At 71.0% G+C, this 41719-nt stretch carries 36 protein-coding genes; 18 read left to right on the top strand and 18 right to left on the bottom strand.

All coding sequences use genetic code 11. From position 1 onward, the window contains the following. The 3 genes from CCS38_RS12505 to CCS38_RS12495 all read left to right on the top strand — a co-directional run. Positions 1 to 1389, top strand: a 1389-nt coding sequence (locus CCS38_RS12505) for a molybdopterin molybdotransferase MoeA (RefSeq protein ID WP_223733303.1), incomplete at its 5' end; no start/stop codon positions are given. Then, complete coding sequence (locus CCS38_RS12500; protein ID WP_372457054.1) at positions 1386 to 2567, top strand: potassium channel family protein; 1182 nt, start codon at positions 1386 to 1388, stop codon at positions 2565 to 2567. The genes CCS38_RS12505 and CCS38_RS12500, both read left to right, overlap by 4 nt. 181 nt (positions 2568 to 2748) lie before the next feature. Next, the gene (locus CCS38_RS12495) at positions 2749 to 3729 is read left to right on the top strand and encodes an NAD(P)H-quinone oxidoreductase (RefSeq protein ID WP_223733302.1); all 981 of its coding nucleotides are present in this window, start codon (positions 2749 to 2751) and stop codon (positions 3727 to 3729) included. A 34-nt stretch (positions 3730 to 3763) separates the two neighbouring features. On the opposite strand, the gene CCS38_RS12490 is transcribed toward CCS38_RS12495, so the two are convergent. Further along, entirely contained in the window at positions 3764 to 4603 is an 840-nt protein-coding gene (locus CCS38_RS12490) for a hypothetical protein (protein ID WP_223733301.1), read from the bottom strand. Between the two features lie 201 nt (positions 4604 to 4804). Between CCS38_RS12490 and CCS38_RS12485 the strand changes: the two genes are divergently transcribed. Continuing rightward, a complete protein-coding gene (locus CCS38_RS12485; RefSeq protein ID WP_223733300.1) occupies positions 4805 to 5368 on the top strand; it encodes a bacterial proteasome activator family protein in 564 nt (187 codons plus the stop codon). A gap of 108 nt (positions 5369 to 5476) precedes the next feature. On the opposite strand, the gene CCS38_RS12480 is transcribed toward CCS38_RS12485, so the two are convergent. Further along, positions 5477 to 7114, bottom strand: coding sequence for a protein kinase domain-containing protein (locus CCS38_RS12480; RefSeq protein WP_223733299.1), 1638 nt, complete (start codon positions 7112 to 7114; stop codon positions 5477 to 5479). A gap of 450 nt (positions 7115 to 7564) precedes the next feature. Between CCS38_RS12480 and CCS38_RS12475 the strand changes: the two genes are divergently transcribed. Further along, the gene (locus CCS38_RS12475; RefSeq protein WP_223733298.1) at positions 7565 to 9109 is read left to right on the top strand and encodes a protein kinase domain-containing protein; all 1545 of its coding nucleotides are present in this window, start codon (positions 7565 to 7567) and stop codon (positions 9107 to 9109) included. A gap of 71 nt (positions 9110 to 9180) precedes the next feature. On the opposite strand, the gene CCS38_RS12470 is transcribed toward CCS38_RS12475, so the two are convergent. The 3 genes from CCS38_RS12470 to CCS38_RS12460 all read right to left on the bottom strand — a co-directional run bounded on the left by CCS38_RS12470 (position 9181) and on the right by CCS38_RS12460 (position 11461). Further along, positions 9181 to 10215, bottom strand: a complete 1035-nt coding sequence (locus CCS38_RS12470) for a phosphotransferase (RefSeq protein WP_223733297.1) — start codon at positions 10213 to 10215, stop codon at positions 9181 to 9183. A gap of 57 nt (positions 10216 to 10272) precedes the next feature. After that, a complete protein-coding gene (locus CCS38_RS12465; protein ID WP_223733296.1) occupies positions 10273 to 10686 on the bottom strand; it encodes a pyridoxamine 5'-phosphate oxidase family protein in 414 nt (137 codons plus the stop codon). A gap of 115 nt (positions 10687 to 10801) precedes the next feature. Beyond that, positions 10802 to 11461 (bottom strand): response regulator, encoded by a 660-nt coding sequence (locus CCS38_RS12460; RefSeq protein ID WP_223733295.1) that lies wholly within the window; start codon positions 11459 to 11461, stop codon positions 10802 to 10804. A gap of 327 nt (positions 11462 to 11788) precedes the next feature. Here CCS38_RS12460 and pdhA point away from each other — a divergent pair, with 327 nt between their 5' ends. From pdhA to CCS38_RS12440, 4 genes are all read left to right on the top strand, one after another. Further along, a complete protein-coding gene (gene pdhA, locus CCS38_RS12455; RefSeq protein ID WP_223733294.1) occupies positions 11789 to 12964 on the top strand; it encodes a pyruvate dehydrogenase (acetyl-transferring) E1 component subunit alpha in 1176 nt (391 codons plus the stop codon). A gap of 1 nt (position 12965) precedes the next feature. After that, positions 12966 to 13949, top strand: a complete 984-nt coding sequence (locus tag CCS38_RS12450; RefSeq protein ID WP_223733293.1) for an alpha-ketoacid dehydrogenase subunit beta — start codon at positions 12966 to 12968, stop codon at positions 13947 to 13949. A gap of 23 nt (positions 13950 to 13972) precedes the next feature. Further along, positions 13973 to 15397 carry a dihydrolipoamide acetyltransferase family protein gene (locus CCS38_RS12445; RefSeq protein ID WP_223733292.1) on the top strand — a complete coding sequence of 475 codons (1425 nt, stop codon included), beginning with the start codon at positions 13973 to 13975 and terminating at the stop codon, positions 15395 to 15397. 107 nt (positions 15398 to 15504) lie between these two features. Next, entirely contained in the window at positions 15505 to 15948 is a 444-nt protein-coding gene (locus tag CCS38_RS12440) for an NUDIX hydrolase (RefSeq protein WP_223733291.1), read from the top strand. 4 nt (positions 15949 to 15952) lie between these two features. Here the strand turns inward: CCS38_RS12440 and CCS38_RS12435 are convergent, their stop codons facing one another. Further along, positions 15953 to 16729 carry a class I SAM-dependent methyltransferase gene (locus CCS38_RS12435; RefSeq protein ID WP_223733290.1) on the bottom strand — a complete coding sequence of 259 codons (777 nt, stop codon included), beginning with the start codon at positions 16727 to 16729 and terminating at the stop codon, positions 15953 to 15955. Between the two features lie 177 nt (positions 16730 to 16906). On the opposite strand from CCS38_RS12435, the gene CCS38_RS12430 reads away from it, so the two are divergent. Both CCS38_RS12430 and CCS38_RS12425 read left to right on the top strand, forming a co-directional pair. Beyond that, on the top strand, positions 16907 to 17581 hold the full coding sequence (locus CCS38_RS12430; protein ID WP_223733289.1) for a GntR family transcriptional regulator: 675 nt from the start codon (positions 16907 to 16909) through the stop codon (positions 17579 to 17581). Further along, positions 17578 to 18891, top strand: a complete 1314-nt coding sequence (locus CCS38_RS12425; RefSeq protein WP_223733288.1) for an MFS transporter — start codon at positions 17578 to 17580, stop codon at positions 18889 to 18891. Before CCS38_RS12430 ends, CCS38_RS12425 begins: the two co-directional genes overlap by 4 nt. Before the next feature lie 61 nt (positions 18892 to 18952). On the opposite strand, the gene CCS38_RS12420 is transcribed toward CCS38_RS12425, so the two are convergent. Further along, on the bottom strand, positions 18953 to 19777 hold the full coding sequence (locus tag CCS38_RS12420) for a maleylpyruvate isomerase family mycothiol-dependent enzyme (protein WP_223733287.1): 825 nt from the start codon (positions 19775 to 19777) through the stop codon (positions 18953 to 18955). A 144-nt stretch (positions 19778 to 19921) separates the two neighbouring features. Here CCS38_RS12420 and CCS38_RS12415 point away from each other — a divergent pair, with 144 nt between their 5' ends. After that, positions 19922 to 20710 carry a carbon-nitrogen family hydrolase gene (locus CCS38_RS12415; RefSeq protein ID WP_223733286.1) on the top strand — a complete coding sequence of 263 codons (789 nt, stop codon included), beginning with the start codon at positions 19922 to 19924 and terminating at the stop codon, positions 20708 to 20710. A gap of 27 nt (positions 20711 to 20737) precedes the next feature. Here CCS38_RS12415 and CCS38_RS12410 read toward each other — a convergent pair whose 3' ends face one another. Beyond that, positions 20738 to 21229 carry an LURP-one-related/scramblase family protein gene (locus CCS38_RS12410; protein ID WP_223733285.1) on the bottom strand — a complete coding sequence of 164 codons (492 nt, stop codon included), beginning with the start codon at positions 21227 to 21229 and terminating at the stop codon, positions 20738 to 20740. A 65-nt stretch (positions 21230 to 21294) separates the two neighbouring features. On the opposite strand from CCS38_RS12410, the gene CCS38_RS12405 reads away from it, so the two are divergent. Continuing rightward, positions 21295 to 23106, top strand: a complete 1812-nt coding sequence (locus CCS38_RS12405) for an NHL domain-containing thioredoxin family protein (RefSeq protein ID WP_223733284.1) — start codon at positions 21295 to 21297, stop codon at positions 23104 to 23106. Between the two features lie 18 nt (positions 23107 to 23124). Here CCS38_RS12405 and CCS38_RS12400 read toward each other — a convergent pair whose 3' ends face one another. The 6 genes from CCS38_RS12400 to CCS38_RS12375 form a co-directional block, all read right to left on the bottom strand. Continuing rightward, the gene (locus tag CCS38_RS12400) at positions 23125 to 23955 is read right to left on the bottom strand and encodes a helix-turn-helix domain-containing protein (protein WP_372457053.1); all 831 of its coding nucleotides are present in this window, start codon (positions 23953 to 23955) and stop codon (positions 23125 to 23127) included. Between the two features lie 91 nt (positions 23956 to 24046). Next, positions 24047 to 25030 carry a C40 family peptidase gene (locus tag CCS38_RS12395; protein WP_223733282.1) on the bottom strand — a complete coding sequence of 328 codons (984 nt, stop codon included), beginning with the start codon at positions 25028 to 25030 and terminating at the stop codon, positions 24047 to 24049. 343 nt (positions 25031 to 25373) lie between these two features. Beyond that, positions 25374 to 25601 carry a DUF6458 family protein gene (locus CCS38_RS12390; protein WP_030259226.1) on the bottom strand — a complete coding sequence of 76 codons (228 nt, stop codon included), beginning with the start codon at positions 25599 to 25601 and terminating at the stop codon, positions 25374 to 25376. A 103-nt stretch (positions 25602 to 25704) separates the two neighbouring features. Then, positions 25705 to 27639, bottom strand: a complete 1935-nt coding sequence (locus CCS38_RS12385; protein WP_223733281.1) for an AfsR/SARP family transcriptional regulator — start codon at positions 27637 to 27639, stop codon at positions 25705 to 25707. Position 27640: 1 nt separating this feature from the next. Further along, on the bottom strand, positions 27641 to 28933 hold the full coding sequence (locus CCS38_RS12380; protein ID WP_223733280.1) for a M18 family aminopeptidase: 1293 nt from the start codon (positions 28931 to 28933) through the stop codon (positions 27641 to 27643). Positions 28934 to 29128: 195 nt separating this feature from the next. Then, positions 29129 to 30955 carry an acyl-CoA dehydrogenase gene (locus CCS38_RS12375; RefSeq protein WP_223733305.1) on the bottom strand — a complete coding sequence of 609 codons (1827 nt, stop codon included), beginning with the start codon at positions 30953 to 30955 and terminating at the stop codon, positions 29129 to 29131. Positions 30956 to 31086: 131 nt separating this feature from the next. Between CCS38_RS12375 and CCS38_RS12370 the strand changes: the two genes are divergently transcribed. From CCS38_RS12370 to CCS38_RS12360, 3 genes are all read left to right on the top strand, one after another. After that, the gene (locus CCS38_RS12370) at positions 31087 to 31560 is read left to right on the top strand and encodes an SseB family protein (RefSeq protein WP_223733279.1); all 474 of its coding nucleotides are present in this window, start codon (positions 31087 to 31089) and stop codon (positions 31558 to 31560) included. Between the two features lie 187 nt (positions 31561 to 31747). Further along, positions 31748 to 32701 carry a pirin family protein gene (locus tag CCS38_RS12365; protein ID WP_223733278.1) on the top strand — a complete coding sequence of 318 codons (954 nt, stop codon included), beginning with the start codon at positions 31748 to 31750 and terminating at the stop codon, positions 32699 to 32701. Between the two features lie 191 nt (positions 32702 to 32892). Beyond that, positions 32893 to 34014, top strand: a complete 1122-nt coding sequence (locus CCS38_RS12360) for an AI-2E family transporter (RefSeq protein ID WP_223733304.1) — start codon at positions 32893 to 32895, stop codon at positions 34012 to 34014. Here CCS38_RS12360 and CCS38_RS12355 read toward each other — a convergent pair. After that, positions 33921 to 36146, bottom strand: coding sequence for an ATP-binding SpoIIE family protein phosphatase (locus CCS38_RS12355; protein ID WP_223733277.1), 2226 nt, complete (start codon positions 36144 to 36146; stop codon positions 33921 to 33923). The genes CCS38_RS12360 and CCS38_RS12355 overlap by 94 nt on opposite strands. A gap of 245 nt (positions 36147 to 36391) precedes the next feature. Here CCS38_RS12355 and aspS point away from each other — a divergent pair, with 245 nt between their 5' ends. Continuing rightward, positions 36392 to 38155, top strand: coding sequence for an aspartate--tRNA ligase (aspS, locus tag CCS38_RS12350; protein WP_223733276.1), 1764 nt, complete (start codon positions 36392 to 36394; stop codon positions 38153 to 38155). A 67-nt stretch (positions 38156 to 38222) separates the two neighbouring features. On the opposite strand, the gene CCS38_RS12345 is transcribed toward aspS, so the two are convergent. Together CCS38_RS12345 and metG are read right to left on the bottom strand one after the other, a co-directional pair. Continuing rightward, positions 38223 to 38558: a hypothetical protein gene (locus CCS38_RS12345; protein WP_223733275.1), complete on the bottom strand. Its 336-nt coding sequence runs from the start codon at positions 38556 to 38558 to the stop codon at positions 38223 to 38225. Positions 38559 to 38818: 260 nt separating this feature from the next. Beyond that, the gene (metG, locus tag CCS38_RS12340) at positions 38819 to 40528 is read right to left on the bottom strand and encodes a methionine--tRNA ligase (RefSeq protein ID WP_223733274.1); all 1710 of its coding nucleotides are present in this window, start codon (positions 40526 to 40528) and stop codon (positions 38819 to 38821) included. 194 nt (positions 40529 to 40722) lie between these two features. Between metG and CCS38_RS12335 the strand changes: the two genes are divergently transcribed. Further along, entirely contained in the window at positions 40723 to 40917 is a 195-nt protein-coding gene (locus tag CCS38_RS12335) for a DUF397 domain-containing protein (protein ID WP_223733273.1), read from the top strand. 66 nt (positions 40918 to 40983) lie between these two features. Here the strand turns inward: CCS38_RS12335 and CCS38_RS12330 are convergent. Beyond that, positions 40984 to 41719 (bottom strand): vWA domain-containing protein (locus tag CCS38_RS12330; protein WP_223733272.1); only part of this gene is annotated, 736 nt, incomplete at its 5' end.

The raw sequence follows: 41719 nt of genomic DNA, 5'->3' as shown, positions 1-41719 counted from the left end.
TCCCGCACCGCGCCGGCCCACCGCCACAGCGCCCACTCCCCCTGGCACGACGCCCGGGCGGCCGCCGCCGGCGCCGTGGCCGGGCCGCTGGAGGCAGCCACCGTCCCCCTCGGCCCCGAGGCCCTGGGCCGCGTGCTCGCCGGGGCGCTCACGGCGCTCACGGACCTGCCCTCGTTCGACACCTCGGCGATGGACGGCTGGGCCGTCTCCGGTCCCGGTCCCTGGCGCGTGACCGCCCCCAGCACGCTCGCGCCCACCGCGACCGCCGGCATCCTCGCCGGTCAGGGCCCCGCCCGGCCGCTGCCCGCAGGGCACGCGATCCGGATCGCCACCGGGGCACGGATACCGCCCGGCGCCTCGGCCGTGCTCCGCTCCGAGCACGGCGAGACCGTGGAACAGGCCGACGGCGGCGCGCTGTTGTCCGCACCGGGCGGCGCACCGCCCGGGCAGGACATCCGGCCGCGCGGCCAGGAGTGCCGCAACGGCGACCAACTGCTGCCGCCCGGCACGCCGGTGACCCCGGCCGTGCTCGGCCTCTCCGCGGCCGCGGGCTACGACGAGCTGTGGACGTACCGCCGCCCGGTGGTCGAAATCCTTGTCCTGGGCGACGAGTTGCTGCACAGCGGACTGCCGCAGGAGGGACGCATCCGGGACGCGCTCGGCCCGATGCTCGCGCCCTGGCTGCAGGCCCTGGGCGCGGAGACCATCGGCCCGCGTCATCTCGCGGACGACGAGGGCGTGTTGTACGAGGCCATCGCCTCGTCGGCGGCGGACGTGGTGATCACGACCGGCGGCACGGCCGCGGGTCCGGTCGACCATGTGCACCCCACGCTGCGGCGCCTCGGGGCCGAACTGCTCGTGGACGGCGTACAGGTACGCCCCGGCCACCCGATGCTGCTCGCCCGGCTCGACCCGGCGGACGGCACCACCCCGCGCGGCCGGTCCGCCAAGCGCACCAAGCGCACCGTCCGTACCCCGCGTACCCCCCGTCACCTGGTCGGTCTCCCCGGCAATCCGCTCGCCGCCGTCTCGGGACTGCTGACGCTCGCCGAACCGCTGCTCGGTACGCTCTCGGGCCGTATGCGCTCCGAGCCCCGCCGGGTACGCCTCGCCGACGGCGTGCACGGGCACCCGCACGACACCCGGCTGGTCCCCGTGGCCTGCCGCACGGACGAGAAGGGAGCGGTCGTGGCGCACCCCCTGCACTTCAACGGCCCGGCCATGCTGCGTGGCATCGCCGCCGCCGACGCGCTGGCCGTGATCCCGCCCGGCGGCGCCGCCGGAGGCGAGCCGGCCGTGCTCCTCGGTCTCCCCTGGGCCCCCGCCGTCACGAACCCGGACACGGCTGTCGCGAATTCGGGCACCGGCGCCATCGGAGGCCGCGCGTGAAGCTCCCCATGCACGACGCCGCGTCCCACGAGCGGATGCCCGAAGACGTCTCGCACCGGGTCCAGCTGCCCCGCCGGGCGCCCGCCGCACCGCTGCGCCAGGTGGTCCGCCGGCTCGTCATGGCGTTGATAGTGCTGGTGCTGACGGTCCTCATCGTCTGGGTGGACCGCGACGAGTACCACGACAACGCCAACGGCAAGGTCGACTTCCTCGACTGCGTCTACTACGCGACCGTCACGCTCTCCACCACCGGATACGGCGACATCGTCCCGTACGGAGACACCGCACGGCTGCTGAACATCCTGCTCATCACGCCACTCCGCGTCCTGTTCCTGATCATCCTGGTCGGCACCACCCTCGAGGTCCTCACCGAGCGGACCCGTGAACAGTGGCGGCTGAACCGCTGGAGGACCGCCTTGCGCGACCACACCGTCATCGTCGGCTTCGGTACGAAGGGCCGGTCGGCCGTGGAGACGCTGCGTGCCACGGGCGCGAGCCGGGACCGCATCGTCATCGTGGACCCGAGCCCCAAGGTGATCGACGCGGCCGTCGCCGAGGGGTTCGCGGGCGTACTGGGCGACGCCACGCGCAGCGACGTACTGCTGCGCGCCGAGGTCCAGCGCGCCCACCAGATCATCATCGCCACGCAGCGCGACGACACCGCGGTCCTCGTCTCGCTCACCGCCCGCCAGCTCAACAAGAAGGCGACGATCGTGGCAGCCGTCCGGGAGGAGGAGAACGCGCCGCTGCTGCGGCAGTCCGGCGCCGACTCCGTGATCACCTCCGCGAGCGCGGCGGGCCGGCTGCTGGGCCTGTCCGTGCACAGCCCGAGCGCGAGCACGGTCATGGAGGATCTGATCCAGCAGGGCAGCGGGCTGGACCTGATCGAGCGCCCGGTGGTGAAGGCGGAGGTCGGCAAGTCGGTACGGGACACCGGCGACCTGGTCGTCTCCGTACTGCGCGGCCACCGGCTGCTGGCGTACGACGACCCGGCGGCGAGCCCGCTGCAGCACGCCGACCGGCTGATCACGATCGTCCGCGCGGTACCGAAGGACGAGCCGGAGCTGGGCCGCCCGGCCTCCCAGGGCCTGCCGGGCTCCGGCGTCCAGCCGATGCGCCGGGCGGACGAGAAGGACCGGGTCATCCGCCGCGCGGACGAGCAGGACCTCGGGGACTAGCCGCGCGGACGAGCAGGACCTCGGGGGCTAGCCGCGGACGCGCAGGGCTTCGCACGAGCCGTCCTTCCGCGCGCGTACGTCCGGTACGTACACGCGGGGTTGTTTCACGTGAAACGCGGCCCGCACGGACAGCGTGGGTGGTGCTCGTACGTCCGGTACGGAGGCGAGTAGCCTCGCGGCCATGCGTGCGATCACCATTCCCGAACCCGGCGGACCCGAGGCCCTGGTGTGGGCCGAGGTGCCCGCGCCACAACTGTCCGAAGGCGAGGTGCTGGTGCGGGTCGCGGCCAGCGCCGCCAACCGCGCCGATGTGATGCAGCGCCAGGGCTTCTACGACCCGCCGCCCGGCGCCTCCCCCTACCCCGGCCTGGAGTGCGCCGGCACGATCACCGAGGTCGGCCCGGGCGTGAGCGGCTGGGCGGTCGGCGACGAGGTCTGCGCGCTGCTGGCGGGCGGCGGTTACGCCGAGCAGGTGGCGGTGCCGGCCGGTCAGCTGCTGCCGCTGCCCAAGGGCCTCGACGTCACGCAGGCCGCCGCGCTGCCCGAGGTGACCTGCACTGTCTGGTCGAACGTCTTCATGGTGGCGCATCTGCGGCCCGGCGAGACCCTGCTCGTGCACGGCGGGTCCAGCGGCATCGGCACCATGGCGATCCAGCTGGCCAAGGCCGTCGGCGCGAAGGTGGCCGTGACCGCGGGCAGCGCCGAGAAGCTGGAGAGCTGCCGCGAGCTGGGCGCTGACGTGCTTATCAACTACCGCGAGCAGGACTTCGTCGAGGAGATCCGCAAGGCCACCGACGGCCGGGGCGCGGACGTGATCCTCGACATCATCGGCGCGAAGTACCTGGACGCCAACGTCAAGGCGCTGGCCACCAATGGGCGGCTGGCCATCATCGGTCTGCAGGGCGGCCGGAAGGGCGAGCTGAACCTGGGCGCGCTGCTGGCCAAGCGGGGCGCTGTCACCGCGACGTCGCTGCGCGGCCGGCCGATCGAGGAGAAGGCCGCGATCGTCGCCGCCGTACGGGAGCACGTCTGGCCGCTGATCGAGAACGGCCAGGTGCGGCCGATCGTGGACCGCACGCTCCCGATGGCGGACGCCGCCGAGGCGCACCGCGTCCTGGAGGAGAGCAGTCACATCGGCAAGATCGTCCTGACGGTCGGCTGAGCCGTCAGCAGCCGGGCCGTTCCCGTACGCCCCCTCACCGCCGCCGCAGTCGCAGCCCGATGAACGCCAGTCCCAGCCCCGTGAGCGCCAGCCCGGCGCCGAAGGGGAGGACGCGGGCGACCCGGGCGGCGTGTTCGGCGGGGGCGTAGGGCGGCCGGACGGCGCCGGTGGTCTCGCGGCTCGTCGAGGAGGGCCCGGCGGCCGCCGGATGGTGCGGCGGCCGCAGCGTCTGCCAGGCGTGTGTTCCCCGGCTGTGCGGCGAGAGGGGCGCGTACGGGCGGTCCGAGCCAGTGGCCGGCCGGTCGCTCGCGCCGGGGTCCTTCGGCGCCGTGCCGGCGCTCTCGGAGGCATCGGAGGTGTGCGGCGTACTCGGCCGGGTCGGCCCTTCGCCGGTACCGGACGGAGTGACGGCGCCGGTCCGGGACGGCGTCACAGGCCGGCTCGGCCTGCCGGACGAGGCCGAGTGGCTCGGGGTGGGCCGTGCGGGTGACGCCGATGCGGAGTCGCTCGGACCGGCGGACGGACTCGGCCCGGAGGCGGTCGAGGACGGCGAGGGACTGCCGTCCGGTTCCGCCGGAGTCTCCGACGCCCCGGCGGACGCCGAGGTGCCGGGCGCCTGGGGGCGGTGGCCGGTGGTGCCGGTACCCGTCTGGTCCTGCACGGTCGGCCGCGGCTTGCCGGACCCGCGTACGGGGAGCCGGCTGTCGGCGGGCAGCCCGTCGCTGGACTGCGGCTGCGGGGGATCCGCCGCCCGGGCGTGCGCCCGCACGGGGAGATGCGTGGTGGCGGCGGCCGCGGGTACGGCGGTGGTGGGAAGCAGCGTGGTGGTCGTCAGCAGTCCGGCGACGATGAGTGAGCGGAGTCCTGGAACCACGCCGTGTCCTCCCGTGCCGAACCGTCGAGTGACGTAATCAGGGTCACATGAGCCCACAAACACGGCATCTCGGAAAAAGCCCACATGTACCGCTAAAACCCTGAACAGTGGCGAAGTACTGTGACGGGACGCATCGCGAGGGTGGATCAATAGTTCCTCGGGGCACAACTGTTCCTACTGCATGTACGAGAGAATGGCGGCATGGATATGCCGATGAACGAACGGTCGCAGGAGAGCCCGCACGTCCTGGTTGTCGGCCCGGACGGCATGGCTCTCGGCAGCGCAGGCTCCGGTGGTGGAGGCGGCGACGATGAGCCACGCGAGGTTCCGGTGACGGAGATGGTCGAACAGCCCGCGAAGGTCATGCGGATCGGCAGCATGATCAAGCAGCTGCTGGAAGAGGTGAAGTCCGCCCCGCTGGACGAGGCGAGCCGGGTCCGTCTGAAGGAGATCCACGCCGGCTCCGTGAAGGAGCTGGAGGACGGGCTGGCCCCTGAGCTGGTGGAGGAGCTGGAGCGGCTGTCCCTGCCGTTCACCGAGGACTCCGTGCCCACCGAAGCCGAACTGCGCATCGCACAGGCTCAGTTGGTCGGCTGGCTGGAGGGCCTGTTCCACGGCATCCAGACCGCCCTGTTCGCCCAGCAGATGGCCGCGCGCGCCCAGTTGGAGCAGATGCGCCGCGCTCTCCCGCCCGGCGCGGCCCCGGCCGAGGGCGACGACGAACACCCCGGCCGTGGCGGCGCCCGCTCCGGCCCGTACCTCTGACGGCCACCGCCGCCGGAGGGCGGACCGGACGTCGGAAACCTGCACCGAGGGGCCCTGCGCGCACACCGCGCGAAGGGCCCCTCGGTGCAGGTGTGTCCTACGCCGGGCTCAGCCGGACTTGCCCGTCGAGACGACCAGTTCGATCTCGTCGTCGCCCTTGGGGTCGAAGCTCTCGTTCTCGGCAGGGGTCTGCCGGATGACGGCGTTCTTGCCCCACATGGGCTCGCTGTTCTCGTAGGTGATGTCCCACTGCCAGCCGGCCTGCTGCATGCAGTTCTTCACCGAGGTGAGGTTCTTGCTGTAGAAGTTCGGCATCATGACCTTCGACTTGTCGTCGTAGCTCTTGACCGCTTCCGTGCACGCCTTGGGGTCGATGGTGCGGTCCTTCTGCTCCGGCTGGACCTTGTCGTCGGTGTCCTCGGTGGCGGAGGCGGAGGGCTGCGCGGTGCCGTTGGCCTGCGGGCCCGGCTGCTCCGGGTCGCCGCCGCTGAGGGCGATGACCAGGACCACCGCGACGACGGCGATCAGGGCGACCGCGGCCGAGCCGATCAGCACCGGCTTGTTGCTCTTGCCGCCGCCGGTCCCCGGCCCGCCGCTCTGCGGCGAGATCGTGTACGGCGGCGGGGTCTGCATGCCGCCGTGGTACGGACCGGGCGCCGGGGTCGGGTAACCGTGGCTCGGCGGCGGCGGGGTCGACGGGGGGTAGCCGTACTGCCCGTTCGCCGGCGGCGGCGTGTACGGGTTCTGCACGTTCGGCGCGCCCGTGGCCGGGCTGCCGGTCGCCGACGGGAAGACCGCGGAGGCCACCGACGCGCCGCTGGAGCGCGGGCCCTGGCCACCGATGATCACCGGCGAGGAGCCGGACTGCCCGGACTGGGCGATGCGCAGGCACTCGTCCTGCATCGCCTGGGCGGTGGGGAAGCGCTCGTTGGGGTTCTTCTTCAGCGCGCGGGCGACGATCGCGTCCACCGCGGGCGGCAGCGAGCGGTTGATGCTGGAGGGCGCCGGCGGCTCCTCCTGTACGTGCGCGTACGCGATGGCCAGCGGCGAGTCCGCGTCGAAGGGCAGCTGCCCGGTCAGCAGCTCGAAGAGCATGATGCCGACGGAGTACAGGTCGGAGCGGGCGTCGACGCTGCGGCCCAGCGCCTGCTCGGGCGAGAGGTACTGCGGGGTGCCGACGACCATGCCGGTCTGGGTCATGGAGGTGACGCCGGACTGCATGGCGCGCGCGATGCCGAAGTCCATGACCTTCACGACACCGCGCTTGGTCACCATGACGTTGCCGGGCTTGATGTCCCGGTGGACCAGGCCCATCTCGTGGCTGGTCTCCAGGGCCGCCAGCACATCGGCTGTGATCTTCAGCGCCTTTTCGGTGGGCATGGCGCCGTACTGCGCGATATCGGCGTCCAGGGCGTCGCGCAGCGGCTGCCCGGAGACGTACTCCATGACGATGTACGGCGTCGTGCCGCCGTCGAGCTCGTCCTCGCCGGAGTCGTACACCGAGACGATGTTGGTGTGCGAGAGCTTGGCGACGGCCTGTGCCTCGCGGCGGAAGCGCTCGCGGAACGCCTGCTCGCGGCCGAGCTCGGTGTGCAGCGTCTTGATCGCGACCTCGCGGTCCAGCACGCTGTCGTACGCGAGGTGGACGGCGGCCATGCCGCCGGTGCCGAGAAGATCACGGAGCTGGTAGCGTCCCCGTCCCACCGAACGGCCCGTGCCGTGGGCCTGTGCGCCGTCCTGGCTCATGTTTTCCGTTTCCCCCTCGGCGCACTGCCCGGCATCCCGTACGCGGCACTGTTCGGGCTGTTCTGTTGCTGGCCGGGCCCGGTATGCGACCGGGCGGCCAGGTTCTGGAATTCCGCAGCCAAGTGTGCCTCAGGGCTCCGACCAGTCAAGCTGCGTGCCCGTTCCGTGACCAGATGGGCAGCATCCCGGCACCGCCGCGTCACCTGACGGGAGCCTGCCATTCCTGCCGCGGCGGGTTGTCGCGAGCGTGTCAGAAACCTGTCACGACTCTGTCAGCAACCGCCGGGCAAAACGGTCACTCGTAGTGAACTTGCGACATGTGGCCGGTGAACGGTTTGATGGCCGGTCCCCTTACGAAACCGGTGCGCGCCGCGGAGCCTGTAGCGTGCTCTTGCGAAGACCGAGACGTAAAACCGCGTTGCACGCGGATCGATTCGACGGCGAGGACCGATGGCACAGACGCAGAGCCCCCAGGGCCCGTCCGATCCTGAAGCCACCGGCTCCAATATCCCCGACGCACCGGAGATGTGGGGCAACGGTGGTCTGGTCGGTGACGGGCGCTACCGCCTGACGAGCCGTCTGGGCCGGGGCGGCATGGCGGAGGTGTTCGCCGCCGAGGACGTACGGCTGGGCCGCACGGTCGCGGTGAAGCTGCTGCGTTCCGACCTCGCCGAGGACCCGGTGTCCAAGGCCCGCTTCACCCGCGAGGCACAGTCCGTCGCCGGGCTGAACCACCACGCCGTCGTCGCCGTCTACGACTCGGGCGAGGACGTGGTCGGCGGCAACACCATCCCGTACATCGTGATGGAGCTGGTCGAGGGCCACACCATCCGTGACCTGCTGCTCAACGCCGACGCACCGCCGCCGGACCAGGCGCTGATCATCGTCTCCGGGGTGCTGGAAGCGCTGGCCTACAGCCACCAGCACGGCATCGTGCACCGCGACATCAAGCCCGCGAACGTGATCATCACGAACAGCGGCGCGGTCAAGGTCATGGACTTCGGCATCGCGCGTGCCCTGCACGGCGCGTCGAACACCATGACCCAGACCGGCATGGTCATGGGCACGCCGCAGTACCTCTCGCCCGAGCAGGCGCTCGGCAAGACCGTCGACACCCGCTCCGACCTGTACGCGACCGGCTGCCTGCTGTACGAACTCCTCGCGCTGCGCCCGCCGTTCGTCGGCGAGACCCCGCTGTCGGTGGTCTACCAGCACGTGCAGGACATGCCGGTGCCGCCGTCCGAGGTCCTGGAGGCGGTGCCGCCGGAGCTGGACGGGCTGGTCATGCGCTCGCTCGCGAAGGACCCGGACGACCGGTTCCAGAGCGCGGAGGAGATGCGCGGACTGGTCCAGTACGCGCTGCAGATGCTGCACGAGCAGGGCGGCCACACCGGTACGTGGAGCACCGGCCCGGTCGCCGTGCACGAGGGCGGCTCGACACCCGCGGCGGGTGTCGCGGCCACGACGGCGATGGCGCACCCGGGGCAGGGCTCGACGGCCGCGCAGCCGATCCTGCCGGGCGGGCGGGACGACGACGGCGGGTACGAGGGCGGTCCGCGCGGCTCGAAGGGCGGCAAGGGCAAGATCTGGCTGATCGCGGCGCTCGCGCTGATCGCCATCGTGGCCGGCGTCGCCATCGCCCTGCAGAACACCGGTGGCGACGAGCAGCCGAAGAAGCCGAAGCCCACGCCGACGGCGACGAAGAGCAAGGACGAGAAGACCACCGAGCCGCCGACGGAGGAGCCGACGACGGAGGCGACGCTGCCCGCCGGCACGGGCGGCAACACCGGTGGTTACACCCAGACGCCGACGGAGACCGGAGAGCCGACACCGACGGAGACCCAGTCGCCGACGGACGAGCCGACCGGCGAGCCGACGGAGCCCACCGGTGAGCCGACCGGCGAGCCGACGGGGGAGCCGACGACGCCCACCGACGCGCCGACGGACGAGCAGTCCCCGATCATCCCGCCGCCGGACGGTGAAGGCGAGCAGTGAGCGCCGCACAGGGCCACTGAGGACCGCACACGGCTACTGAGGGCCGCCAGGGACACCGTCCCCGGCGGCCCTCAGCCCGTGAAGGCCCCGCGTACCGCCGCGTATTCGTCCGTCCACCACACCGCGAGCGCGGCCGAGGCGGGGAAGAGGCTGTCGGCCCGCCGATCGCCCAGCCGGTACCGCCAGTCCAGCATCCAGAAGTCGTTCAGGCGTTCCCACCAGACGCGGTGCACGGCGGCCGCCAGCTCCTCCGGGCCGACGCCCGAGGCGCCCCGGTAGGCGCGCGCGTACGCCGCCACCTTCGCCAGGTCCAGGCTGCCCGAGGGCCGTACGAAGAAGATCGCGGCGGCCCGTACGGCCTCCTCGGCGCGCGGCTTGACCGCCAGCCGGTCCCAGTCGACGATCGCGGCCGGCTCTGCGCCCCGGTAGAGCAGGTTCAGCGGATGGAAGTCGCCGTGCACCCAGCCCGCGGGCGCCGCGCGGGGCGGCCGGTGGTGGGCGTGCGCGGCGAGCAGGGCGCGGCGTTCCAGGAGCCGGTGCTCGGCCAGCGCGTCGAAGCTGTCGTGCGGGCGGGCGTCCCGCGCCAGCGCCAGCAGCTCGTCGATGCCCACGAAGGTCGCGGCGGGGTCGGCGCTCTCCTGGCCGGGCTGCGGCGGCTCGTCGGGCATCACCTGGGCTAGGGACACGTGGACCCGGCCCAGCAGCGCGCCGAGGCGGTGGCACTGGGCGGGGGTGAGGGCCGCGCCGTCCAGGTGGCGGCCCTCGACCCAGGGGTGCAGCGCGTAGCAGCGGCCGTCGATGACGGCGACGGTGCGGCCGTCGGCGGCGCGTACGGGCGGCGCGACGGGCAGGCCCATGGCGCCCAGCAGGCGGGTGGCGCGGTGCTGCCGTACGAGGGCGGAGCAGTCGGCGCGGTCGGCGTCGAGGTGGTGCTTGAGGAAGAAGCGGCCGCGCGTGGTGACCAGCCGGTAGCCGTGGTTGAGCAGGCCCTCGGCGACCGGCTCGCACGTCAGCGGCTCCCCGGCGCCTTCGTAGCGGCGCAGCAGGGAGCCGAGGATGTGTCCGTCGGGCGCCGTTGCCGTCCGGACCGCAGATGAGCGCAGCACCCGTCAGATGTTAGATCACATGGCCCGGGCCGCCCCGCCGCACCGGTCGGCTATCGGTCAGCCTGAATGGGCGTACCGGAACACCGGTACATCGGTCAGCGTGTGGACCTTGGCGAAGACCGGTTCGATGTGCAGGAACACCGGATCGAAGGGCTCGCCGTCGGCGAGGGCCGGGGTGCGCCCGAAGGCGTCGTGGTCGGCCTGCTCCGGGTGTGCGACGCGGGCCGTGCCGGTGAACTGGACGGTCCAGGTCTCGGGCTCGCCGCCGGCGAGGTTGTCCGCCTGGTACGAGACCACGCTGCCGTCCAGGGCGCGGTGGTAGCCGTAGCCACGGTGCAGGCGCAGCAGGAGCCGGCCCCCGGTCACGACGTGCCGGGCGATCGTGGTGAAGGGCAGCGCCCGCTGGCTGGCCGAGACCCGGCCGTAAGGCGTACGGCTGAGCAGTTCCAGTGCGCGGAATTCGTCGGGCATGGGAACCAGCCTGCCCGGCGGCGTGGGCGCGGCTGTAGGGGCGGCAGCCCCTGGTTCACCGGGGACGTTGGTCCCGAAATTCGTTACGCCGCAGGTCAGCCCGCTATAAACGCGGTCAGTGGCGTTCTGCCTGCATTCTGGCGACGTATGCGGCGGCCTGGGAACGGCGTTCCATGCCGAGTTTGGACAGCAGGCTGGAGACGTAATTCTTGATGGTTTTCTCGGCCAGATGCAGTCGTTCGCCGATGGCGCGGTTGGTCAGTCCCTCGCCGATCAGGTCGAGGATGCGTCGTTCCTGTTCAGTGAGGTTCGCCAGCCGGTCATCGCCCTTGGGACCGTTGCCGTCGCGCAGCCGTTCGAGGACCCGCGCGGTGGCCACGGGGTCCAGCAGGGACTTGCCGGCCGCGACGTCCCGGACGGCCGAGAGCAGTTCGTTCCCGCGGATGGCCTTGAGTACGTAACCGGACGCACCAGCCATGATCGCGTCAAAAAGCGCCTCGTCATCGGCGAAAGATGTGAGCATCAGGCACTTGATGTCCTCGTTCTGCGAGCGGATCTCACGGCAGACCTCGACACCGCTGCCGTCCGGCAGCCGGACGTCGAGCACGGCCACGTCGGGATGCGTCGCCGGGATCCTGACCAGGGCATCCGCGGCGGTACCGGCCTCGCCGACCACCTCGATGTCGCTCTCGACCGTGAGCATGTCGTGGACGCCGCGCCGCACGACCTCGTGGTCGTCGAGCAGGAATACCGTGATTTTTCCGTCTTCGTGCACGGCTTCAGTCTCACACACCGACCCTTCCCGTGCCGCGGCCCGCCGATATAACGTGCCGTTGTCCCGGCGGCCTGCAACGCTGTGACCAGGAGTTGTTCCCACCCTCTCCGATTTACTTGGAAATCCAAGCAAAATCGCAGGTCAGGGCCGTTTTCGCTTAGGCTCGGGAAATGGGTAACGTGCATGGGCAGGCCACGTCCGGGGCAGTTTTGTTCCACCCGGGCCTGACCGCGTTCGCACACACCCCGTGCGCCGTATCGGATACCGGGTGAGCCGCAATACGGCCACCGGCGGACCCCGGGGGCCGGACAGACGGAGGAGCAGCACGTGACCGTGGACAGCAGTGCCGCACGAAAAGCCACACGCGGAAGCGGCAAGCGCACGACCGCGAAGAAAGCCCCGGCCAAGCCGAGGGCCAAGGCTTCAGCGGAGCAGGATCCGGACCAGTTCGTCCAGCTGCTCACCCCGGAGGGGGAGCGGGTCGAGCACCCGGAGTACGCGATCGACCTGTCCGCCGACGAGCTGCGCGGCCTGTACCGCGACATGGTGCTCACGCGGAAGTTCGACGCCGAGGCGACCACCCTCCAGCGCCAGGGCGAGCTGGGCCTGTGGCCCTCGCTGCTGGGCCAGGAGGCCGCGCAGATCGGTTCCGGGCGCGCGCTGCGCGACGACGACTACGTCTTCCCCACCTACCGCGAGCACGGCGTCGCCTGGTGCCGCGGGGTGGACCCGACGAACCTGCTGGGCATGTTCCGCGGCGTGAACCACGGCGGCTGGGACCCCAACAGCAACAACTTCCATCTGTACACGATCGTGATCGGCTCGCAGACGCTGCATGCGACCGGGTACGCGATGGGCGTGCAGAAGGACGGCGCCGACTCCGCCGTCATCGCCTATTTCGGTGACGGCGCGTCCAGCCAGGGTGACGTCGCCGAGTCCTTCACCTTCGCCGCCGTCTACAACGCCCCCGTGGTGTTCTTCTGCCAGAACAACCAGTGGGCGATCTCCGAGCCGACCGAGAAGCAGACCCGGGTGCCGCTCTTCCAGCGCGCCCGCGGCTACGGCTTCCCCGGTGTACGGGTCGACGGCAACGACGTACTCGCCGTGCTCGCCGTCACCAAGGCGGCGCTGGAGCGCGCGCGGACGGGCCAGGGCCCGATGCTCGTCGAGGCGTTCACGTACCGCATGGGCGCCCACACCACCTCCGACGACCCGACGCGCTACCGCGGCAACGACGAGCTGCTGGCCTGGGAGGCCAAGGACCCGATCCTGCGGCTGCGCCGGTACCTCGAGGCCGAGGGGATGGCCGACGAGGCGTTCTTCGCGTCCGTCGAGAAGGAGGACGAGGCGCTCGGCAAGCGGGTGCGGGACGCCGTGCGCACCATGCCGAACCCCGATGACATGGCGATGTTCGAGCACGTCTACGCCGACGGGCACGCGCTCGTCGACGAGGAGCGCGCCCAGTTCGCCGCGTACCAGGCCGCGTTCGCGGAGGAGCACTGACATGGCCGTCTTCGAGAAGATCACCATCGCCAAGGCGATCAACGAGTCGCTGCGCACGGCCATGGAGGCCGACCCCAAGGTCCTCGTCATGGGCGAGGACGTCGGCAAGCTCGGCGGCGTCTTCCGCGTCACCGACGGCCTGCAGAAGGACTTCGGCGAGGACCGGGTGATCGACACCCCGCTCGCCGAATCCGGCATCGTCGGCACCGCGATCGGCATGGCCCTGCGCGGCTACCGCCCGGTCGTGGAGATCCAGTTCGACGGCTTCGTCTTCCCCGCGTACGACCAGATCGTCACCCAGCTCGCCAAGATGCACGCCCGCGCGCTCGGCAAGATCAAGCTGCCGGTCGTCATCCGTATCCCCTACGGCGGCGCGATCGGCGCGGTCGAGCACCACTCCGAGTCGCCCGAGGTGCTCTTCGCGCACGTCGCCGGCCTGAAGGTGATCAGCCCGTCGAACTCCTCGGACGCCTACTGGATGCTCCAGCAGGCCATCGCAGGCGACGACCCGGTCATCTACTTCGAGCCCAAGCGCCGCTACCACGACAAGTCCGCGCTGGACACCGAAGCCCTGCCGCACCCGCTGCACAAGGCCCGCGTCGCCCGCGAGGGCAGCGACCTGACGCTCGCCGCGTACGGCCCGATGGTCAAGGTCTGCCAGGACGTCGCCCAGGTCGCCGCCGAGGAGGGCAAGTCGGTCGAGATCGTCGACCTGCGGTCCCTCTCCCCGATCGACTTCGACACGCTCCAGTCCTCGGTCGAGAAGACCCGCCGCCTGGTCGTCGTGCACGAGGCGCCGGTCTTCCTCGGCTCCGGCGCGGAGATCGCCGCGCGGATCACCGAGCGGTGCTTCTACCACCTGGAGGCACCGGTGCTGCGGGTGGGCGGTTACCACGCCCCGTACCCGCCGTCCCGGCTGGAGGACGAGTACCTTCCGAACCTCGACCGGGTGCTCGACGCGGTCGACCGGTCGCTGGCGTACTGAGGGGCTTGAGGAGAGTCGTGACCATGACTGCAACCGATCAGCGCTTCCGCGAGTTCAAGATGCCCGACGTGGGCGAGGGACTGACCGAAGCGGAGATCCTCAAGTGGTACGTCGTCGAGGGCGACACCGTCGCCGACGGCCAGGTCGTCTGTGAGGTCGAGACCGCCAAGGCGGCCGTCGAACTCCCCATTCCGTACGACGGGGTGGTGCACCAGCTCCGGTTCGGCGAGGGCACCACGGTCGATGTCGGCACGGTCATCATCACCGTGGACACCGACCCGGGCGCGGGTCCCGCCGAGGCCCCGGCCGCTCCGGAAGCCGCCGAGCCGGCCGCCGAGGGCGGCGAGGAGGGCCGCAAGGCAGTGCTCGTCGGCTACGGCGCCGCGCCGTCCTCGACGAAGCGGCGCGCGCGGAAGGCGCAGCCCGGCACCGCGAACGGTGTGCAGGGGGCCGTCCAGGCGGAGTTGAACGGGTACACGGCACCTGAGCCGGCGCCTGTTTCACGTGAAACACCGGCAGCCGCGCCTGCCGCTCCGGCGGGCGCCGAGCGTCCGCTGGCCAAGCCGCCCGTCCGCAAGCTCGCCAAGGACCTCGGCATCGACCTGGCCACGGTCGTCCCCAGCGGCCCCGACGGGATCATCACCCGCGAGGACGTGCACGCGGCGGCCGCGCCCGCCACCGTGCCGGAGTACGACGTGGAGCCGGCCCCGCACGAGCCCGCGCCGGCCCCCGAGGCCGTCGCCGCCGCCCGGGAGACCCGTATCCCGGTCAAGGGCGTACGCAAGGCCACCGCCCAGGCGATGGTGAACTCGGCGTTCACCGCGCCGCACGTCACGGAGTTCATCACCGTCGACGTGACCCGCACGATGCGGCTCGTACAGGAGCTGAAGCAGGACCCCGACATGGCGGGCGTCCGCGTCAACCCGCTCCTGCTCGTCGCCAAGGCGTTCCTGGTCGCCATCAAGCGCCACCCGGAGATCAACGCCTCCTGGGACGAGGAGAACCAGGAGATCGTCCGCAAGGACTACGTGAACCTGGGCATCGCGGCGGCGACTCCCCGGGGCCTGATCGTCCCCAACATCAAGGACGCCGGCGCCCAGACCCTGCCCCAGCTCGCCGCCTCCCTCGGCGAACTGGTCGCCACCGCCCGTGAGGGCAAGACCTCCCCGGCGGACATGGCGGGCGGCACGGTCACCATCACCAACGTCGGCGTCTTCGGCGTCGACACCGGTACGCCCATCCTGAACCCCGGTGAGTCCGCGATCCTCGCCTTCGGCGCGGTCAAGGAGCAGCCCTGGGTCCACAAGGGCAAGGTCAAGCCGCGCCAGGTGACGACCCTGGCACTCTCCTTCGACCACCGCCTGGTCGACGGCGAGCTGGGTTCCAAGGTCCTGGCGGACACCGCCGCGATCCTGGAGCGCCCGAAGCGCCTGATCACCTGGTCGTAGTACGCGATCGAGGGGCCTGGTCGCAGTAGGCGATCGAGCGGCCCGGCAGGGCGGCGTCGGCGAAAAGGAATTGGTGTCGCCGCGCCGCCCTGCTTACCGTCACCGGCATGACCGAAGCACAGATCACCACTGACCCCGTCGCCCCGGACGACGCCCTCCCGCCCCTGCGCTCCGTCGCCTGGCTGCACATCAGGGACGGCCGCCTGCTGAGCGTCCGCACCCGCGGCAACGACACGTTCTACCTGCCCGGCGGCAAGTACGAGCCCGGTGAGACGGCCGCGGAGGCGCTCTCCCGCGAGCTGGCCGAGGAGGTCGGCGTACAGGTGCCGGCGGGCGAGCTGACCGAGGCGTTCACCATTCACGACGAGGCACACGGGCGCGCCGGCCGCCGCCTGCACATGACCTGCTTCACGGGCGGCCCGGCCACCGTGGACCCGGTCCCGGGCCGCGAGATCGCAGAGGTCGCCTGGCACAACGCCGAGGACTTCGCCGTCTGCGCGCCCGCCTTCCGCCAGGTCGTCCGCCGCCTCACGGAGGCGGGCCGCCTGTAGGCCGTCAGCCCGTGGTGACGCGGAGTTTGGACTGGCCGTGGCCGCGCGTCTCCCAGTCGTCCATGAAGTGGGCCTGGAGGCCATGCCGCGCGGCGAGACCGGTCAGGGTCTCGGTGCGGTAGTAGAAGTCCTCGCGCAGCACCTGGTGTTCGGTGCCGGTGGTCCGGTCGAAGGTGAAGTCGAAGAAGCCGCCGGGCGCCAGCACCCGCCCCACATGCGCCAGGCACTCGTCGATGATCTCGATCGGTGAGTGCGAGAAGACGCTGTGCGCGTGCACGACGTCGAAGTGGGCGTCGGGCAGGAAGTCCAGCGTGAGGTCTCTGGTCAGGGTCAGGTGCGGAAGCTTCGCCTGGAGCCCGTGGTCGGTCAGCGTCCGCTTCGCCGCGATGAGGATGTCGGGGGAGATGTCGATGCCGTAGTAGTTCCCGGCGTCGAGGTACTCGATGAAGCGCCACCCGGAGCGGAGGTTGCCGCAGCCGATGTCGAGCATCCGGGACTGCCGCGTGAGGCCGTGTTCCCGCAGGTAGTCGAATTGCATCCGGCCGAGCGCGAGCCAGCGGTCGTGCGTCCGGCTGCCGACCGCCGCCTCGGGGTTGCGCCGGGTGTCGGACGCCATGACCGCGCGGTAGTAGCTCACGTGGTCGGGGTGGTGAAGGGCCAGCCAGCGGTCCCTGGCGGCCCGCCGGACGTACGGGGGTATTCGCCCGGGGTGGCCCAGGGCGTAGCGGACCTTGTGGGCGAGCGCCGTCCTGTCGACGGCGAGGTTCTTCTTGACGGACATGCGGACGCACCCCATCTCGATCACTGGGCGTCACGGGACGGACACGACCTCGTGGCGCACTGCTCATGGAGCGTAGGCAGGGTCGGGATAGTTGGCGTAGGCAGTCTCCTCGCCCGGCCGGGGTCCGGATGATGGACGGAATCGCAGACGCATACCTGTTGTATCTATCCTGTGCGCATGCCATCAGCTTCGACCTCAGCCTCTCCCGCCCCCGTGAAGCAGCCGCCCGCTGCCGAGCGGGTGTACGCACACATCAAGCACGCCGTCCTCGAACGCCGCTACGAGGGCGGCATGCTGCTCACCGAGGGTGAGCTCGCCGAGGCCGTAGGGGTGTCGCGGACGCCCGTCCGCGAGGCGCTGCTGCGGCTGGAGGTCGAAGGGCTGATCAAGCTCTACCCGAAGAAGGGCGCGCTGGTCCTGCCGGTCTCCGCACAGGAGATCGCGGACGTCGTGGAGACCCGGCTGCTGGTCGAGGAGCACGCGGCGCGCAAGGCCGTGCCCGCACCGGCCGCGCTGGTCGAGGAGCTGGAGTCGCTGCTCGCGACCATGCGGGAGCAGGCCGCCGCCGGTGACCTGGCCGCCGTCTCGGTCACCGACCGCGCCTTCCACGCCGCCATCGTGCGCAGCGCGGGCAACCAGATCCTGGACCGGCTCTACGAGCAGCTGCGCGACCGCCAGCTGCGGATGGGCGTCGCGGTGATGCACGCGCACCCGGACCGGATCGCGAAGAACATCGCCGAGCACGCCGAGATCCTCGAAGCGCTGCAGGCCGGCGACCCGGAGGCGGCCACCGCCGCCGTGCACCGGCACGTCAGCTGGGTGCGGAACCTCGCCCAGGGGGACGTGCGATGAGTACCGCACGGAGCACCCCGATGTCGCTGCCCAGTGATCCGCCCGGCGGCCGGCGGGCCATGTGGGTCTGGGGCATCGGCGTCGCCGTCTACTTCGTCGCGATCATCTACCGCACCAGCCTCGGCGTCGCGGGACTGGACGCGGCCGAGCGCTTCCACATCAACGCCTCGGCGCTGTCGACCTTCTCCATCCTGCAGCTGCTGGTCTACGCGGGCATGCAGATACCCGTCGGCCTGATGGTCGACAAGCTGGGACCCAAGAAGGTCCTGATCCTCGGCGCGACGCTCTACACCGTCGGCCAGCTCGGCTTCGCGCTGTCCGGTTCGTACGTCATGGCGCTGATCTCCCGCGCGCTGCTGGGCTGCGGCGACGCGATGACGTTCATCAGCGTGCTGCGGCTGGGCACGCGCTGGTTCCCGGCCCGGCGCGGCCCGATGATCGCGCAGATCGCCGCGCTCATCGGCATGTCCGGCAACCTCGTCTCCACCCTGGTGCTCGCGCGGCTGCTGGAGACCCTCGGCTGGACCCCGACCTTCGCCGGCAGCGCCGTCTGCGGCATCGCGGTGATCGCCCTCGTCCTCCTCTTCCTCAAGGACCACCCCGAGGGCTTCGAGCCGCCGCCCGCGGGCCCGCCGGCGGCCGGTGGCGGCTATGTACGGCGGCAGATATCCCAGTGCTGGCGCGAGCCGGGCACCCGGCTGGGCATGTGGGTGCACTTCACCACGCAGTTCCCCGCGATGTTCTTCCTGCTGCTGTGGGGGATGCCGTTCCTCGTCGAGGCGCAGGGGCTGACCGAGACCGCGGCCGGCGGGCTGCTCACGCTCATCGTGGTCTCGAACATGGCCTCCGGGCTGGTCTACGGGCAGGTCATCGCCCGCCACCACGCGGCCCGGATGCCGCTGGCGCTCGGTACCGTCGGCGCCACGGCGACGCTGTGGGCCGCCATGCTCTGCTGGCCGGGGCACGCGCCGATGGCGCTGCTGGTCCTCACCTGCGTCGTGCTCGGCGCGTGCGGCCCGGCCTCGATGATCGGTTTCGACTTCGCGCGCCCGGCCAACCCGCCGGAGCGCCAGGGCACCGCCTCCGGCATCGTCAACATGGGCGGCTTCACTGCCTCGATGACGACCCTGCTGGCGGTCGGCGTGCTGCTGGACGCCACCGGCGACAACTACCGCATCGCGTTCGCGACCGTCTTCGTCCTGGAGGCGATCGGCCTCAGCCAGATCCTGCGGCTGCGCAAGCGGGCGGCGCGCCGCGAGCGCGAGCGGACGGTGGCGAGCCGGGTGGAGGCGGTGCACGTACCGGTGTGACCGCCCCGGGCGGGGCGTGCGCCGCCGGCGCTTTGGGCGCTTCGGGGCGCGCGCCCCGCGCTTACGGCGTCACCGCGAAGTGCTCCAGCACGGCCCCGGCCAGTTCCTGGTCGCCCTCGGTCTTGATGCGGTCGGCGACGGCCGCGGGCCGCACCCGGCCGCAGGCCAGCCGGACATAGGTCTCCCAGTCCGTCGAGATCGTGACAGCCGGTCCCAGCGAGACGCTGCCGTCGACCGTTCCGCGGCCCTGTGCGTCGACCCGTACCGTCCGCATGAACTCCACCGGGCCGGTCACATCGACCACCACGGCGGAGCCGGCCGGCGCGCCCGCGTCCTGGGCGACGACCTTGGCCAGCGCCGGCAGCAGGAAGTCGCGGGTGAGGTGGGCGCCGGGGGAGTCGAGGTTGCCGGGCTCGCCGAGCGCGCGGCGGATGTCCTGTTCGTGCACCCAGGTGTCGAATGCCCGCATTTTCAGCGCGTGTTCGAGGGTCTGTTCCTTGCCCTGCGGGCCGCGGACCGTGGCGTCCGGCTCGCGCGTCTCGTTGCGCAGCTGCCGGGCGCGGCGGATGACGGTGTACTCCAGCTCCGCCGTCATCTCCGGGCCCGTGTGGTGCCGGCGGACGTCGACCTGCATTTCCATGTACCGCGCGAACTCGCTGCGTACGTGGTAGAGATCGCGCGGCAGCGAGTGGATGGGGCGGGGGTCACCCAGCGCCTCGCAGTCCAGGCCGATGAGGTGGGACACGACGTCCCGCACCGACCAGCCGGGGCATTCGGTGGCGCGATTCCACTCCCCTTCCACGAGTGGCGTCACCAGCTCGGATATTGCTTCGATGGAGTGCGTCCAGGCGTCGATGGAGGGCTGAAGGACTGGGTGGACGGTCACGGGACCCCTCGGACGGTTTGTACGCGGGCTGCTGTCTGTGCAGTTAAGTTACGCTGCGCACGGGCACCCCGGCAGTGCTTTCGGGTGACCATCGTAGGCATTTTTTGACGACGGACCGGGCTCGGAAGACCAGGCGGTGGTACTGTGCGCGCTTCATTGATCCAAGTCGGTGTGGACCAGCAGGAACCGGTCAATTCCCGCCGGGAGCGGGTGGCTTCACTCGTGCGCTCCCAGGCGGCAGCGGATCTCGTCGTGCTCCCCGAGCTGTGGCCGGTCGGCGCCTTCGCCTTCGACGCCTTCGAGGAGGTCGCGGAGGCACTGGACGGCCCGACCCACCAGGTCATGTCCGCGGCGGCGCGGGACGCGGGCGTCTGGCTGCACGCCGGGTCCGTCATCGAGCGAGGCGCGGACGGCGTCCTCTACAACACCTCGCTGGTCTACTCCCCCGACGGCGAGCGCGCCGCGCAGTACCGCAAGATCCACCGCTTCGGCTTCGACAAGGGTGAGGCGACGCTGCTGGGGGCCGGTACGGACCCGGTGACGGTCGCGCTGCCGGACGCCACGCTCGGCCTGGCCACCTGCTACGACCTGCGCTTCCCCGAGCTGTTCCGGCAGCTGGTGGACGCCGGCGCGCGGACCCTGGTCGTACCGGCCGGCTGGCCCGCGCGGCGCCGCGCGCACTGGTCGCTGCTGGCCCGCGCCCGGGCGGTGGAGAACCAGACGTACGTACTCGCCTGCGGCACGGGCGGCACGCACGCCGGGGTCGAGCAGGCCGGGCACAGCGTGATCGTCGACCCGTGGGGCGAGGTGCTCGCCGAGGCCGGGCCCGACGAGGAGATCATCAGCGCCGAGCTGGACCCGGAGCTGGTCGGCAAGGTCCGGCACTCCTTCCCCGTGCTGCGGGACCGCGTGCTGGGGCTGCCGAAGCCGTGACCTGCGGGGGTGCGGGAGCGGGGGCGGTCAGTCCTCGCGCTCCCGCTCCGCCAGCCGGATCACGCACACCGCGATCGCGATGATCAGTGCGGCGTCGGCGTCCTCCCGCACCACGTTGACCGCGTAGGTGTCCCGCACGGTCAGCCAGCGCCGGGAGATCTCCGCCAGCAGTTCGCCGTCGTACTCGACCGCGAACTCGCGGTCCAGGACCTTGCCGCTGACGTCCAGCTCCGTGCCGTCCACCAGCTCCACCCGGTAGTGGTTGCGCAGCAGCGAGAGCCGCTTCCGCCGGATGGTGGCGATGACCTGGTCGTCCCGCTCGATCGTCATCGTGTCGCGCAGGCTCAGCACCTTTTTGCGCAGGGTGATCAGGACCCGGCCCGCGCGGTCCTTGATCTCGAAGGTCTCCCGCATCCGGAGGGCCTTGCCGTCGACGAGAAAGACGCTGCGGCCCCTCTCGTCCTCGATCCAGTAGTCCTCGCCGATCCCGAAGATCCGGTCGCGTACCAGGTATCTCATGTCCTGAGGACTTCCCGCGGGCCCCGCTGGAATGCGCGACCGGGTGGGTGGCGTTGAATGTCCACATGGCTTCACGTGCGCGCGTCCGGGCCCCCGAGCTGATCGGCAAGGGCGGCTGGCTCAACACCGGCGACAAGGATCTGACCCTCTCCGACCTGCGGGGACGCATCGTCGTCCTGGATTTCTGGACGTTCTGCTGTGTGAACTGTCTGCACGTCCTGGACGAGCTGCGGGAGCTGGAGGAGCGGCACCGCGACACCGTCGTCATCGTCGGCGTGCACTCCCCGAAGTTCGTGCACGAGGCGGAGCACCAGGCCGTCGTCGACGCCGTCGAGCGGTACGAGGTCGAGCACCCCGTCCTGGACGACCCCGAGCTCGCCACGTGGAAGCAGTACGCCGTCCGCGCCTGGCCGACGCTGGTCGTCATCGACCCCGAGGGCTATGTCGTCGCCCAGCACGCCGGTGAGGGCCACGCCCACGCCATCGAGAAGCTGGTCGAGGAGCTGGAGGCGGAGCACGAGGCCAAGGGCACGCTGCGGCGCGGGGACGGCCCGTACGTACCGCCCGAGCCGGTCGCCACCGATCTCCGCTTCCCCGGCAAGGCGATCCAGCTGCCCGGGGGCTCCTTCCTGGTCTCCGACACCACCCGTCACCAGCTCGTGGAGCTGGACGCGGACGGCGAGAGCGTGCTCCGCCGGATCGGTACCGGAGAGCGCGGCCTGACGGACGGCGAGGCCGAGCGAGCCGCCTTCAGCGAGCCGCAGGGCCTCGCACTGCTGCCCGACGGCAAGGTGATCGTCGCCGACACCGTGAACCACGCGCTGCGCGTCTTCGACCCGGAGAGCGGCGAGGTCGGCACCGTCGCCGGTACCGGCAAGCAGTGGTGGCAGGGCTCGCCCACCGAGGGCCCGGCCCGCGAGGTGGACCTCTCCTCGCCGTGGGACGTGGCGTACTTCGACGGCCGGGTGTGGATCGCCATGGCCGGCGTGCACCAGCTGTGGACGTACGACCCGGAGGCCGGCACCGTGCGGGCCGCGGCGGGCACCACCAACGAGGGCCTGGTGGACGGGCCGGCCGCCGAGGCGTGGTTCGCGCAGCCGTCGGGCCTGGCCGCCGCCGGGGACCGGCTGTGGATCGCCGACTCCGAGACCAGCGCGGTCCGCTGGATCGACCGCGAGGGCGTCGTGCACACGGCCGTGGGCACCGGCCTCTTCGACTTCGGCCACCGCGACGGCGCCGCCGATCAGGCGCTGCTCCAGCACCCGCTGGGCGTCACCGCGCTGCCGGACGGCTCGGTCGCGGTCTCCGACACGTACAACCACGCGCTGCGCCGCTACGACCCGGCGAGCGGCGAGGTGACCACGCTCGCCACGGACCTGCGGGAGCCGTCGGACGCGGTGCTCGTCGGTGACGACATCGTCGTCGTGGAGTCGGCCCGGCACCGGCTGACCCGGCTGCGGCTGCCCGAGGAGGCGGTACGGGTGGAGTCGGTCGCGCACCGCACCCAGCGCGCCGCCACCGAGGTGGCCCCCGGCCGGCTCCGGCTGGACGTGGTCTTCCAGGCGCCGGCCGGGCAGAAGCTGGACACCCGCTACGGGCCGTCCACCCGGCTGCTGGTCAGCTCGACCCCGCCGGAGCTGCTGGCGGAGGGCGACGGCGCCGATACGGACCTCAGCCGCGACCTGGTCCTGGCGGACGGGGTCACCGAGGGCGTACTGCACGTCTCGGCGATGGCCGCGTCCTGCGACGACGACCCGGACATCGAGTACCCGGCCTGCCATGTGCACCAGCAGGACTGGGGCGTGCCGGTCACGGTCACCGCGGACGGGACCGCCCGGCTCGGGCTGGTCCTGGCGGGGCTGGACAGCGAGGCGTGATCATCCGTCGGTAGTGGATCAGTCCGGGCAGTTGCGGAGCTTCGAGTACTGCAACTGGTCGGGCTTGATCCGGATGCCCGGCATCCACAGCGTCCTGCCGTCCTTCCGGACCTCGTACCAGATGCTGCTGTGCCCGCCGGACTCGTCGGTGACGGTGACGCCGTTGGCGATCCGGCAGACGGCGGTCAGTCGGTCGCCGTGCCAGACCCGGCCGCCGATGTTGGACGGCCGGTAGGCCATGTACGGGTCCATGGCCAGTCCCATGGAACACTCGCGTGTGTGCTTGGGGCGGCACTCCTTGTCGACGTTGTGGACCGTGATGCGCTCGGTGTCCTCGGCCGCCGGTGTTTCACGTGAAACACCCTTGCTCGACGGGTCGTTGTCGTCGACCAGCCCCCACGTCACGACGGCTGCCACCGCGAGGACCACGACCGTCGCCACGCCCACGAGGACCGGCTTCAGCCGGGGCGCCGATGTCGGCGGCCGTTCCGGTGAGCCGCCGGGCACCTCCGTGCTCTCCGAATTGCCTGCCGACGCCGCATCGTTGGCGAGGTGCAGCAGCCGTACCAGCTCCGGAAGCCGGTCCTCGCCGGTGAAGGAGAGCTTGCACCACTGCACCAACAGCCGTTCGTCGGGCAGGCTCTGGCCCCGCAGGTAGCGGGACAGGGACGATCTGCTGGCCGGGAGCCTGGTTTCCAGCTCCTTCAGGCTCAGGCCCAGCTCGCCATGCATGTGCCGCAGCCCGGACACGAAGTCGCGTACCGGTCCGGCGAGTTGGTCGGGCAGGGGCGCGAGCGGTTTCCGGCGGGGACTGGTGGTGCGGTTCGGTTTCCCATGCACGCACGGCATTCCAGCACAGCCGCGGTACGCACCGCGAGAGGCACTTCCGCTCCCCTGTGGCGGAAGTGCCTCTCGTTACAGGATCCGGAAAGCGACCGGATCAGTCCGTGAACTTCACGGGGCGGTAGGGCTTGAACTCACCGCCGTTGAGCCCGTAGGTGAGGGACCGGTGGTCGGTGCCGTGGCCGCCGCGCTGCTCGTACGCGGTGTAGGAGGTGTGCGCGGGGTTGTCCCACTTCTCGAAGATCACGACGTGCCGGGTGTTGCTGTCGCCTGCCGCGTCGATGAGCAGGTCACCGGGCTTCAGGTCGTTGACGGCGATCGGCCGGGTGATCTTCGAGCTGGTGAGCCCCACGGTGTTGGTGCCGGGGGCGCCCAGGTTCAGTGCCATGGAGACATAGCCGGAGCAGTCCTGGCGGTAGCCGTCCTTCCAGTTCTTCGCCTGGCTGTAGGGCACCTGCGCACCGTTGTTGGCGGTCAGCCAGGTGGCCGCGCGCTGCAGCGCCTCGCCGCGGGTGCCGCCGGGCGCCGGGGCCGGCGGCGGGCCGCCCTGCACGGGCACGCCCGGCAGCGAGTCCTGCGGGATGTCGACCGCGACGACGCTGAGGAAGCCGGTCACCGGGCCGGTCAGGTGCGCCATGTAGGTGGAGCAGGAGCTGCCTTCGCAGACCTTCTTGCCCGTGTTGACCTGGTAGTCGACGGTGATCTTGTCCTGGCCCGGCGCATCCTTGTTGATCATGCCGACGGAGGGCGAGTTCGTGTCCGGCGAGGCATGCACAACCCAGCGCGTCCCCCAGGTCGGGAAGGTGCTGCCGGCCGCGGTCTTCTTGATGGTGGCGGCCGTGGCGCCCTGCGTCTTCAGGTCGGCCTTGGTGTCCCGCGTCTTGACGGTGGTCTGCGCGGCGGCCTTGGTGCCGGTGTCCGCCTTGGCGTCACCGCCCGAGCACCCGGTGATGCCGGCGATCCCGATGCCCGCCGCGGCGATTGCGGGAAGGACCCTGCGGAGCGCCGCCCTGCGGGGCGTACGAACCGGTGCCCGGGTGCCGGCAGTCGTGCGGAATGTCGTGTCGTCGGTCTGCGACATGGTGGATTCCCCTCGTTTGACGGAGGCTGCCGGGGCGTCGTGCCGACCGGCCGCCTCGGCGACGAGAACCATCATTGGGCGGGGCACAGGGGGAATCCGGGGCTGTGGTGTCCCATGGGACATCCCGCCCGCCGGGACGTCCCGGGAACGGTGCCGACCTGCTGGGACGTGGGCGTGGGACGGTGCGCGCGGGACATCGGGCGGCCGGGCGCGGGACATGACGGGACGTGCGGGCAGACAGAAGGGGCGCCCGCGCGGTCTTCGCGCGGGCGCCCCTTCAAGTCCTTCGGTCCGGTCTTCGTTCTCCGGTCCCGTATCAGGTGGTCACAGAGCGACGGTTATCTCACTCGTAGCCATGCCGGTGGGTCTCCTCGATCACGGGCGCTGCGGGCGGCGGTGGCTGCATGCGCCGCCGCTTGAAGATGCTGACGTAAGCGGCGATGCCGATGATGCCGACCGCCATCAGGATCAGGCCCACGAGATCGAGGTTGACCCCGGCCATCTGCCAGTCCACCGCGAAGGTAAGGATTCCTCCGGCGGCGAGCAGACCGATGCACCAGCCGATGCCCATGATGTGCGCCTCCTCTGGATCGGCGGTTCCGGGCGGGTCCCGCGCCGAGTACCCGGTCGCGGGACCATCAATCAGTGGGCCGTCAATCCAGCAGCGCCGTACCTCAGTTGTGCGGTTCCGTCTCTTCCGGCTCTCCCGTCCCGTCCCTGGCAAAGAGCTGGGTCAGGGTGCTGATCGTGTAGACGTCCGTGGCCTTCTCGTCGACCAGGTGCATCTCGGCCAGCCGGGCCAGCCCGTCCTGCGTGTGTTCCAGGTCGGAGCCGGCCAGCGCGGCCGCCGCCGAGGCGTTCAGCTGCCCGTCCGTACTGGTCGCCAGCGCACTCAGCAGCCGCGCGTCGTCCGCCGAGAGCCGGGCCACGGACATCCGCAGCGCCGAGGCGATCCCGGTGTCCTCCGCGGAGAGCAGCGACAGCCGGCGCCGCTCGTCGCGCAGCGCGGCCGCCAGCCGGGCCAGCCGCCAGCGCGGCCGGGCGGTCAGCTGGGCGACCGCGGCGCGCAGCGCCAGCGGCAGCCCGTCACACAGTTCGACCAGTTCGCGGGCGGCCTCCGGGTCCTCGTCCACCCGCTCGGCGCCGAGCATCGCGCCCAGCAGCGCGACGCCCTCCGGCACGCCGAACACCTGCAGCCCCACCGGCCGGGCGCAGTCGGTGGCCACCAGACCGTCCAGTCTGCTCCGGCTGGTCACGAGGGTGGCGCAGCCGGGGCCGCCGGGCAGCAGCGGCCGCACCTGCGCCGAGCTGCGGGCATTGTCCAGTACGACCAGCAGCCGGCGGTCCGCGACCAGCGAGCGGTACAGCGCGGACGCGGCCGTCGCGGAGGACGGCACGGCGTGCTCCGGCGTCCCCAGCGCGGTGAGGAAGAAGCGCAGTACGGCGGCCGGTTCGGCCGCGTCGCCCTCGCCGAAGCCGCGCAGGTCGGCGAAGAGCTGCCCGTCGGGGAAGTCGGCGGCGTGCTGGTGTGCCCACTGCACGGCGCACGCGGTCTTGCCGACCCCGGCCGGGCCGGTCACAACCGCCAGCGGGCTGTCGCTCTCCGGACCGGAGTCGCCGGTCAGCGCCGCGGTGAGCCGGTCCAGCGCCGCTCCGCGGCCGAGGAAGCGGGCCGGTGGCCGGGGCAGCAGCCGGGGCGGGGCCGGGCCCGTACCCGCGCCACCGTCCGTGCCGACGCCGGCCGGCCCGGTTTCACGTGAAACACCCGCAGCCGGTCGCTCGGCGTCGTCCGCACCGGTCCTGGCGCTCGGAATGCCCGCAGCGCCCGCCGTACCGGGTGCCGGTACCGGGCCGCTGCCCGGTGTCGCCTCCTCCGCCCGCAGGATCTCCTCGTACGACCCCCGCAGCCGCGCGCCCGGATCGACGCCCAGCTCCTCGTTCAGCAGCCGCCGCGTGCGGTGGTACCAGTCCAGCGCGTCCGACTGGCGGCCCGTGCGGAACAGTGCCCGCATCAGCGCGGCGATCAGCCCCTCCCGCAGCGGGTGCTGCACCGCGGCGGTGTAGAGCACGGACGCGGCCTGCTCGTGCTCGCCCAGCGCGCTGTGCGCGCGGGCCAGCGCCTCCACCGCCGCCAGCCGCCGCTCGTCCAGCGCGTGCGTGGCGGCGGCGAACGGCGGGCTGGTGACCGTGCCGGTCAGTGCGGGGCCGCGCCACAGCCCGAGCGCCTCCCGCAGCAGCGGAACGGCGTCGGCCGGGGCCGCCTCGGGCCGGGCCAGCGAGACCAGTTCACCGAAGCGGTGGGCGTCGATCAGCTCCTCGGGGAGCCGCAGCAGATACGCCGAGCCGTGCGTGGCCAGCTCCACGCCGTACGCCTCGGCCCCGGCCGCCGCGAGCGTGGCGCGCAGCCGGGATACATGCCCCTGCACGACCGTGCGGGCGTGCTCGGGCGGCTCGTCCTCCCACAGGGAGTCGATCAACTGCTCCAGCGGGACGGTGGTGTTGGGCCGCAGGAGCAGCAGCGCGAGCACGCTGCGCCGCTTGGCGGGCCCGAGCGCGAGTTCGCCCGCGGCGGTGGTGACGCTGACCGGACCCAGCAGGGAGAACTCCAACTCAGCCCTCCAGGAAGGCTGTGAGGGCCGCGGCCAGCAGATGCGGGTCCTCGGCGCCGCACAGCTCGCGCGCCGAGTGCATCGAGAGGATCGCGACACCGATGTCGACGGTGGTGATGCCGTGCCGGGCGGCGGTGATCGGGCCGATCGTCGTGCCGCACGGCATGGAGTTGTTCGAGACGAAGTTCTGCCACGGCACCCCGGCCCGCTCGCAGGCGTCGGCGAAGACCGCGCGGCCGCCGCCGTCGGTGGCGTACCGCTGGTTGACGTTGACCTTCAGGATCGGGCCGCCGTTGGGCAGCGGGTGGTGGCCCGGCTCGTGCCGCTCGGTGTAGTTCGGGTGGACGGCGTGGCCGGTGTCGGAGGACAGGCAGACCGTGCCGGCGAAGGCCCGCGCCCGGTCCTCGTAACTGCCGCCGCGCGCGAAGACCGAACGCTCCAGCACGGTGCCCAGCAGCGGGCCGTCGGCGCCGGTGTCGGACTGGCTGCCGTTCTCCTCGTGGTCGAAGGCGGCCAGCACCGGGATGCAGGAGAGGCCGTCCTGCGCGGAGGCGGCGGCGAGTGCGGCCGTTCCGGCGTGCACGGAAAGGAGGTTGTCCATCCGCGGCCCGGCGACCAGCTCCTGGTCCCGGCCCAGGTAGGCGGGCGGCTCGACGCTGTGCACCATCAGGTCCCAGCCGCGCACGTCACCGGCGGCGAGCCCCGCCTCCTCCTCGACGAAGGAGATCAGGCCGCCCTCCTGGACCTCGCCCAGGCCCCAGATCGGCGTCATGTGCCGCTGCTTGTCGAGCTTGAGGCCCTCGGCGTTGACCGACCGGTCCAGGTGCACGGCCAGCTGGGGCACGCGCAGCAGCGGCCGGTCGACGTTGACCAGCCGGTGGCTGCCGTCCCGCAGCGTCACCCGCCCCGACAGGCCAAGGTCCCGGTCGAGCCAGGTGTTGAGCAGCGTGCCGCCGTAGATCTCGACCGCGATCTGCCGCCAGCCGCGCGCCCCCGTGTCCGGGATCGGCTTCACGCGGAGGTTCGGCGAGTCGGTGTGCGCCCCGACGATGCGGAAGGGCGTCGCGGGGGTCGCGCCCTCGGGGACGTACCAGGCGATGAGGGCACCGCCGCGGAGCACGTACTTGCCGCCCGCCTCACCGTCCCAGGCATCGGTCTCGACGACCTGCCGGAAGCCGGCCTTCTCCAGCCGCGCGGCCGCGTTCGCCACCGCGTGGTACGGCGAGGGGCTCGCGGCGAGAAAGGACATCAGGTCGTCGGTGTGGCCGCGATCGAAGCGGACAGATGTGCTCATGGATTCAGCATAAGGACGCGTCGCACCGGGTGGGTGTTGCGCCGTACGGATGAGTGGAATCCGGCGTCTGTGTGGCCGGTGTGACCCCTGTGCTCAAAGGGACTCAGGAGACCGGCCAGGAACCGCCGATGGCCCCGCCCGGAACGGACCGGACGGGGCCATGAACGGCAGGCGGAGGCGAGCCTCAGCGGCGGATCAGAACGCCGCCTCGTCCAGCTCCATCAGCGACTGGTCGACGGACTCGGCGAGCCCGCGCTGCACCGAGACGCCCGGCAGGACGTTGTGCGCGAAGAACTTCGCCGCCGCGATCTTGCCCTGGTAGAACGCCTTGTCCTTCGTGGAGGCGGTCGCCAGCTTCTCCTGGGCCACCGCGGCGCCCTTGAGCAGCAGGTAACCGATGACGACGTCACCGGAGGCCATCAGCAGCCGGGTGGTGTTCAGGCCCACCTTGTAGATGGACTTGACGTCCTTCTCCGTGGCGGCGAGGTCGGTCAGCATCGCGCCGACGATCGCCTCCAGGTCGGCGGCCGCCTTGGCCAGCTCGCCGCGGGCGCCCTCCAGCTCCTCGCCGCCGACCGCCTCGGCCAGGAACTTCTTGATCGTCTCCGAGAGCTGGGTCAGCGCCGCACCCTGGTTGCGGACGATCTTCCGGAAGAAGAAGTCCTGGCCCTGGATGGCGGTGGTGCCCTCGTAGAGGGTGTCGATCTTGGAGTCCCGGATGTACTGCTCGATCGGGTACTCCTGCAGGTAGCCGGAGCCGCCGAAGGTCTGCAGCGACTGGGCCAGCTGCTCGTACGACTTCTCCGAGCCGTAGCCCTTCACGATCGGCAGCAGCAGGTCGTTGAGCGCGTTCTCGGCGGTCGCGTCCTCGCCCGCGGCCTCCTTGACCAGGATCTCGTCCTGGACGGTGGCCGTGTAGAGCACGAGGGCGCGCATGCCCTCCGCGTACGCCTTCTGCGTCATCAGCGAGCGGCGCACGTCGGGGTGGTGGGTGATCGTGACGCGCGGCGCCTTCTTGTCGGTGAAGGCGGCCAGGTCCGGGCCCTGCACGCGCTCCTTGGCGTACTCCAGCGCGTTCAGGTAGCCGGTCGACAGGGTCGCGATCGCCTTCGTGCCGACCATCATCCGGGCGAACTCGATGATGCGGAACATCTGGCGGATGCCGTCGTGCTTCTCGCCGATGAGCCAGCCCTTGGCAGGGTGCTTGTCGCCGAAGGTCATCTCGCAGGTGTTGGACGCCTTCAGGCCCATCTTGTGCTCGACGTTCGTGGCGTACACGCCGTTGCGGGCGCCCAGCTCGCCGGTCTCGAAGTCGAACTCGTACTTCGGGACGAGGAAGAGCGACAGGCCCTTGGTGCCCGGGCCGTGGCCCTCGGGGCGCGCCAGCACGTAGTGGAGGATGTTCTCCGCCATGTCGTGCTCACCCGAGGTGATGAAGCGCTTCACGCCCTCGATGTGCCAGGAGCCGTCCTCCTGCTTGACCGCCTTGGTCCGGCCGGCACCGACGTCCGAACCCGCATCGGGCTCGGTCAGCACCATCGTGGAGCCCCAGCCCTTCTCGGTGGCGACCTTGGCGATGTGCTTCTGCTGCTCGGTGCCCTCCTCGTAGAGCACGCCGGCGAAGGCCGGACCGGAGGCGTACATCCATACGGCCGGGTTCGAGCCCAGGATGGACTCGGCGAAGGCCCACAGCAGGGAGCGCGGCGTGGTCGTGCCGCCGATCTCCTCCGGGACGCCCAGCCGCCACCACTCGGCGTCCATGTACGCCTGGTAGCTCTTCTTGAAGGTCTCCGGGACCGGCGCGGTGTTGGTCTCGGGGTCGAAGACCGGCGGGTTCCGGTCGGCGTCCTCGAACGACGCGGCCAGCTCGTTCTCGGCCAGCCGGGCGATCTCGGACAGCACGCTCTTGGCGGTGTCGACGTCCATCTCCGCGAACGGGCCGGTGCCGTACACGCTGTCGCGGCCGAGCACCTCGAAGAGGTTGAACTCGATGTCGCGGAGATTCGACTTGTAGTGCCCCATGGCGACGGCTCCGTAATCCTTCGTGAGGAAGTCCTCAAACACATACCAGGTAGTAGCTTCGATGATGCTACCCGTCGGTAATAAGAAGCAACCCCTAACGGCCCATCTGTGACTCAGTACGCTTTGCAGCTATGTACGGCTACGACCAGAACGTGGGCGCGGGTCAGCAGGGTTACGGAGCTGCGCCGCCTCCGCCGCAGCAGGCTCCTGGCGGTTACGGCGGGCAGCCGCTGTATCCGGAGCCGTCCCCGCCCTCCCTCGCCGACGCGGTGCGTGCCTTCACCACCGGCTCGATGTCGGCCGAGGACTTCCAGGGCATCTTCTCGACGTCCAAGGTGTACTGCCCGCGGGGCGAGAACCCGGGGTTCTTGGCGCTGCACAACACCCAGCAGCCGGTGATCCCGATGTTCACCTCGCTCAAGGAGCTGCGCGCCTACGCCGGCAAGGAGTCCAAGTACTTCGTGATCACCGGCGCCGAGGTCCTCGACCTGCTGCCGACGGGGTACGGCTTCGTGCTCGACATGGAGGGAGAGCACCGCATGGTCTTCGACGCCAAGGCGGTGGAGCAGATGGTCGACTTCGCGATGCGGCGGATGTACGGCTAGCGCCATTACTTCGTGGACGGCTGACCCCGTCCGTCTCCGACCCGGTGGGCCGGTCACGTGGATACGTGACCGGCCCACCGGTTTGTTGATGCCTCTGACCTGCGTAAATGCCTCCGGGAATGAAGCGTGGCTTGCGGGTTGTTCAGTGTTCAACTAAATTGAATGTGGAACGACCGAGGAGGCCGTCATGCCCGCAGTGACCGTTGAGAACCCGCTGACCCTGCCGCGCGTCGCGGCGCCCGCCGAGGGACGGCAGCGCCCCGCACTCGCCGTATCGACCGCACCCAGCGGTTTCGAGGGCGAGGGCTTCCCCGTCCGCCGTGCCTTCGCCGGCATCGACTACAAGCACCTCGACCCGTTCATCATGATGGACCAGATGGGCGAGGTGGAGTACGCGCCGGGCGAGCCGAAGGGCACGCCCTGGCACCCGCACCGCGGCTTCGAGACGGTCACGTACCTGATCGACGGCACCTTCGTGCACCAGGACTCGCACGGTGGCGGCGGCACCATCAACGACGGCGACACCCAGTGGATGACGGCGGGCTCCGGCCTGCTGCACATCGAGGCGCCGCCGGAGTCGCTGGTGATGTCCGGCGGTCTCTTCCACGGCCTGCAGCTGTGGGTGAACCTGCCGAAGCGCGACAAGATGATGGCCCCCCGCTACCAGGACATCGGCGGCGGCCAGGTCAAGCTGCTGACCTCGTCCGACGGCGGTGCGCTGCTGCGGCTGATCGCGGGCGACATCGACGGTCACGAGGGCCCCGGCATCACGCACACCCCGATCACGATGATGCACGTCTCGCTGAACCCGGGCGCCGAGCTGACGCTGCCCTGGCGGTCGGACTTCAACGCCCTGGCGTACGGGCTGGCCGGGCGCGGCACGGCGGGCCCCGAGGGCCGTCCGTTCCGTATGGGCCAGTCGGTCGTCTTCGGCGCCGGTGACTCGCTCACCATCAAGGCGGACGCGACCCAGGAGTCCCGCAGCCCGAACTTCGAGGTCGTGCTGCTCGGCGGGCAGCCGATCCGCGAGCCGATGATGCACTACGGCCCGTTCGTGATGAACACGCACGCCGAGCTTGCCCAGGCGTTCGAGGACTTCCAGGCCGGCCGCCTCGGCACGATTCCGGCTCACGCCGGCTGAACCGACGCACCCACGGCCGTGCCCGGTGTTTCACGTGAAACGCCGGGCACGGCCGTGTCCGTGTTGCCACGGCGGCTCGCCGTAGGGGTTCGACTCGTCGGCCGTATGCCGGACGTGTCCGGCTGGGCGCGCAGTTCCCCGCGCCCCTGGGGCGCGCATGGTGGACTGGTCCCGTGCAGAAGCGGACCAAGATGGATGAACGGGAAGCGCTGCTTCCCCTCGGTGCCCGCCGGGCGGCGGCCTGGTGCGGGCTCCTGCTGCTGGTCGCGGCGGTGCTCGCGGTCGCCGTATGGCTGACCGTGCACCTGAAGGCGGCCGTGACGCCCGTACTGCTGGCCCTGCTGGGCAGCGCGCTGCTCGGGCCGGTGTACCGGCGGCTGGTCGCGATGAAGGTCAACCGTTCGCTGGCGTCCGGGCTGACCTGCGCCGTGCTGCTGGTGGTCGTCGGCGGAGCCGGGTACATCGTGGTGTCGGCGCTGATCGACACCGGCGACCAGATCGTGTCGTCGGTGCAGGAGGCGACCCAGGAGCTCACCAGATACCTCGGCGCTTCCGGCACCTCGCTGGACGACCTGACGGCGAACGCCAAGCAGCTGGCGGAGAAGTTCGGCGGCCGGGCCGCGACCGGACTGCTCTCCGGGCTCAGCCTGCTCGGCCAGACGGTGGCCGCCGCCGTGCTGGCGCTGCTGCTGACCTTCTTCTTCCTGCGGGACGCCGAGCGGGCGGTGGGCGTGCTGCGGTCCTGGGCGCCGGGCGGATCCGGGCCGCAGCTGGAGCGGATGGCGCGCCGCGGCTTCGAGGCCGTGGAGGGCTTCATGCGCGGGACGACGGTCATCGCGCTCATCGACGCCATCTGCATCACGGTCGGGCTGCTGATCCTCGGGGTACCGGGCGCGGTCGGGCTGGGCGCGCTGGTCTTCGTCGGCGCGTACATCCCGTACCTCGGCGCGTTCATCTCCGGCGCGGTCGCGGTACTGGTCGCGCTGGCCGACCGCGGGTTCGTGATCGCGCTGTGGGCGCTGGGCGTCGTCCTGGCCGTGCAGGTGCTCGAAGGACACGTCCTGCAGCCGATGATCCAGAGCCGTACCGTCCATATGCACCCGGCCGTGGTGCTGCTCGCGATCACCGCGGGCGCGAGCGTGGCGGGCATCCTCGGGATGCTGCTGGCCGTGCCGCTGACCGCGGCGGCCACCGGGATCCTGTCAGAGCTGCACCAGCGCTACGCGGCCGGTTCGGAGAGCGAGGAACCGGGCAGCGAGGGGCCGCCGTCCGGCGGCTCCTCCGGGGCCTCGTCCGGCGGCGCCCCGGCCTGAGCCGCGTCCGGTACGGCGGCGGCCCGGTCCTGCGCGTCCTCGTACAGCTCGAACCAGATCGACTTGCCGTCCCCGCGCGGATTCACGCCCCACGCGCCGGCCAGCAGCTCCATCAGGACCAGGCCGCGCCCGGAGGAGGCCAGCTCGCCGGGGCGGCGGCGGTGCGGCAGCTCGTCGCTGCTGTCGGCGACGTCCACCCGGACGCGCCGGGAGCCCTTCACGCCGGAGATCTCGGCGATCAGCAGGGCGTCGCCGTCGGTGTGCAGCAGGACGTTGGTGACCATCTCGGAGACCATCAGGGCGGCCGAGTCGATCTGGTCCTCGTCGGACCAGTCGTGCAGCACGTCGCGGATCTGGGCGCGGGCCTCGGAGATCCGCTCCGGTTCGGCCTGCGCGATGGTCAGGACCGTGCGGCGCACGGGCGTGCGCGGCTCCAGCCCACCGGTACCGATCGCGCAGCTGCCGCCCTCGCGGCACAGCAGCAGCATCGCGATGTCGTCCTCGCGACGGTCGGCCAGCCGCCCGGTGGTGTGGTGCGAGGACGGTCCGTGCACGGCCTGTACCAGTGTGTCGGCGAGCTTTTCGAGGCTGTCGCCGGACTCGGGTTCCTCGTGGTTCTCGATGATGTCCCGCAGCCGTGCCCAGCCGCTCTCCAGATCGTGCCCACCGGTCTCGATGAGCCCGTCCGTGCAGACCAGCATCGTCTCGCCGGGCTCCAGGACCAGCCGGGTGGTGGGGTAATCGGTGTCCGGCTCGATGCCCAGCGGCAGCCCGCCCGCGGTCGGCCGCACCAGCATCGTGCCGTCGGTCATCCGGATGGCGGGGTCGGGGTGGCCGGCCCGGGCGATGTCCAGCAGCCCCGTGGCCGGGTCGACCTCGATGTACAGGCAGGTCGCGAAGCGCGGGTCCAGCCCCTCGGCCTCGGTGTCGTTCAGGCCCGAGAGGAAGCGGGAGGCGCGGGAGAGCACGGCGTCGGGGTGGTGCCCCTCCGAGGCGTAGGCGCGCAGCGCGATCCGCAGCTGGCCCATGAGGCCCGCGGCCCGTACGTCGTGACCCTGGACGTCCCCGATGACCAGGGCGATCCGGCCGGAGGGCAGCGTGATCATGTCGTACCAGTCGCCGCCGACCTCCAGGCCGCCGCCGGTGGGGACGTACCGTGCGGCCACCGCCATGCCGGGGATGTCCGGCTGCACCGTCGGCATCATGCTGCGCTGCAGGCCGACCGTCAGCTCCAGCTGCGACTCCTGGTCGCCGGCCCGGTGCAGCGCCTGGGCGAGCATCCGGGCGACGGTGGTGAGCACCGAGCGCTCGTCGGGTGTGAAGGCGACGCGGTGCGCGAAGGCGGCCATCCAGGCGCCGACCGTCCGGCCGGCGCTGATCAGCGGCAGGAAGGCCCAGGACTGACGGTCGAAGTGCGCGGCCATCGGCCAGGTCGCGGGGAACCGGCGGCGATACTCCTCCGGGGTGGGGAGGTAAATGGCGCGCCCGGTCCGTATCACCTCGGCGGCCGGATAGTCGGTGTTCAGGGACATGTCGACGAACGGCTGCTCGTCTCCGGGGCGCTGTCCGTGGTGCCCGATGACCGATATGTGGTCGCCCCTGATGCCGAAGACGGCCAGCCCGTCGGGCATGAAGCCGGGCATGGACAGCCCGGCCGCCACCCGCAGCACCTCGGCGGTGGAGCGGGCCTCGGCCAGCGCGCGGCCCGCGTCCAGCAGGAACGCCTCGCGGGAGCGGCGCCAGTCGCCGGTGACGGGGGTGCGCGCCGCGGACGTGCCCGGCTGCGGCTCGGGGACCTCCTGGAGGGTGCCGAGCAGCTCGTAGCTGTTGTCCAGCGGGGTGACGCGGGCCCGGCAGCGGACGACGCGCAGCACCTTGCCGTCGGTGTCCATGACCCGCAGTCTGCCCTCGGCGAGGGTGCCCTCCGTCAGCGCGAGATGCACGACGCCGTTGATCTCGGCGAAGTCGACGGCGTGGAAACGGGAGCGGATGAAGGCTTCGCTGAAGTCGGCCGGCTCCTCGGGCAGCCCGAGCAGCCTGGCCGCCTCGGCGTCCAGCCTCACCTTGCCCACTGCGTGGTCCCAGTGCCACAGGCCGGTACCGATGGCGGCCAGGACGTCCTTGGTGCGCATTGCATCACTTTAGGTGGGTTTCACGGAGGCTCACCAGTGCGAAGGACGTGACCCTGGTCCCATGGTGTTCCCGCACGGAGTCCGCGGGGGCCTTGTCGTGGATATGGCAACCCGGAGCGCCGGGGCGGAGCGGTAACCTGGAGCGGTTATGCCAATCCTGGGGTGATCATCGGGTGCCGACCGGGAGCCGACCCCGGCCTCCCTCCCCCGTGCCCCACCTCGACTCGCGACGACTTGGATGAGCGATGCATCGGTACCGGTCCCATAACTGCGGCGAGCTCCGGGCCGCGGACGTCGACACGGACGTCCGCCTCAGCGGCTGGCTGCACAATCGACGTGACCTGGGCGGCATCCTCTTCATCGATCTGCGCGACCACCACGGCATCACGCAGCTCGTTGCCCGCCCCGGCACCCCCGCCAACGAAGCGCTCGGCTCCCTGACCAAGGAGTCCGTCGTCCGCATCGACGGCAAGGTCAGCGCCCGCGGCGCGGACAACATCAACCCCGACCTGCCCACGGGCGAGATCGAGATCGAGGTCTCCGCGGTCGAGGTGCTCGGCGCCGCCGAGCAGATCCCCTTCACGATCAACGCCGAGGACGGGGTCAACGAGGAGAAGCGCCTGGAGTACCGCTTCCTCGACCTCCGCCGCGAGCGCATGCACCGCAACATCATGCTGCGCACGGCCGTCATCTCCGCCATCCGCCAGAAGATGGTGACGCTCGGCTTCAACGAGATGGCGACCCCGATCCTCTCCGCGACCTCCCCCGAGGGCGCGCGCGACTTCCTGGTCCCCTCCCGCCTGCACGCCGGCAAGTTCTACGCCCTGCCGCAGGCCCCGCAGCAGTTCAAGCAGCTGCTGATGATCGCGGGCTTCGACCGGTACTTCCAGATCGCGCCGTGCTTCCGTGACGAGGACGCCCGCGCGGACCGCTCGCCCGGCGAGTTCTACCAGCTCGACATCGAGATGAGCTTCGTCGAGCAGGAGGATGTCTTCCAGCCCGTCGAGAAGCTCATGACCGAGCTCTTCACCGAGTTCGGCGGCGGCCGCGAGGTCACCTCGCCGTTCCCGCGCATCCCGTTCCGCGAGTCGATGCTCAAGTACGGCAACGACAAGCCCGACCTGCGCGCCAAGCTGGAACTGGTCGACGTCTCCGACGTGTTCGCGGGCTCCGGCTTCAAGGCGTTCGCCGGCAAGCACGTCCGCGCGCTGGCCGTGCCGGACACCGCCGACCAGCCGCGCAAGTTCTTCGACCAGCTCGGTGAGTACGCCGTCGAGCAGGGCGCCAAGGGCCTGGCCTGGGTCCGCGTCGGCGACGAGAACGCGCTGACCGGCCCGATCGCCAAGTTCCTCACCGAGGACGACGTCAAGGCGCTGGTGGAGAAGCTGGACCTGCAGCCCGGCCACGCCGTCTTCTTCGGCGCGGGCGAGTTCGACGAGGTCTCCAAGATCATGGGCGCGGTCCGCGTCGAGGCGGCCAAGCGCGCGGGCCACTTCGAAGAGGGCGTCTTCCGCTTCTGCTGGATCGTCGACTTCCCGATGTTCGAGAAGGACGAGGAGACCGGCAAGATCGAGTTCTCCCACAACCCCTTCTCGATGCCGCAGGGTGGCCTCGAAGCGCTCGAGACCAAGGACCCGCTGGACATCCTCGCCTGGCAGTACGACATCGTCTGCAACGGCGTCGAGCTGTCCTCCGGCGCGATCCGTAACCACGAGCCCGAGGTCATGTACAAGGCGTTCTCGATCGCCGGTTACGACAAGGACACCGTCGAGGCCGAGTTCGGCGGCATGCTCCGCGCGTTCAAGTTCGGCGCCCCGCCGCACGGTGGCATCGCCCCCGGCGTCGACCGCATCGTCATGCTCCTCGCCGACGAGCCGAACATCCGCGAGACCATCGCCTTCCCCCTCAACGGCAACGCCCAGGACCTCCTGATGGGTGCCCCCAGCGAGGTCGAGGAGTCCCGCCTCAAGGAACTCCACCTCTCGATCCGCAAGCCGCAGGTGAAGTAAGCAGCACGCACGCCAAGGGGCCCGGAACCGCTCGGCGGTTCCGGGCCCCTTTGGTGTCTGCCGTACGTCAGTCGGTCAGCTGCCCGGACTGCTGTACAGCGGCCACGGAATGGACCGTGTGGACGGAGCGGACGGCGGACGGCGGCACCGGCTGCCCCGCGGGAAGGGCGGGGAGTGTGTCATCGGCGCGGTCGCGCCGCCGGGACCAGGGCAGCATGGCGGCGATGGCCTCCAGTACCTGGCTCATCCCGGTCAGCACGTCCGGCAGGTCTTCGGCGCGGGCCTTGCACACCACGAGCCGTACGACATAGGCAGCGAGCAGGGCGAGGACGAGGAGGGCGAGGACGCCGGTCGCGGCGAGCCATACCGGCGCGGCGGTGAGGACGGTCTGAGCGTGGGACAAGTACTGCCTCCGAAAAGCAAAAGGCCCCCTGAAGAGATCAGGGAGCCATGGACGGTCGGACTCGGACGGAGCGGAAAAGCAGAAAAGCCCCCGTCCTCCGAAGAGGAAGAGAGCTTTCGTACTGACGTCACATGCAGTCGTACTGCTTCTGCGTGTGATCGTTCGGTGCTTTGATTCTAGCAGTCGTGTCAACCCCTGGGGCCTCAGGGGGAGTTGGGCCGGCCGGTGCTCCCGGGGAAGCACCGGCTGGACCGGAGGACTTACTCCTCGCCGCCGAAGCGCTCCTTGTAGGCCGTCAGGTCGTCTTCGGTGATCTTGGCGAAGAGGACCGGGGGGACGGTGAAGGGGGTGCCGGCCGGGACCGTGGTGAGCACCTTCGCCTCGTCCGCCGTGATCCACAGGGCCGTGTCGTCGGCGAGGTCGAACGCGCCGCGCATGGCCTTCGCCGAGGACGGGATGAACGGCTCGGAGATCACCGAGTACAGGTGGATGAGGTTCATCGCCGTACGGAGGGTGAGCGCGGCCGCGTCCTTGTCGGTCTTGATCTCCAGCCAGGGGGCCTTCTCCTCCAGGTAGGAGTTGCCCGTGCTCCACAGGGCGCGCAGCGACGCCGCGGCCTTGCGGAACTGGAGGGCCTCCATGTGGCCCTCGTACTCGGCCAGGAGCCGCGCGATGTCCTCGCCGAGCTTCGCCTCGGCCTCGCCGGGCTCGGCGCCCGCCGGGACCTCGTCACCGAAGCGCTTCCGCGAGAAGGACAGCACGCGGTTGACGAAGTTGCCGAGGGTGTCGGCCAGGTCCTTGTTGACCGAGGAGGAGAACAGCTCCCAGGTGAAGGAGGTGTCGTCGGACTCCGGCGCGTTCGCGATCAGGAAGTAGCGCCAGTAGTCGGCGGGCAGCAGCTCCAGCGCCGCGTCGGTGAAGATGCCGCGCCGCTGGGAGGTGGAGAACTTGCCGCCGTAGTAGTTCAGCCAGTTGAACGCCTTGAGGAAGTCGACCTTCTTCCACGGCTCGCGGGTGCCCAGCTGGGTCGCCGGGAACATCACGGAGTGGAAGGGGACATTGTCCTTGGCCATGAATTCCGTGTACCGGACGTCATCGGCCTCGTACCACCACGACTTCCAGTCGCGGTTCTCCGGGTCGACGTCCGCCCACTCCTTCGTCGAGCCGATGTACTCGATCGGGGCGTCGAACCAGACGTAGAAGACCTTGCCCTCGGCCGCCAGCTCCGGCCAGACGTCGGCCGGGACCGGCACGCCCCAGTCCAGGTCGCGGGTGATCGAGCGGTCGTGCAGGCCCTCGGTCAGCCACTTGCGGGCGATGGAGGAGGCCAGCGTCGGCCACTCGTCACCGGCCTCGTCGATGAACTTCTCGACCTCGCCCTGGAGCTTGGACTGGAGCAGGAAGAGGTGCTTGGTCTCCCGCACCTCCAGGTCGCTGCTGCCGCTGATCGCCGAGCGGGCGTCGATCAGGTCGGTCGGGTCCAGCACGCGGGTGCAGTTCTCGCACTGGTCGCCGCGGGCCTTGTCGTAACCGCAGTGCGGGCACGTGCCGACGATGTAGCGGTCGGGCAGGAAGCGCTCGTCGGCGTTCGAGTAGACCTGGCGGATCGCCCGCTCCTCGATGAAGCCGTTCTCGTGCAGCTTGCGCGCGAAGTGCTGGGTGAGCTCGACGTTCTCCGGCGAGGAGCTGCGGCCGAAGTGGTCGAAGGCGAGGCCGAAGCCGTCGTAGATCGCCTTCTGAGCGTCGTGCTGCTCGGCGCAGAACGCGTCGACCGACTGGCCGGCGTCCTTCGCGGCCAGCTCGGCGGGGGTGCCGTGCTCATCGGTCGCGCAGATGTAGAGGACGTCGTGCCCGCGCTGGCGCAGGTACCTCGCGTACACATCGGCCGGGAGCATGGACCCCACCATGTTGCCCAGGTGCTTGATCCCGTTGATGTACGGAAGGGCGCTGGTGATGAGGTGTCGAGCCATTGCCGGCTGCTCCCAAGTCGCTACGGTGAGTGATTTTTTGCACTACGGAACGCCAATATCGTACTCGCCCGGAGGGGGGTCACCGCGCCCCCATTAAGGGCCGCCCCCGGGCGTACGCATGGTGTGCAGGCGACCGGGGATGCTGTGAGTACCTGGGGAAGCGATGCGCGGCATCGAGGGGTGGCGGAGGGGCCATGGGTGACGGGGCGACGTGGTTCACGTCGAGTTACAGCGAGTACGAGGACGCCGCCTGCGTGGAGGTCGCGATCGCCGCCGAGGCCGGATCGGTGCAGGTGCGGGATTCGAAGCGGGTGGACGGGGCGGAGCCGCGGCTGACCTTCTCGTCGGCGGCATGGTCGCTGTTCATCGCGTACACGACGGCGGACTGAGGCGGGAAGCACGACGGCCCGGCCGCTCCCGTGGGAGCCGCCGGGCCGTGCGCCGGTCGTGCCGGGTCAGCTCTTCTTGCTCTTGCTCTTCTTGAGTACGCCCGCGGCGCGGGCCTCCGTGAGCCACTCCGGGAACTCGATCATCAGCTGCGCGTACAGGTCGGCGTCGGCCAGGGCGCGCGGCTCGCGGCCGGCGTGGAAGAAGCCGGCGTTGTCGACCTTCCGCTTCTCCGGGACGGTGAGGTCGTCCAGCTTGCGCAGGAAGTCGAAGCCCTTGGCGTCGGGGTCGCCGAAGCCGATGAACTGCCAGAAGATCGGCAGCCCGGCCGCCTCGCACAGCGCCTTCTCCGCGGCGGGCTTGGAGGTGGGGGCGCCGTCGGTCTGGAAGATCACGAACGCGGGCGCGGTCGTCTTCGACTTCTTGTAGTGGTCGACGACGGCCTTGATCGCCCAGTGGTAGTTGGTGCGGCCCATGTGGCCCAGGCCCGCGTGGAGCTCCTCGATCTTCCCCTCGTACGAGGCGAGGTCGAGCTCGGCGGTGCCGTCGACGTCGGTGGAGAAGAAGACGACGGGGACGGTGCCTTCGTCGTCGAAATGCGCGGAGAGGCCGAGGGCCTGCTCGGCGAGGTGCTGGACGGTGCCGTCCTTGTAGTAGTTGCGCATCGAGCCGGAGCGGTCGAGCACGAGGTAGACGGCGGCGCGCTGCGTGGTCAGGCCGTGCTTCTCCAACGCCGCACCGGCGTCCTTGTACAGGCTGACCAGCCCGGGCGCGACCTCCTCGACCTTGGTGAGGGGGAGGGCG

It is taken from the genome of Streptomyces purpurogeneiscleroticus (genome assembly GCF_020024005.1).
GTDB classification, from domain to species: domain Bacteria; phylum Actinomycetota; class Actinomycetes; order Streptomycetales; family Streptomycetaceae; genus Streptomyces; species Streptomyces purpurogeneiscleroticus.
The sequence above is the reverse complement of the archived record's forward strand: the minus strand, read 5'-3'. Positions and strand labels throughout refer to the sequence as shown.

Coding starts and splice junctions, on each gene's coding strand:
- CCS38_RS12335 (WP_223733273.1), top strand. CDS start 40,723: ATGGGTGACGGGGCGACGTGGTTCACGTCGAGTTACAGCGAGTACGAG.
- CCS38_RS12355 (WP_223733277.1), bottom strand. CDS start 36,146: ATGCGCACCAAGGACGTCCTGGCCGCCATCGGTACCGGCCTGTGGCAC.
- aspS (WP_223733276.1), top strand. CDS start 36,392: ATGCATCGGTACCGGTCCCATAACTGCGGCGAGCTCCGGGCCGCGGAC.
- CCS38_RS12430 (WP_223733289.1), top strand. CDS start 16,907: ATGCCATCAGCTTCGACCTCAGCCTCTCCCGCCCCCGTGAAGCAGCCG.
- CCS38_RS12410 (WP_223733285.1), bottom strand. CDS start 21,229: ATGAGATACCTGGTACGCGACCGGATCTTCGGGATCGGCGAGGACTAC.
- CCS38_RS12375 (WP_223733305.1), bottom strand. CDS start 30,955: ATGGGGCACTACAAGTCGAATCTCCGCGACATCGAGTTCAACCTCTTC.
- CCS38_RS12370 (WP_223733279.1), top strand. CDS start 31,087: ATGTACGGCTACGACCAGAACGTGGGCGCGGGTCAGCAGGGTTACGGA.
- CCS38_RS12360 (WP_223733304.1), top strand. CDS start 32,893: ATGGATGAACGGGAAGCGCTGCTTCCCCTCGGTGCCCGCCGGGCGGCG.
- CCS38_RS12435 (WP_223733290.1), bottom strand. CDS start 16,729: ATGTCCGTCAAGAAGAACCTCGCCGTCGACAGGACGGCGCTCGCCCAC.
- CCS38_RS12405 (WP_223733284.1), top strand. CDS start 21,295: ATGGCTTCACGTGCGCGCGTCCGGGCCCCCGAGCTGATCGGCAAGGGC.
- CCS38_RS12390 (WP_030259226.1), bottom strand. CDS start 25,601: ATGGGCATCGGCTGGTGCATCGGTCTGCTCGCCGCCGGAGGAATCCTT.
- CCS38_RS12445 (WP_223733292.1), top strand. CDS start 13,973: ATGACTGCAACCGATCAGCGCTTCCGCGAGTTCAAGATGCCCGACGTG.
- CCS38_RS12465 (WP_223733296.1), bottom strand. CDS start 10,686: ATGCCCGACGAATTCCGCGCACTGGAACTGCTCAGCCGTACGCCTTAC.
- CCS38_RS12480 (WP_223733299.1), bottom strand. CDS start 7,114: ATGAGCCAGGACGGCGCACAGGCCCACGGCACGGGCCGTTCGGTGGGA.
- CCS38_RS12425 (WP_223733288.1), top strand. CDS start 17,578: ATGAGTACCGCACGGAGCACCCCGATGTCGCTGCCCAGTGATCCGCCC.
- CCS38_RS12495 (WP_223733302.1), top strand. CDS start 2,749: ATGCGTGCGATCACCATTCCCGAACCCGGCGGACCCGAGGCCCTGGTG.
- CCS38_RS12450 (WP_223733293.1), top strand. CDS start 12,966: ATGGCCGTCTTCGAGAAGATCACCATCGCCAAGGCGATCAACGAGTCG.
- metG (WP_223733274.1), bottom strand. CDS start 40,528: ATGGCTCGACACCTCATCACCAGCGCCCTTCCGTACATCAACGGGATC.
- CCS38_RS12400 (WP_372457053.1), bottom strand. CDS start 23,955: ATGCCGTGCGTGCATGGGAAACCGAACCGCACCACCAGTCCCCGCCGG.
- CCS38_RS12365 (WP_223733278.1), top strand. CDS start 31,748: ATGCCCGCAGTGACCGTTGAGAACCCGCTGACCCTGCCGCGCGTCGCG.
- CCS38_RS12485 (WP_223733300.1), top strand. CDS start 4,805: ATGGATATGCCGATGAACGAACGGTCGCAGGAGAGCCCGCACGTCCTG.
- CCS38_RS12475 (WP_223733298.1), top strand. CDS start 7,565: ATGGCACAGACGCAGAGCCCCCAGGGCCCGTCCGATCCTGAAGCCACC.
- CCS38_RS12440 (WP_223733291.1), top strand. CDS start 15,505: ATGACCGAAGCACAGATCACCACTGACCCCGTCGCCCCGGACGACGCC.
- CCS38_RS12380 (WP_223733280.1), bottom strand. CDS start 28,933: ATGAGCACATCTGTCCGCTTCGATCGCGGCCACACCGACGACCTGATG.
- CCS38_RS12395 (WP_223733282.1), bottom strand. CDS start 25,030: ATGTCGCAGACCGACGACACGACATTCCGCACGACTGCCGGCACCCGG.